Here is a 57,671-nt window from a genome sequence, read left to right on the forward strand (position 1 = left end):
ACGAGCTGATCGGTCTGGCCGTGGGGCTGGCCGGGGCGGTGGCGGGAATGCACCGCCGCGGGGTGGTGCACCGCGACGTCACGCCGGCGAACATCGTGGTCTCGCGCTGCGACGCGCCGTGCCTGGTGGACTTCGCGCTGGCGTCGACGCTGGCCGAGATCCGCCCGGAGTTCACCCACCACACGGAGATCGTGGGGACGCTGGAGTACCTGGCGCCGGAGCAGACCGGGCGCACCGGCCGGCCGGTCGATCAGCGGGCCGACCTCTACACGCTGGGCGCGACGCTCTACGAGCTGGCGACCGGGCGGCCACCGTTCGGATGCGGAGACCCGCTGCGGCTCACACACGACCATCTGACCCGGGTGCCGGTGCCGCCGGCACAGGTCAACCCGGCCGTGCCGGGCCCGCTGTCCGGCATCGTCATGCACCTGCTGGAGAAGGAGCCGGACAACCGGTACCAGACCGCGGACGGCGTGCTCTACGACCTGCAGCGGCTGCGCGACGACGGCCCCGCGGCCGGGCTGCGCATCGGCGAGCACGACGTACCCCTGCGGCTGCCGGCGCCGTCGATGCTGGTGGGGCGCGACGCCGAGGTGGCCGAGCTCTCCGCGGGGTTCGCCGATGCGCTGTCGGGCCGCTGCCGCGGGGTGCTGGTCGGCGGAGCGCCGGGGGTCGGCAAGACGGCGCTGGTCGACGAGCTGCGGCCGGTGGTGACGGGCTGGGACGGCTGGTTCGTGGCGGGCAAGTTCGACCAGTACCGCCGGGACCTCGAGTTCGACGCGGCGGAGCAGGCGTTTCGCGCGCTGGGCCGGCTGCTGCTGGCCGAGCCGGAGGACGAGCTGGACAAGCTCCGCCCGCGGATCCTCGAGGCGGTCGGGCCGAACGCCGGCCTCGTGGCGGCGGTCGTGCCGGAGTTCGCGACGCTGCTGCGGGTGCCGCCCGACGGCGGGGACCCGCTGACCGCGCAGGTGCGCGCGCAGCGGTCGGCGGTCGACATCATGCACGCGGTGGCCTCGCGGCAGCGGCCGATCGTGATGTTCCTCGACGACCTGCAGTGGGCGGCGCGCACGCCACTCGGCTTCATCGACATCGTGCTGAGCGAGGAACCGGTCGACGGCCTGCTGCTGGTGGGTGCCTACCGCGAGGGCGACGTGGACCCGGCGCACCCCCTGGCGGCACCGCTGTCCCGGTGGCGCGACCAGCCCGGCGTGCGGCACCTGCGACTGGACAACCTGCCGGTCGCCGGCCTGGTCACCATGGTCGCCGAGATGCTGCACGTGGACGAGGCCGGCGCGGCGGCCCTGGGCGAGGCGATCGCACGCTACACGTCCGGCAATCCCTACGAGACGGTGGAGCTGCTCAACGCGCTGCGCCGCGACGGCGTGCTGACCGCGACGGCCGGCGGATGGCGGTGGGACATCGCCCAGGTGCATACCCACCTGGGCCGGTCCGACCTCGCCGGGCTGCTGGAGACGCGGGTCGAGGCCATGCCGGTGCGGACGCGACGGGTGGTGGAGACGATGGCCTGTCTCGGCGGGCGAGCCGAGGTGCGCCTGCTGCAGACCGCCACCGCGGCACCGCCGGACGAGCTGGAGCGGGACCTGGCACCCGCACTGAACGAGGGGCTGCTGGTGGTGGAGCCCGGCCCGCATGAGGCGGTGCGCTTCCGCCACGACCGGATCCGTGAGGTGATCCTGCGCGCGGTCGACCTGCGGCGGCGGCGCGCACTGCAGCTGGCGATGGCGCGGCGGCTCGCCCGGGTGCCGGAACTGTTCGCGGTCGCGGCGGAGCAGTACCTGGCGGTGGTCGACGCGGTCGAGGATCCCGCGGAGCGGCGGGTGGCGGTCGGGCTGCTGCGCCGCGCCGCCGGCGAGGCGTCGCTGACCGGCAACTACGCGTTGGTCAACGCGTTGCTGGCGGCCACGCTCCGGCTGATCGACCTGGGTGAGACCGGCACGCTCGCCGAGGTGCACACCGCCCGCCACTCGGCGCTGTACTGCCTGGGGCGCCTGGACGAGGCCGACGCGGAGTACCACACGATCGAGGGGCTGTGCGACACCGCCGCGCAACGGGTCGAGGCGACGTGCGTGCACGTGCGCAGCCTCACCCACCAGAACCGCTTCGCGGAGGGGATGGCGCTGGGCATCGCGTCGCTGCGCGAGCTCGGCATGGCGATTCCGGCCACGGAGCGGTTCGCGGCCGAACTCGACCGCCAGTCCGAGCTGCTGTACCGGTGGCTGGACCACACCGCGGGCGCCGCCGAGCTGACCCGCCCGGAGATCACCGAGCCGAACCTGCTCGGCGCCGCCTGCCTGCTCAACGCCGTCCTGCCGGCGGCCTACTTCGCCGCGGACCCGGCCGAGGCCTGGCTGAGCCTGGAGGCCCTGCGGATCTGGATCGAGCACGGCCCGACCCGGGCCCTGGTCGGCGCGGCCGGCAACGCCGCCGCGAACGCGGTGCAGCTACGCGACGACTACGCCGCCACGTACCGGGCGATGCGGCGGATCCTGGCGCTGGGCGAGGCCCGCGGCTACGAGCCCTACACGTCGCAGGCGCGGTTCATGGTCGCCATCGTCGGCGGGTGGTTCGAGCCGATCGAGAACTGCGTGCACCACGCCCGGCGGGCCCGGGAGGGGCTGATCGCGGGCGGTGACCTGGCCAACGCCCAGTACACGTACTACCCGACCGTCGTGAGCCTGCTGGACAGCGCGCCCTCGCTGGAGACATACGTCGCCGAGGTGGAGTCCGGGATGGCCTTCGGGCGGCGCACCGGCAACGAGCAGTTCGGCCAGTGGTTCGACGGCTACCGGTGGCTGGCCGACGTGCTGCGCGGCGAGAGCGTCCTCGCGGCCGGCGACGCGGCGCCCGACCGGTACGCCGGCAGCCCGATGGCGCTGTTCCACGCGCACCTCAACCATGCCCTCGCCGCCGCCCTCTTCGGCGATCCGGCCGCCCTGGCCCGGCACACCGCGGCCGCGATGCCGCTGGAGCCCATCTTCGCCCGGGCCCACCCGGCGGCCCTGGCCCGGGTCCTGCGCGGGCTGTCCCTCGCCCAGCAGGCCCGGGACTGCCACGACGACGAGCGCGCCCCGCTGCTGTCCGAACTGGACGAGGTGACGCGCTGGCTGGCCGCCCGCGCCGCCGACGCGCCGGAGAACTTCCTGGGCCTGCTGCGCCTGCTCGAGGCCGAGCAGGCCTGGACGGTCAGCGACTTCCACACCGGCGTCCTCGCCTTCGACTCCGCCCTGCGCGTGGATGTAGGGCGGCCGCGCCCCTGGCAGCGCGCCCTGATCATGGAGCGCGCGGCCCGGTTCTACCTCGCGCACGGCGTCGAGCACACCGGCTACCACCTGCTCGCCGGGGCGCGCCGGGAGTACCTCGCCTGGGGCGCGACCGCGAAGGTCGAACAGCTCGACTGGGCCTACCCGACCCTGCGGCCACCGCCCGGTGCGACGGCCGCGCCGGCCCGCGACGACGACAGGGCCCCGCCCGCCGACGTCCGCCACGAGCGGGCCGCCGTCACCACCGGGACGCTCGACCTGCTCGGCATCCTGTCCGCGTCGCAGGCGCTGAGCTCCGAGACCAGCATCGAACGGCTGCACGCCCGCGTGGCCAAGGTGCTCAGCGCCCTGACCGGTGCCACCGCGGTACACCTGCCACTGTGGAGCAACGAGCGACAGGACTGGCTCGTGCCCACCCCGGCCGGGCGACCCGGCCACGAACGCGCGGTCCCCATGTCCGTGCTGCGCTATGTCCGGCGCACCGGCGAACCACTGGTCGTGGCCGACGCCACCCGCGACGACCGCTTCGTCCGCGATCCCTACTTCGCCGACCTCACCTGCTGCTCGCTGCTCGCGCTGCCCATCGTCAGCCGCGGCGCGCCACGGGCGGTGCTGCTGCTGGAGAACCGCCTCATCCGCGGAGCCTTCACCGCCGAACGGCTCGACGCCGTCAAGCTCATCGCCGGCCAGCTCGCGGTGTCCGTCGACAACGCGCACCTGTATGCGGAGTTCCGTCGCATCGCCGACGAACAGGCGGCCCTGCGCCGGGTGGCCACGCTCGTCGCCCGGGGGGTACGGCCGGATCTGGTGTTCGCGACCGTGGCCGAGGAGGTCGCGACGCTCTTCGACGCCGACAACACCACGATCACGCGGTTCGAGCCGGACGCGGAGGCGACCGTCATGGGCGACTTCCCGTTCCAGCGGTCCCGGTCCGGCCTGCGCGGCCCGCTCGATCCCCGCTCCGCCACGTCCTCGGTGCAGGACACGGGCCGGGCGGCCCGCCGCGACGCGGACGACTCGGCGCCCGCCGCGGGCATGGCCCGCAGCGCGGTCGCCGGCCCGATCGTGGTCGAGGGCCGTCTCTGGGGCGCGATCGGCGTCGAGTCCCGGCGCCAGCGGCTGCCCCAGGACACCGAGCAGCGCCTGGTCGACTTCACCGAACTGGTCGCGACCGCCATCGCCAACGCCGAGAGCCGCAACGAGCTCACCACCTCCCGCGCGCGCATCGTCTCCACCGCCGACCAGACCCGCCGGCGCATCGAGCGAAACCTGCACGACGGCGCGCAGCAGCAGCTGGTCGCGCTCGCGCTGGAGCTGCGCACGGCGCAGGCGGGACTCCTGCCCGAGCAGGCCGCGCTCCGCGCGCGGCTGGACCACGCGGCCGTCGCGGCGACCAACGCGCTGGACGAACTGCGCGAGACCGCGCGCGGCATCCACCCGGCGATCCTCACCAACAGCGGGCTCGCCGCGGCGCTGCGGGCGCTGGCCCGCCGCTCGCCGGTCCCGGTCGAGCTCGACATCCGCGCCCAGGCCAGGCTTCCCGAGCGGGTCGAGGTCAGCGCCTACTACCTCGTCGCCGAGGCGCTGACCAATGCGGCCAAGCACGCGCACGCCTCGGCCGTCACCGTCACCGTCGAAACCGACGTCACGGTCCCCGCACACGCCGTCCTGCGGGTCGGGGTCCGCGACGACGGGGTCGGCGGCGCCGACTTCGCCCGCGGTACCGGCCTGGTCGGCCTCAAGGACCGCGTGGAGGCGCTCGGCGGCCGGGTGCTGCTGCACAGCCCGCCCGGAGCCGGCACCAGCCTGCTCGCGGAGCTCCCGCTCACCGCCGCCACGGAAGAGACGCGCGCCGGAGTATGGCCGCCCCGATCAGGTAGGCGATCAGCGCCCGGGTAGGGAAGCCGAACAGGGCCGGCTGGCCGCGGGGGTACAGGCTGTTGTCGAGCAGCCCGGCCGCGACCGCCGCGAAGCCGGACAGGGCGAGCGGCCAGCTTGGTGGTCGTTGGAGCGGGCGCGGCGTCCGGCGCTCGATCGGAGCGACGATCGCCACGAGGATGAGCAGGACGATGGTGAGCATGATCAGCCACGGGACGCGCCAGGCGAACCATGCCGCCGTTCCGGCCGCCGGGGTGGGAAGCCGGCCGGTAGCGTGCAGCGCGAGGGTGAGCAGGACCGCGGCCGTCATGTGCCACAGGAAGACGGTGAGGACGACGCCGTTGACCGCCACGACGGCCCGCCACGGCCGGGTTCGCCGCAACCAGCGCTCGGCCGGGTCGCGCAGCAGCAGGGCCGCGCCGAGCTGGGCGGTGGCCAGGGCCAGCAGGGCGAGGCTGGGCGGTGACGCGTTGTGGATCCGGCCTCCCGGCACGTCGATCATGCTGACCGGGTAGGGCCCGGCCACGGTGAGCAGCGACAGCACGCCGAGCCCGCCCAGCAGCAGCGTCGCGGCGAGCCGGCGGCGGCCGGCCAGCCGGCCGTCGCGCCAGAAGAACCCCATCTGGTGAATGACGAGCCAGCCGAACAGGAAGCCGCCGCCGGCCAGCCACTCCCGGCCGTGGAGGCGCGCCAGGTCGCCCGCCGCCACCAGGCCGACCAGCACCACGGGAACGGCGATGCCGTAGCGGCGGTGCAGCGTGTACATGACCGGAGCGAGTCCGACGACAATGAGGTACACCGACAGGAACCACAAGGGAATGGCCGCGGCCGACACCGCCAGCCGCACCTGGATCGGGTCGGCGTGCAGCAGCCGCGCGAGCAGTGCGGCAGCGGCGAGCGACACGACCAGCGCGGTCGTGGGCCGCACCAGCCGCCCGCCGCGGTGGATCAGCCATCCGGCGGTGGTCCCGCCGCGGCGGTGCCAGGCGGTCAGCGACGCCGCGTTCGCGAACCCTCCGGCCAGGAAGAACACGGGCATCACCTGCATCAGCCAGGTGATCGGCTGGGCCCACGTCAGCTCCGGCAACGCGGAATGGCCGGTCAGCCGGCCGTTGTCGTAGCCGACGACGGCCACGAGCCAGTGCCCGAGCACCACCGCGATGATCGCCACCGCCCGCAGCAGGTCGATGGACCGCTCCCGCGACGCGGGTGTGCGGTCCGCCAGCTGCCGCGGCCCGCCGACGTCGTCCACCGCCCGCGACATGACAGACACCCCGATACAAGTAGGAGTCCCCTCGATCGTGACGCGCCGGGGTACAGCCTGCACCACCACGGTTGGGCAGCGCGCTGGATCGATGGCGGGGGCACCCGTTCGTAGCGTCGAGCGTGTATCCGGTCACCGCGAACGAGGAGCTCCCACGATGCCCAGCCCCGGCACCGCCGTCCAGACCGATGCGCTGCGCCTGTCCCGGGTCACGAAGGTGTACGCGGGCGGCGTCACCGCCCTCGACGACGTCTCGCTGAGCGTGGCGCCCGGCACGTTCCTGGCCGTCATGGGGCCGTCCGGCTCCGGCAAGAGCACGCTGATGCACTGCGCCGCCGGGCTGGACGTGCCGAGCCGCGGCAGCGTGAAGGTCGGCGACGTCGAGCTGGCCGGGCTGTCCGAGACCCGGCGCACCGAGCTGCGGCACGAGCGGATCGGCTTCGTCTTCCAGGCGTACAACCTCGTGCCCTCGCTGAGCATCGCCGACAACATCACCCTGCCGCTGCGGCTGGCCGGCCGGCGGCCGGACCGGGCCTGGCTGGAGACGCTGGTGGCGCGGGTCGGGCTGAGCGGCCACCTGGACCGGCGGCCGGGCGAGCTGTCCGGCGGGCAGCAGCAGCGGGCCGCGATCGCCCGGGCCCTGGTCACCCGGCCGGCCGTGGTGTTCGCCGACGAGCCGACCGGCGCACTCGACCTGCGCACCGCCCACGCCGTCCTGGACCTGCTGCGCGACCTGGTCGACGGGCTGGGCCAGACGGTGGTGATGGTGACCCACGACCCGGCGGTCGCGGCGCGGGCGCACCTCGCCCTCGTCATGGCGGACGGCCGGATCGTCGACACCCTCGCCTCACCCACCGCCGCGCGGCTGGCGCAGCGGATCACCACGCTGGGAGCGGAGTAGACCATGTGGCGACTCGCACTGCGCATGGGCGGGCGGCGGATCGCCGCGCTGTTCGCGATGGCCTGCGCCACGCTCGGCGGTGCCGCGCTGATCACCGGCACGGGCGTGCTGGCCGAGTCGGGGCTGCGCGCGCACGTGCCGGCCGGCCGGCTCGGCGGGGCCGACATCGTGGTCGCCGCCGACCAGGCCTACCACCAGCCGGAGGAGCCGCCGATCGCGCTGCCGGAGCGGGTCCGGGTGCCGGCGGACCTGGCCGGGCGGCTGTCCCGGCTGCCCGGCGTCACCGCGGCGGTGGGCGACGTGAGCTTCCCCGCCGCGGTCCTCGACGGCGCGGGCCGGCCGGTGCCGCTGGGCGACCCGCGGGTCGCCGGGCACGCCTGGTCGTCCACCGCGCTGCTGGACCGGCCGCGGATCGACGGTGCGGCCCCCGCCGCGCCGGACCAGGTCGCGCTGGACGCGGCCGCCGGCGCCCACCCCGGCGACCGGGTGCGGCTGGTCGTGAACGGGGTGCCCGGCACCTACCGGGTCACCGCGGTGGTGAGCGCGCCGGGCGCCGGGATCCTGTTCGCCGACGAAACCGCGCGGAACCGGGCCGGCGCGGTCGACCTGGTCGGGCTGCGGGTCGACGGCGACCCCGGCCCGGTCGCCGACGCGGTCCGCCGGGAGCTGGCCGGCACCGGGCTCGTCGTGGCGACCGGCGCCGGGCGGGGTGACCTCGCGGCCCCGGCCACCGCCGCCGGCCGGTCGGTGCTGCTGCTCGTGTCGAGCTCGCTCGCCGGGATCACGCTGCTCATCGTCGGGTTCATCGTGGCCGGCGCGATGACCGTGTCCATCGGCGGCCAGCGGCGGGAGCTGGCGCTGCTGCGGGCGGTCGGCGCCACCCCGCGGCAGGTGCGCCGGCTGGCCGCGCTGCAGGCGAGCGCGGTCACCGCCGCCGCGCTCGTGCCGGGCGCGGCGCTCGGCTACCTGCTCGCCGACCGGTTCCGGCGGCTGCTGGTGCACTCCGGGCTGCTGCCGGACGCCCTGCCGCCGGCCCGCAGCCCGCTGCCCGCGCTGGCCACGGCCCTGCTGCTGGCCGCCGTGGTGCAGGTGGCCGCCCGGTCCGCGGCCTGGCGCACCTCCCGCCGGCCGGCGACCGAGGCCGTCGCCGAGTCCCGCGCCGAACCGCGCCGCCCGTCGGCCGTCCGCGCCGCCACCGGCCTGCTGCTGATCGCGGCCGGGACCGCGCTGTCCGTGGTACCGCTGATCATGGCGAACCAGGCCGGCGCCGCGGCCACGTCGCTGTCCGGCATCGTCATCGCGATCGGGCTCGCCCTGGCCGGGCCGGACCTGGTCCGGCGGGCCGGCGCGGCGCTCGCCCGGCGGCTGCCCGAGCGCGCCGCCGCGCCGACCTGGCTCGCCGTGTCCAACAGCCACGGGTATGCGATGCGCAGCGCCGGCGCGGTCGCGACCCTCGCCCTCGCCGTCATCTTCGTGCTCACCTACACGCTGACCCAGACCACCGTCATGGCCGCGACGTCCGGGCAGCTGCGCGCCGGCACCCGCGCCCAGCTCAGCGTCAGCGCACCCGGCCTCGGCGGCGTGCCCGACGACGTGCTGCCCGCCCTCGCCGCGCTGCCCGGCGTCCAGGCCGTCGCGCCCGTCGGCACCACCACCGTGCTGTGGCCGTCCGGCCTGCCCGGCGACACCACCGTCACCGACACGACCGCGCTCGTCCTCACCCCGGCCGCACCCGCCGCGCTGGACCTCGGCGTGCGCTCCGGCACGCTCGCCGACCTCACCGGCGACACCATCGCCGTGGCCGACGACAGCGCCGCCGCGCAGCACCTCGCGGTCGGCCGCCCGGCCGAGGTCGTGCTCGGCGACGGTACCCGCGCCACCGCCCGGGTCGTCGCGGTGTACACCCGCGGCCTGGGCTTCGGCCCCGTCGTGCTGTCCCGCGACCTCGCCGCCGGGCACCTCACCACCGAGCTGTCCCCGACCGTGCTCGTCCGCACCGACGGCTCCCCCGCGGCCCGCGCGGCGCTCACCGCCCTCGCCGCGGCCCGGCCCGGCCTGCTGGTCGACGCCACCACCGGGCCGGCCGGGCTCGGCGGTACGCCGCCCCAGGTCTGGATCAACCTGGCCGTCCTCGGCGTCCTGATCGGCTACCTGCTGCTGGGCATCGCGAACAAGCTGATCGCGGCCACCGCCGCCCGCCGCACCGAGCTGGCCGCGCTGCGGCTCATCGGCACCACTCCGCGGCAGATCCGCGCGATGATGCGCCGGGAGGCCGCCCTCGTCACCGTTTACGCGCTCGGCGCCGGCACCGCGCTGGCCACCGTGCCGCTGGTCCTGCTCGGCGTCGCCTTCCTCGGCCGGCCCTGGGCCGCCGGCCCGGCCTGGCTGCTCCCGGCCGTGGCCGCCACGGTCGCCGCGATCGCGTTCCTCGCCACCGAGATCCCGACCCGATACGCGCTGCGCACCCCGCCCGCGCAGGCCATCGCCATCCGGGAATGACCTCACCCGATCGCGCATATCGACTATTCGGAGGCTACGTGCCCGTAACAACCTAGGGGCATACTGCGACGACGGACAGACCGGCAGAGCGGTGGGCTGCAGAATGCTGAAACGAGCGATCCACGTCGGAGCGGTCGCGATCGCCGCCACGGCCGTTATCGCCGGTGCCGGCGCATGCGCGCCGCCCGAGTTCACATACGTCAAGAATTCGGGCGAAAAAACCTATTTCAAGGTACCGCATGATTGGCACCAAATTGACACGGGCGACTTGGACGACGTGCTCAGCGGGACCAATCCCGACTCCGTCGCCGCGGACGTGCGCCAGCAGTTGTGGTGGTCGGTGGCCTACGACGCGTCCGCCGATCCGTCCCCGGAACACCTGCTGACCGGCGCCATCACCGACGAGCCGATCGTCTACGTCCGGATCGCCAAACTGACCGAGAATCAGCAGAACGTGGTCTCCCTCGACGCGCTGCGGGATCTGTTCCTGCCGGTGACCGACGGCGCCCGCCAGGCGACCGCGGGCGCCGTCGGGCTGACCGGTTTCGAGCTGGTCCACGACGAGGTGCTCACCCCGTCCAGCGGGCTGCACGGCGTGCGCGTGGTCTACGACTACGAATTGGCGAACGGCGTGCTGCACACCTTCGACCAGACGGCATTGGTGAACAACGACGGCAGCAAGCTGTACCTGCTGATCATCCGTTGCTCCACGAGCTGCTACCGCGAGCGGGCCGGCGAACTGGACGCGATTGCCAAGTCCTTCACCGTAAGGAGCACCTGATGACCACCCCCGTGTCCACCGAGCCGCTGGAGGGGCTGCGCCCGCCGGACGAGGGTCCCGGCGACCGCGGGCGGGCGACCCGCAAGAAGCTGCCGATCTGGGACCGGGTGAAGTTCCTGCTGCTCTTCGTGGTGGCCTGGTTCGCCCTGGTCTGGACGTCGATGGCGGACGACCCGATCCTGCCCTTCGGCGACGCCCTGCGCATCCAGCTGCGCGACGGCAAGGGCATCGCCCTCATGGTGCTGTTCGGCATCGAGCTGCTGCGCCAGCTGCACTACCTGGTCAGCGAGCATTCCTCGGGGTACCACCGGCTCTGGACCCAGGGCATCTTCGGCGGCGTCGAGCGCTTCACGCACCGGGTGTTCTCCGACTGGACCCGCTTCCGGCTGATCCGCGTGTTCAAGTGGGTGCTGTTCATCGCGGTGGTGGCGGTCGTGCTCGGCTCGCTGCTGAAGACCTCGCCGTGGATGGCGCTGTTCCAGGTCCCGGCCCTGCTGTGGTCGGCGCTGCCGATGTTCCTCCAGGTCGTGTTCATCCTGTTCATCGCGGTCGGGCAGTTCGCGGCGATCTTCTGGTTCCTGTCCCGCGGCGGCGTCGAGGTGTACTACCCCGACGACGTGAAGACCCGGTTCACCGACGTGTGGGGCCAGGACCACGTGCTGGAGCGGGTGAAGGAGAACATCGTCTACCTGGAGCGGCCGGAGGCGATCGAGGCCAAGGGCGGCTACGTGCCCGGCGGCATCCTGCTGTGGGGCCCGCCCGGCACCGGCAAGACGCTGATGGCCGAGGCGGTCGCCGGCGAGACCGGCAAGCCGTATGTCTTCGTCGACCCGGGCGCCTTCATCAACATGTTCTTCGGCGTCGGCGTGCTCAAGGTGAAGTCGCTGTTCCGCAAGCTGCGCAAGCTGGCCCTGCGCTACGGCGGCGTGATCGTGTTCTTCGACGAGGCCGACTCGCTGGGCAACCGGGGCGCGCTGGCCCAGGGCGGCCCGGGCGGGTTCCCGCGCGGCATGTCGCCCGCACCGTTCCAGTCCGACGGCTGCCACGGCTTCTCCTACCTGTCGGACGAGTCCCGCTGGCTGCTCGCCCGGCAGGCGGTGCGGCCCGGTGCCGGCCCGGAGGCCGACGCCGGCAGCCGTCGCAGCAAGGTGGTGTACGGCGCGGGCATGGGCGGCGGCGGTGGCGGCATGGGCACGCTCGAGGCGCTGCTGACCGAGCTGTCCGGCCTGAAGAAGCCGCGCGGCTTCGTCAACCGCTACGTGCGCCGCGCCCTCGGCATGCGGCCGAAGCCGCCGCCGAAGTACCGCATCCTCGTGATGATGGCGACCAACCTGCCCGAGGCGCTGGACGAGGCGCTGCTGCGGCCCGGCCGGATCGACCGCATCTACAAGGTCGGCTACCCGAGCAAGGCCGGGCGGGTGCGCACCTACCAGGGCTACCTCGACAAGGTGAAGCACGCGCTGGACGAGGAGCAGATCGACAAGCTCGCCACGATCACGCCGTACGCGACCGGCGCCACCATCAAGGACATGGTGAACGAGGCGCTGATCACCGCGATCCGCGACGACCGGGACACCATCACCTGGCGGGACATCATCCGCGCCAAGCAGCTCAAGGAGCTCGGCCCGGCGGAGAACGTCGAGTACATCGAGCGCGAGCGGCACGCGGTCGCGGTGCACGAGGCGTGCCACGCGGTGGTCGCCTACCGCACCCGCCACCACATGGAGATCGACATCGCGACGATCGAGAAGGGCAGCGGGTATCTGGGCATGGTCGCCAGCATCCCGCCGGAGGACCAGTTCACCACCTGGCGCAGCCACTACGAGTCGGACATCTACGTCTCGCTCGCCTCGCTCGCCGGCGAGCGGATGTTCTATGACGGCGACAGCTCCTCGGGCGTCTCCGGCGACCTGGAGTCGGCGACCGCGGTGGCGACCAACATGGAGGGCGTCTGGGGTATGGGCTCGACGGTCTCGTCGTATGCCACCTCCAGCCAGCTCGGCGTCGGCACCCCCGGCGGCGGCCCGCCCAAGGGCGAGAAGAACGAGCTGAGCGCGCGCCGCGCGCTGGCCGACCGGATCGAGGACAACCTCGGCGAGATGCTGGAGCGCACCGCGGCGATCCTCAAGGAGAACCGGCGGCTGGTGCTGGCCCTGGCGCACGCGCTGGAGACGCACAAGACGCTCACCGGCGAGGACGTCATCGCGGTGCTGGAGGGCCGGCCGGGCCCGCTCATCGACGGCTCGATCTACGCCGACGACGCGTTCCTCGCCGAGCTGGAGGATTACCACCGGGCCGCGCTCAGCGCCCACCGCGACCACGCCAAGCTCGCGGTGTCGCTGCCTTCGCCGTCCGGCGAGGCGCCGGAGCCGGCCCCGGCGCCCGCGGAGCTCATCGTGGGCCCGTCCGCCTGGAGCCGCCCGGAGCCGATCTCCGGCAACGGCGCGGCGCCGGACAACCACGGCTGACGAGTGACGCCGCGAGCCCGGTCGCATCGACCGGGCTCGCGCATCGACCGGGCTAGCGGGCCGCGACCGGGTCAGGCGAGGTCGAAGCGGTCGAGCTCCATCACCTTGGTCCAGGCCGCGACGAAGTCGGCGACGAACTTGTCGCGGGCGTCCTGGCTGGCGTAGACCTCCGCGAGGGCCCGCAGCTGCGAGTTCGATCCGAAGATGAGGTCGACCGCGGTGGCGGTCCACTTCGGCTGGTCGGTCGCCACGTCGCGGATCTCGTACACGTGCTCCCCGGACTCCGCCGCCTTCCACCGGGTACCCGGCGAGAGCAGGTTGACGAAGAAGTCGTTGGTGAGCACGCCGGGCCGGTCGGTGAGCACGCCGTGCCGGGCGCCGCCGAAGTTGGCGCCGAGGGAGCGCAGGCCGCCGATGAGGGCGGTCATCTCGGGCGCGGTCAGGTCGAGCAGGTAGGCGCGGTCGACGAGGAGTACCTCCGGCTGGGTCTTCTCACCGGGACGCAGGTAGTTGCGGAACGCGTCGGCGCGCGGCTCCAGGACCCGGAACGACTCGACGTCGGTCTGCTCCTGCGTGGCGTCGGTGCGGCCCGGGTGGAACGGCACGGTCACCTCGACGCCGGCGTCGCGCGCCGCCTGCTCGACGGCCGCCGAACCGGCCAGCACGATCAGGTCGGCGAGCGAGATCTTGGCGCCGCCGGCCTCGTTGAACTCCCGCTGGATGCCCTCGAGGACGGGCAGCACCGCCGCCAGCCGCTCCGGCTCATTGACCTCCCAGCCGCGCTGCGGCTCGAGGCGGATCCGGGCGCCGTTGGCGCCGCCGCGCTTGTCGGTGGAGCGGAAGCTCGCGGCGGAGGCCCAGGCGGTGGAGACCAGCTGGGCGGTGGTGAGGCCGGACCGGAGGACCCGCGCCTTCAGGGCGGCGACGTCGGCGTCACCCACGAGCTCGTGGTCGACCGCCGGCACCGGGTCCTGCCACAGCTGGGGCTCGGGAACCCACGGCCCGAGGAAACGGCTGACCGGACCCATGTCGCGGTGCAGCAGCTTGTACCACGCCTTGGCGAAGGCCAGCGCGAACTCGTCGGGGTTGGCCAGGAAGCGGCGCGAGATCCGCTCGTAGGTCGGGTCGACGCGCAGCGACAGGTCGGTCGTGAGCATCGTCGGCCGGTGCTTTCTCGCCTGGTCGTAGGCGTCCGGGATGATCGCCTCGCCGTCCTTGGCGACCCACTGCTTCGCCCCGCCCGGGCTCGTCGTGAGCTCCCACTCGTGGCCGAAGAGGATCTCGAAGAACCGGTGGCTCCACCGCGTCGGCCGGTCGGTCCACGTCACCTCGAGGCCGCTGGTGATCGCGTCGGCGCCCTTGCCGCTGCCGTGGCTGCTCAGCCAGCCGAGGCCCTGCGCCTCCAGCGGTGCGCCCTCGGGCTCCGGGCCCACATGGCCGTCGGCGATGCCGGCGCCGTGGGTCTTGCCGAACGTGTGACCGCCGGCGATGAGGGCGACGGTCTCCTCGTCGTTCATCGCCATCCGGGCGAACGTCTCCCGGATGAAGTGCGCCGCCGCGGCCGGGTCCGCGTTGCCGCGCGGGCCTTCGGGGTTGACGTAGATGAGGCCCATCTCGGTGGCGCCGACGTTGGGCACCATCTGCGTTTCGGACACATAGCGCTCGTCGCCGAGCCAGGCGTCCTCCGGGCCCCAGAAGATCTCCTCGGGCTCCCAGACGTCCGGGCGGCCGAAGCCGAAGCCGAAGGTCTGGAACCCCATCGACTCCAGGGCGACGTTACCGGCGAACACGAGCAGGTCGGCCCACGAGATCTTCTGGCCGTACTTCTGCTTGACCGGCCACAGCAGGCGGCGCGCCTTGTCGAGGTTGGCGTTGTCGGGCCAGCTGTTGAGCGGTGCGAACCGCTGGGCGCCGTCGCCGGCCCCGCCCCGGCCGTCGTGGATGCGGTAGGTGCCCGCCGCGTGCCAGCTCATCCGGATCATCAGGCCGCCGTAGTGACCGAAGTCCGCCGGCCACCAGTCCTGCGAGGTGGTGAGCACCTCGACGATGTCCCGCTTGAGGGCTTCGACGTCGAGCTTGCCGAACTCCTCGGCGTAGCTGAAGCTCAGCCCCAGCGGGTTGCTCTTGGACGAGTGGGCGTGCAGCACCGACAGGTCGAGCTGGTTGGGCCACCAGTCCCGATTGGTGTGCGGCCGCCCGCCGGTCCGCGCGGTCGGGGAGTCGATCGCCGGGTTCTCACTCTCGCTGCCGTGCGCGGTCACGGAGTCCTGCGCGACCGCGAAGCCGGCCGCCGCCTTCTGATCCACGCCCTGCGCACTGGCGGAAACGTTGTCCTGGTTGTCGCTCATCTGCTTCCTTCCGAACTGGTGTATCACTGCGGGCCACCGGTGGTCGCGCACCAGACCGCCCAGCAGCTACCCCTTCGAGTCGGACGTCACACCACGACCATAGGAGCCTTGTTTGGAATAAATCAACTTTACCCTCGACGGCCGACCGCGGCGCCGACTTCCTCCGTTCGTGGCGGGATCGACCGGATGGGCTATCTTGCCGGGCGTGAGCCGCGACGAACTCGACCTCGACTCGATCGAACCCGAGACCGTCGTGCCGCAGGCACCGGCGCGGGCGGCGCTGTGGGCGGCGGGCATCGGCGGGTGTGCGGTGTTCGTGCTGTTCCTGCTGCTCACCTCCGACCTCGTGTTCGGGCGGAGCGTCACCCTGGGGATGCCCGAGCGGATCGGCGACTGGAGCGCCGCCACGTCCGTGTTGCCGGGGGACCCCGGGGACGGGCTGGGGGCCGAGCAGGGCTACGCGGCCGTCTACCTCACCGACGACGGAAACGCGGCGCTGGTGCTGTGGGGCGGGACCGGCGGGCGGATCGGGCCCGCCCGGGCCGCGTCGGTGCTGGCGACGTTGCGGGACGGGACGCTGGTCTTCGTCCCCGGCACGGCCGGGCACGACAAGACCGTCGGGGCCACGGCGGACGCCGATCCGGGCACGCACGGCGGGCTGGCCGCGTGCACGCCGGTGCGCTACGACGAGGAGCGGTACACGGTGTGCGCCTGGACCGGGCGGCAGGCGGCGCTCGGCATGCTGTTCCGGCCCGCCCCGCCGGATCCCGGGACGGCGCTGCGCACCGTGCTCGACGCCGTGGTGCTGGTGTCGTAGCCGCCGGCGGTGCGCTACCGGCCGTCGACGAACGAGGTCTCGAGGGTCAGGCGCTCGGCGGCGGCGAGCCGGACCTCGGGGGTTTCGATGGGGTCGTCGCGCAGGTACGTCAGGCGCCGCTCGAGCTTGCCGTCGAGCGGGACGTGCCGCACCGCGAGCAGGCGCACGTCCGGCTCGCAGTCGAACAGGCCCTCGGAGAGCGCGCCGGCGCAGGCGGCCGGCTCCAGGGCCAGGCGGGCGCGCAGGTAGGCGGCGCGCTCGTAGGAGTGGGGGCTGAACCACAGCGACCTGATCCGCGGCAGGGCCCGTCTGGCCGCGTCGCCGCCGACCCGGGCCAGGCCGTCGACCAGGCGGTCGTAGCCGCACAGGTCGTCCGGCCGGCGGTCGAGCCACTCGAGGCCGGCCAGCAGCGCCGGGCCGTCGGACTCGTCGCCGTGCTCGGCCAGCACGCACAGGCCGCGCCAGTAGGCGCCCGAGGACGGGTCGGTCGCGGCGTGGCGGGCGGCCGGCAGCGCCTCGGCCGAGAGTCCTTCGGGGCAGTCGCCGTCGGGGTCGTCGCAGGCGTCGAGCAGCGCGCCGAGGCCGGCGGGAAGGTCGGCGGCGTCGGGGCCGGCGGCGAGGGCGGCGGCGATGCGCTCGTCGCGGGCCGCCCAGCCGGTCCAGGGCTGGACCGGGGCCAGGTGCACCCGGTCGTCGGCGCAGGCGAGCCGGTCGGCCGCGGCGGGCAGCAGGTCGTCCCACCAGTTGGCGGGCCAGCCGTGCGCCACGGTGTCGAGCGCTTCGCGCCAGTAGGGGCCGATTTCGACGTACCGCCGCAAACTCTCGATGATCCCGTCGGACCCGGCCCGGCCGAGCGCCTCCGCGACCCGCAGCACGTGGGTGAACTCGCCGTGCTCGTCGGAGGCGGTGAAGAGCCGGGCGACGATCGGGCCGGTCGGCAGCTTCAGGTCGCGGACCAGCCGCGCGAGGTAGACCGCGCGGTCGTCCAGCGCGAGCCAGCGATGGTCGCGGCGGATGCATGCGTACACCAGCTCGGGCGCCGCCGGGTCGGACCGCGCGCCCACGGCGCCCCGGCCGAGGCCGCGCTGCAGCGCGCCGGCCCGGGTGCGGGTGGGCAGGTAGTGCCAGTCGTCGTCGAGGCTCATGGCGATGCAGTCTGCGGGGTTTGCGGGCCGCGCGCCGCCGAATTCCGGGCCGGAAAGGGCTTGACAGGGGGGCCGGACACGGCACGACGCCGGTCAGCGGCCTGGCCGCCGACCGGCGTCGTGAGCGCGATCTCACCGCCCCGAGAGGAAATGGTCACGCGCTGGCGTCGTTGATCTCGTTGTCGTGGCCGAAGCCGGAGCCGAGGAAGTCCTCGAACCGGGCGGTGATGCTCTCCAGGCCCGAGCTCAGGCTCTCGACGCCGAAGCTCTGGTGGCCCGACTCGATCACGCCGGCGTGCAGGCCCTCCGAGGCGTGGTCCGCCTCGCCGAAGCCGGCCTGGCCGTCGCTCTCCGAGCCGTAGGCGGCGAAGGTGTGCTCGTCCTCGATCTCGGTGTGCTCGTAGTGCGTGTACTCCGTGACCTCGTAGTGGTTGCCGGCCGCGTCGGTGTACTCAATGTGCTTGAGCTGCTCGAACTCCTCGTGCTCGACGCTGTGGTGGTCCTGCTCGAGGATGCCGTACTGCGACTGGTGGTCCAGCTCCGCGCCCTGGTCCTCGTGCACGGCCTCCAGGGAGGCGTGCTCCTGGCCGGCGTCGAAATCGCCGTACTCGCTCATCGGGGTGTTCCTCTCGGGTGCATGTCAGCGTGGGGGGTGGTGCTGCATTCACGGTACGGGCAGCCGCAATGCACCAAATCCCGGAAACGTGCCACGCGGCTATCGGAGGATCGGGCTCAATATGCGGTCACCGGCGCACCAGTATGGGTTATTTGCACCAGGTGCGTCACGCACTCCTCGCCCTCCAGCCGGTGCAGCAGGAAGCCGGCCGGCTCGGCCACGAAGCTCACCGGGCGGCCCTCGCGCAGCCCCAGGTCGACCTGCCGGTACGTGCTCGGCGCGACGCTGAGCACGGTGCCGGCGAACCCGGCGGTGACCACCCGGTGCAGGTGGCCGGCGAGCACGCGCACGACGTGCGGGTGCCGGCGCACCACCTCGGCCAGGCCCGGCCCGTCGACCAGCCGGATGGTGTCCATGCCCGGGACGCCGACCCGGACCGGCGGATGATGCAGGCAGACGAAGGCGGGCACCCCCGTCCGCCGCCCGAGCGCCTCGTCGAGCCAGACGAGTTGCTCGTCGCCGAGGAGGCCGGCGTCGCCGAGCTCGGGGCGCAGCGAGTCGAGCACGACGACGGTGAACCGGTCGTACTCCGCCGCGTAGGAGGTCTCGGCCAGCCCGAACGCCTGCTGGAGCGCGGCCTTGCCGTCGTGGTTGCCGGGCACCAGGTGCACCGGCACGGGGTAGCGCCGCAGCAGGTCGCGCAGGACGTCGTACTCCCCCTCGCGGCCCCGGTCGACCAGGTCGCCGGTGATGACCACGCAGTCGGGCACCGGCTCCAGCGCGAGCACGCGGGTGAGGGCCCGGTAGAGCCCGGCGGCCGGCTCGGCGGCTAACGGCCCGGTGGTGATATGTGGATCGCTGAGGTGCGCGATGAGCGGCATGCCGCCAATTCTCCGCGCGTCTCCACCTCCGCCGCCCGAGACCTCAACGAGACGCCCGACGCGGTTCGCACGGTTCGCGGCCGCGTCGCCGGCTTGGCCATGATCGCGCCCGGCCCGCACCCCCGCACCCGCCGCGCGCGGGGCGCGGGGCGCGCGCGGGGCGCGGGCGCGGGCGCGGGCGCGGGCGCGGGCGCGGGGCGCGGGCGCGGGGCGCGGGCGCGGGGCGCGGGGCGCGGGGCGCGGGGCGCGGGGGCGGCGGAGCGACCGGAAGTCTCCGCGATCATGCCGCACCACCGCCGACACCAACGGTTTTTCATGATCACGGAGCGCTGATGTACACCCGTGTACCGAAAGTCTCCGGGATCATGGCAAACCCGTGGTGCGACCACCGCGGACATCATGATCACGGAGAGATTCACCCGCCGCGGGCGCGGCGTGCTCGCCCGGGTTCGCGCGAGGTGCGGCAGAGGGTCGCCGGTGCGCTGCGGTATTGGGGCACCGCCACCGGAGGCGGACAAATCGGGCGCATGCTCGGCCACCTGCGACGGCCGGCTGCGGCCGGCGTCGGCGTCCGCGTCGGCATCGGGGTCGGCGTCCGCGGCTGGCGTCCGCGTCCGCGGCTGCAGCCGGCGACGGCATCGGGGGCGACGACGACGACGACCACGACGACGACGACCGCGACGACCACGACCACGACCACGACCACGACGACGACGACCGCGACCGCGACCGCGACGCAGCAAAAGGGGCGGGACGGCTCCAGGGGTGTGCCGTCCCGCCCAGCTTCACTCCGGTAAGTCCAGACACTCCGTGTCCGGACTTACCGGATTTATCATCATTTACCGGCGCCCGCCCCGATCGGCTGGTCGGCGGACTCGGCGGCCTTCGCGGTCGACAGGTCGAGCGTGCTGCGCAGCGTCGCCGGGCGCATGAACACCGCGGCGATCACGCCGACCACCGCGATCGCGGCCGAGATGAGGAAGATGTGGCCGGTGGCGTCGCCGTAGGCGGCGCGCACGATGTGCTGCATCGCCTCGGGCAGCGCGCTGAGGTTGAGGTTGCTGGTCTGCTCGCCGCCCGCCGGCGCCTGGATGCCGGCCGCCGCGAGCGAGTCCGTGATGTTGGTCGTGACCCGCCGGGCCAGCACCGCGCCGAGCACCGACACGCCGATCGTGCCGCCCAGCGAGCGGAAGAACGCCACCGTCGAGCTGGCCGCGCCGATGTCCTTGAGCGGCACCGTGTTCTGCACCGCCAGCACCAGGTTCTGCATCGACATGCCCACGCCGACGCCGACCAGCAGCATGCCCGCGCCGACGTACACCAGCGAGGTCTCGTGGTCGACCGTCGCCAGTGCGGCGAAGCCCGCGACGAGCACGATCGTTCCGGTGAGGATGTACGGCTTGATCTTGCCCGTCCTGGTGATCAGCCGGCCGACCACGATCGAGCTGACCAGCACGCCCGCCATCAGCGGGATCGTGAGCAGGCCGGCCTGGGTGGGCGTGTAGCCGCGGCCGATCTGGAAGTACTGACCGAGGAAGACGGCACCGCCGAACATCGCCATGCCCACGGCCAGGCTGGCCAGGATGGACAGCGCGGTCGTGCGCCGGGCGAGGATGGGCAGCGGCACCACCGGCTCGGCGGCGCGGGACTCGACCCACACGGCGATCGCGAGCAGCAGCAGCCCGCCGATCACCATGACCGCGGTCTGCCAGGACAGCCACGCGAAGGTGTTGTCGACGAACGACACCCAGATGAGCAGCACGCTCACGCCGGCCGCGATGAGCCCCGCGCCCGCGTAGTCGATCTTCACGTTGTCACGCCGGATGGTGGCCACGTGCAGGGTGCGCTGGAGCACGATCAGGGCGAGGATCGCCACCGGTACCCCCACGAAGAAACACCAGCGCCAGCCCAGCCACGACGTGTCGACGATCAGGCCGCCCAGCAGCGGGCCGCCGACGGTGGCCACGGCCATGACGCCGCCGAGGTAGCCGTTGTAACGGCCGCGCTCCCGCGGCGGGATCATCGCCGCGATCACGACCTGGACCAACGCCTGCAGGCCGCCGACGCCGATGCCCTGGAAGGCGCGGGCCGCGATGAGCTCGCCGGTGTTCTGCGCCAGGCCGCTGATCATCGAGCCCAGGACGAAGATGACGATCGAGGCCTGGACCAGGATCTTCTTGCTGTACAGGTCGGCCAGCTTGCCCCAGATCGGCGTCGTCGCGGTCGCGGCGAGCAGGGTGGCGGTGACGACCCAGGTGTACTGCGTCTGCGTGCCGTTGAGCGCGCCGATGATCTTCGGCAGCGCCGTCGAGACGATCGTGGAGCTGACCATCGCGACGAACAGCGCGAGCAGCAGCCCGCTGAGCGCCTCCAGGACTTGCCGATGCGTCATCGGCTCCTCGTCGGTTTGCGTCTGACTCATCGTGTTGCCTCCATGGTGGTGCGATCCATTTCCGCGCTCCGCGCGAGGGATTCCGCGAAGCGGCGAAGCATTTGGCAGAAGAGCTGGACCTCGGCGGCGCTCCAGTCGCGCAGCGCGGCGCCGAGCAGTGCGGTGTAGCAGTCGTTGGTCCGCCGCATCGCGTCCCGCCCGGCGTCGGTGAGCTCGAGGAAGCTGGCCCGGCCGTCGCGCGGGTCGGCGACCCGGCGCACGAGCCCGTCGTGCACGAACGCGCTGACCGCCCGGCTGGTCGTCGACTGGTCCAGCCCGCAGCTGACGGCGAGCTCCTTGAGGTGGCAGCCGCCGGCTAGGCGCTCGATGACGGCCAGCATGCCCGCGACGCCGGGCGCGAGCATGCCGTTGCCCGCCTGGTGATGCTGTTTCACCAGGCGTACGACCTTCATGAACTCGCGCACCTCGTCACGCAGCGCGTCGACGTGCTCCACCGGGCCCTCCCGAATACTTGCCTGCTACAAGCATCCAAAAAACTTGCCCAACGCGCAAGTTTGCCCAATGAGAATTAGGTAACATCGAGGCGTGCGGCCGGGCCTGCGAGAGCGCAAGAAGACCGCCACGCGGCAGGCCCTGCACGAGGCCGCCGTGGCGCTGTCGATCGAGCACGGCCTGGACAAGGTCACCGTGGAGGCGATCGCCGACGCGGCCGAGGTCTCCCGGCGCACGTTCTCCAACTACTTCGCCAGCAAGGAAGAGGCCCTGCTCTACGGCGACCAGGTGCGCATGCACATGCTGGTCGACGCGATCCGGGAGCGCCCGGCCGCCGAGGCGCCGTGGGCCGCCCTGACCGGCGCGGCGCTCGGCCTGCAGCACGTCCTCGGCGCCCGCGACCCGCGCTGGGTGGCCCAGGTGCGCCTGGTCCGCCGGCACCCGGCCCTGGCCGCGCAGCAGGTGTCGACCTATGCCGCGATGGAGAACGAGGTGGCCGCCGCGATCGCCGCCCGCGCCGAGTGGTCGGCGACCTGCCCGCTGCGCACCCGGCTGATGGCCGCGGCCTTCCTGGTCGCGATGCGGGTCGCGGTGCAGGAGTGGCTGGACCGCCCGTCCGGCACGGCACTGCCCGACGTGATGCGCGAGGCCCTGGACGAGATCGGCGCCGCCTTCCGCTGACCGGCGGATCAGCCGCGCGGCAGCGGGGTGCCCGGGCGGGCGCGCAGGCCGTCGAGGATGACCACCAGCGCGCGCTCCAGCATCCGCTCGGCCACGGCGTCGCTGTCGCCGGGCAACCGGTGCAGCAGCAGCGAGAGGAGCACGGCCACATCGTCGGGCCCGACATCGCCGCGCAGCGCGCCCTCGTCCTGCGCCCGCCGCACGATGTCGGTGAGCACCGCCATCATGTCGTCGCGGAACTGCCGGACCTGCGGCTCCCCGACGATCCGGGTCCAGCCGGGCGGGGACGCCATCGCGAGCCGGACGCTGAGCCGCATCTCCCGGGAGCGGCCCATGAACCGCACCAGCGCGTCCCACGCGGTGGGCTCCTCGGCGCTGCCGGCCCGGGCGTCGGCCAGCACGGCGGCGAGGGATTCCTCGATCACCGCCTTGAGCAGCGCGTCACGGTCGGGGAACCGCCGGTAGAGCGTGCCGACGCCGACCCCGGCGCGCCGGGCGATCTCGTCCATCGGCACGTCGGGGCCCAGCTCGGCGAACACGGCCTTGGCCGCGGCCATGATCTGGTCGCGATTGCGGCGCGCGTCGGCCCGTAATCGCGGCGTCGAATCTGCCGTCATGCGCGAATTCTCGCATCCCGCCGCGCGTGGACGGGCCGACAACACCTGGGGTACGGTCGATGCCAACCGGAGGATTTTCGTCCACATAGATCGGTAAGGTGATCATGATGGCATCCCCGCTCCCCGTCCAGCGCACCTGTCCCTTCGCGCCCCCGGCCGAGCACGTCCGGCTCAGCCAGGAGGAGCCCGTCGCCCGGGTGGAGCTGCCCAGCGGCTCGACCGCGTGGGCGCTGACCCGGCTCGACGACGTCCGCGCGATGCTGTCCGACCCCCGGTTCAGCTCCGATCGATGGCACCCGGGCTTCCCGCTGCTGTTCGCGGGCCGGCCGCGGCCCAACGGCGTCGGGCGCTCGCTGATCGCGATGGACCCGCCCGAGCACGGCCCCGCCCGGCGCAAGGTGGTGGGCGAGTTCACGGTGAAGCGGATCGCCGCCCTGCGCCCGCGCGTCCAGCAGATCGTCGACGAGCACATCGACGCGCTGCTCGCCGGCCCGTCCCCGGCCGACCTGGTCCGGGCGCTGTCCCTGCCGGTGCCGTCGCTGGTCATCTGCGAGCTGCTCGGCGTGCCCTATGCCGACCACGAGTTCTTCCAGCAGCACACGGCCAACCTGCTGCGCGCCACGACGCCGGCGGAGGAGCGGGACCGGTCGATCGGGGAGATCAAGTCGTACATCAGCGCTCTGGTGGACGAGAAGGCCGCGACGCCCGGCGACGACCTGCTGAGCCGGCAGATCGCGCTGGCGGGCGAGTGGGGGCCGCAGGCCCGCGAGGACGTGATCAGCCTGGGCATCCTGCTGCTCATCGCCGGGCACGAGACCACCGCGAACATGATCTCCCTCGGCGTCATGACGCTGCTGGAGCACCCGGACCAGCTGGCCGCACTGCGCGCCGACCCGCAGGTCACCCCGCGCGCGGTCGAGGAGCTGCTGCGGTATTTCACCATCGCCGAGTTCGCCACCTCCCGCGTCGCCATCCAGGACGTCGAGATCGGCGGGACCCTCATCCAGGCCGGCGAGGGCGTCGTGACGCTGGGCAACACGGCGAACCGGGACCCGGCCGCCTTCGACCACGGCGACGAGCTCGACTTCGAGCGCGGGGCGCGCCACCACGTGGCGTTCGGCTTCGGCGCGCACCAGTGCCTCGGGCAGAACCTGGCCCGGCTGGAGCTGCAGATCGTGTTCGACACGCTGTTCCGCCGGGTGCCGGGGCTGCGGCTGGCGGCCCCGGTCGACGACCTGCCGTTCAAGGACGACGCGATCCTCTACGGGCTCTACGAGCTGCCGGTGGCCTGGGACCCGGCCGAGCGGTAGGACGCCCGATGCGCATCGTCGCGGACACCAGCCGCTGCGTCGGCGCCGGCCAGTGCGTGCTGACCGACCCGGCCACCTTCGACCAGAACGACGACGACGGCACCGTCCTCATCCTGCGCGAGCGGCCCGAGGACGAGCAGACCTCGCAGCTGTTGCGGGAGGCCGTCCACGTCTGCCCGAGCCGCGCACTGTCCATCGTGGACTGACGGCGGTCAGTGCGGCGCGTGGGTGCGGCGCAGCCGGATCCAGCGGAAGCCGTAGCCGTCCAGTTCCAGGTCGTTCAGGTCCAGATGGGGGTACTCCCGGTCGCTGAACACCTCGACCGGTTCGTCGTCCGCGTCGGGCTGCTCCGGCAGGCCGACCCGGGCGGGCCGGTCGGCGAGGTTGTCCAGGAAGACCAGCGATCCGCTGGGCGCCTCGGCCCGGTGCGCGAGCACGTGCGCCGGCTCGACCGGGATCACGCCGTGGTGCCCGATGCCGATCTCGCCGCACTCGCGCCGGGTGTGCAGCATCATCGGGGTGCGGATCGCGTCGCGCTCCGGCAGCCGCAGGTCCTCGCCCATGCCGATCTCGTCGCCGTACCGCAGCACCGGCGTGCCGGGCATGGTGAACTGCAGGCTGTAGGCCATGCGCAGGCGGCGGTGGCCGCCGTTGAGCATCGTGGCCAGCCGGCGGCGGATGCCCCGCCCGTAGAGCTGCTGGCGGCGTTGCGGGCCGAAGGCGGCGAAGACCTCCTGCCGCTCCGCCTCGGACAGCTGCGACAGGTCGACCTCGTCGTGGTTGCGCAGGAAGACCGCCCACTGCCCGTGCCGGGGCAGCGGCGGCAGCGTTGCGAGGGCCCGGCCGACCGGTTCCGGGTCCTCGCGGGCCAGGGACAACAGCAGCGCCTCGTTGAGCCGGAACGCGAACATCATCTGCAGCCGGTTCGCCGCCCCGTCGGCGTCGCCGAAGAACTGGACCAGGTCGTCGTTGGGCACGTTGGCCTCGGCCAGGAAGACCGCGTCGCCGCGCCGCCACGACATGCGCTCGCGCAGCTCGGCGAAGTCCCCGAGGCTGCCCAGCGCCGGGTCGATACCGTAATGGTCGGTGACGTCGTAGCCGCCGTCGCGCCACGGGCTGGGTGGATCGGGCTCAGCCACAGCGTGGTCACGCCGAGCCGGCCGAGGGAGTCGATGCGGCTGATCAGCCCCCGCAGGTCGCCGATCCCGTCACCGCCGGAGTCCTGGAACGCGCGCACGTCGAAGCTGTAGATCACGCCGTTGCGGTACCAACGCTCCGCCAACCCCTGGACTCCTCCCCAGACCGCTGCCGCTGGGAAGAAGCGTCTCCAGGCCCCCGCGGTGTTACACGTGGGCCCGGCGATTCGTTCGGATGATCAGCGGTGCTTCGCCACCAGCGGCAGCGCGGCGCGGTCCGGGTTGACGTGCAGGACGCTGAACGTGATCGGCGAGTCGTCCAGCCAGCGCACCGACAGGCGGTGGGTCTCGCGGGTGGCGGGGAAGAGCATCTTGCCGGTGGCGACGACGGGCAGGCCCAGCCTGGCGGGCTGGATGCCGCGGGTCTTGACGTTGCCGCCGACGACGTTGATGAGCTCGCCCATGGCGTCGGTGACGTCCTGGTCGGTGATCTCGCCCGGCTCGATGGCCAGCATGATGGCGGTGATGTCGGCGGCCGCGGCGGGCGGCACGAGCACGCGGACGTGCCCCTCCCAGGCGCCGGTGATCGAGACGGCGGCGATCACCGCCCGCGGGTCCGTGGCTTCCGCGGAGTCGGCCGGGGCGGCCCCGGGCTGCTGCAGGTAGGCGTCCCAGACCTCGTTCACGATCTCGATGAGGTCCCGGTCGACCAGCCCGGACTCTGCGGTGGAAACGTCCGCCATGGCGGCTCCCGACGGTTGCGCGCGGCACCGCCGACCGGTGCCCCTCTCCCCCGCATGGTGCCAGCCGAAGGTTTCAGTACGACCGGATTGGCGGTTTTGGCCGGGTCGGTACGAGTTCAGCCGCCAGCGGAATGCCAGACCGCCGGTTCTGGCCTAAGTTCGGCTCATGCGCTCACGCTACGACCGGCGCCCCGACGACGACCCACCCCTGCCGCCGGCGCCACACGCCCCCTGGCTCGACGAGCAGCTGTTCGGCCGCCGCATGGTGTTCCTGCGCGGCCCGATCGAGCCCGAGATGGCCTCCCGCGCCGCGGCCACGCTGCTCGCCCTCGACGCGTCCGGCCCGGACCCGGTCAGCGTGCACATGAGCGCCGAGCAGGGCACGCTCGCCGCGGTGTGGACCCTGGTCGACGCGATCGACGCCATGCAGGCCCCGGTCCACGCCACCGCCGTCGGCGAGGTGAGCGCCGCCGCCCTGGGCGTGTTCTGCGCGGCGAGCCAGCGCTCGGCCTTCGCCCACGCCCGGTTCCGCCTGTCCGAGCCGAAGGTTTCCTCCCCGGGCGGCACGGCCGACCAGGTCGTCGCCGAGGCCGGCCGCTACCTGCGCGACCTGGAGGACCTGATCCTGCGCATCGCCGCCGCCACCGGCCAGCCCCGCTCCCGCGTGGAGGACGACCTCCAGTCGGGCCGCACCCTCACCGCCGAGGAAGCCATCGAATACGGCCTGATCACCTCGATCGTCAAACGCTGATCCTGCCTGTGCAGGGCGGCCCGCAAGTCCGTGTGGGCCGAGTTTCGTCGAGCGCGGCCGACAGCGCCGAACTCCATCAGATGAAAGGCCCATCCGCTACTTCGAACGAGAAACCCCTTGCGACGATGTATTGCTTGGAGTAGCTGGTTGATAAGTCTTGGATCGCGAGCGAGGACCACTCATCCGGACCCGGGTCCAAGTCAAGCAGGAACCGATCGCCCAAGAATCCGATCTTCAGCCCGTCGGAAAGAACCTGGAGCGGGTATTCGATTGTCTCTCCCAAGCTGTATTCCTCAATGCCGTGCATAAATATCCGCACCAGCTTCCAGCCGAAGAGGCGACCCCCCGGACCTTCTTCGGCCGGAGCCTTTCGGTCAAGCGCCTGAATCTCCAACTCGATTCGGCGCCCTCCCCTGTCTCCTCGTGGAAGTACGATGGAGATCCGGCTTATTACGCCATCCTCAAAGCCAAGAAACCTGTCCAGGAATTCGGTGACCAAAGCCGACTCATCCGGACTGTTCACCATCAGTTCCCTCCTGGGCGCAAGTTCCATCCAGGCGGTAGTTCAGATTGCGGAATATGCGGTGCACCGGGACCGTGACCACCGCCTGGAGTCCCCGGAGGATCGATGACATGGCCGTGAGGGCCTCCAGTTCCGTGGTCCTTGAAGTCGAATTGACCGACAGCCTTTCCATCTGAATCATAGATCGTATTCTGCACCGGTGTGCCGTCTTGGCCCGTACGAGTGTAGACGGAATTCGGTTTGCCGCCGGTCCACGGAGGCCTTTCGGTTCCCCAGGTGTGCCCTCCAACCGGAAGGCCATCGTCACCAAGCAGGCAGGCATAGGGACCCGTGTTGTGAACCAGCACCGAGGTGGTGCCGACGATCACATAGTAGGTGTGGAGGCCGTCGACGGTCAGGTTGTAGACGGTGGTGGGCAAGGCGAACTCGCGGCGGGCGACGAGGGCCAGTGGGGTGCCCTCGCTGTCGCGGAGTGCATCGCCGATGGTCAGGTCCCCGGCGGCGACCCATTCGCCGCGGGTCGGTGACCACAGCAGGTGGTGGGTCGTGGTGGCGATGGTCGCGACGGCGTCGCCGGCCGGGCCGTCGGTATCGACGGTGAGCTGGACGAGATCCTTGTCGCCGGTGTCGGTGATGAGCGCGGTCACGGTCTTCCCGGCGGTCCTGCCGGTTGCCGGGTCGGTGGCGAGGACCTTGTCGCCGATCTTGAGTCCGTCGATCGGCACGGCGGTGCCGTCGGCCATGAGCACCGGCGTGCCCGAGGCGAAGCTGTTGGGGCCGCAGAGTCCACGCGTGCGCACCGCGCCGCCGAGGCGGCTCCCGACGGCACCGGCGCCCGCGAAGACCGCGCCGAAGACGAGCTCGGCGAGGAAGTCGGCCAGGTGCCGGCAGCGTTCGTCGCAGCCGGGCTGGGTGATGCTGATGTGCTTGGCGACGGCGCCGCTCAGGCCGTAGGCGAAGGCGTTGCTGCAGCCGGGCCGCCCGGTGTCGCACGCCAGCGCCATCGCGGCCAGTGTCCGGGTCTCGGGGTCCTTCGCCCGCTGGTTGGCCAGGAACTCGTCGAACTCGGCCGCGAACGCGTCCGCGTCCTTGACGGCGCCGTACTGGAGCGGGTGTTCGGAGTCGCCGTTGATGAAGTACAGCTCGGTGTTGTCGATCGTGATGACCTTGGTCAGCACGGTGCCGTGCTTGTACGTGGTCTGCGTCGCGGTGCGCACGATGGCCCGGCGGGCAACGTTGACGACGTTGCGCACCGCGGCGGCCACGGCCGTCCATTGCTGCACCACCGGCGGGACCACGCCGTAGCCGCAGGGCTCGCCGTCCGGGCCGCAGGGCATCTTGCCGTCGGCGTCGGAGTAGGTGACCGGCGAGTTGTTCGCGTAGGCGTAGCCGTTGAGCTGCTGCGGGTTGGCCGGGTCCAGCAGCGGGTCGACCGAGACGAAGCGGCCGATACCGGGGTCGTACTCGCGGGCGCCGAGGTATACCAGGCCGGTCGGGTCCTCGACGCCGCCGAGGAACCCGTGCTGGTTGGGCCAGGGCGGCACCGCGCCGCGCGGCTCGCCGAAGGGGTTGTCCCGGCGCCGGGTGACCCGCTGGTCGTCGGCGCTGACGGCGACCTGCGCGGTGCCCTGGCGGTCCGGGACGAGCCAGGTCAGCCCGGCGGCGGTGCGCTGGGCCAGCGTCCGGTCCTGCAGCGCGTAGTACCGGGTGGTGCTCACCTGGCCCGAGGTCCGGTCCGAGCGGACCTCCATGCCGGGCAGGTAGAGCGTGCTGCCGGTGGCGTCGCGCCGGATGAGCCGGTCGCCGTTGGGGGTGTAGACGAACGAGGTGGTGGCGCCGTCCTCGGTGACCCGGGCCAGGTTGCCCTCGCTGTCCCAGGTGAGCGCCTGGGCGTCGCCGGAGGCGGAGGCTCGGGTCAGCGTGTTGCCGGCCTGGTCGTAGGTGTAGGCGGTGGTGACGGACTGGCCGCCCGATTTGACCGTGCGGCCGGTGACCGCGTGCGGCTGGGCCGCGCCGGTCGCCGGATAGGTGTACTCGGTGGTGACGTCGCCGGCGGTGCGGTGGTCGACCTGGGTCAGCCGGTTGCCGGTCTTGTCGTGCGTCCAGGACTGCCAGTACGGCGCGGGCCCGCTGAGCGCGAGGGACGGCGCGGGCTTGCAGTCCCCGGACGTCGGGGTCCAGGCGTCGGTCAGCCGGCGCAGCGGGTCGTACCGGAAGCACTGGGTGTCGCCGGTGGCCGCGTCGGCGGTGCGGGTGACGTTGCCGGCCTGGTCGTAGTCGAACGAGACGTCGGCGACGGTGCCCGGCACGTTCTCGGCGATCACCTCTTGCCGGGCGAGCCGGCGGGTGCTCTCGTCGTAGGTGAACCCGATCTCCACGAACGGTCCGGCGTTGGCGCCCTTGTGCGACAGGGTGATCACGCCGGTCTCGCCGAGCCGGGTGTACGCCGTGCCGGCCACGTACGACGTCTGCCCGGTCACGGTGGTGGGCTGGTTGAACGCGTCGTAGCCGTAGCCGATCACCTCGGCATTGGGCAGGTCCGCCTTCCCGGGCAGGGTCAGCGTGGAGGGGCTGCCGTCCGCTTTGTACGTCTGGCCGAACTCGTACGTGCCGGCCAGCCCGCCCTCCACGGCCGGGATGGTGATCCGGGTGCCGGTCGTCTGGTAGGTGGCGGTGTACCCGGTGATCTGGCTGCCGTAGGCGTCGGCGCCGATCCAGCGGGTGGAGGTGGCGGGCCGGCCCTTGCCGCCGGGGACGGTGTCGTAGGTCCAGGACGCCAGCGGGATCTCGGGAGTGCTGCTCCGGTCGAAGGCGCCGGTGCGGCGGCCGAGTTCGTCGTAGGTGAACGCGACCGTCCGGCCGCGACTGTCCGTTGTGGACGTCAGCTCGTCGGCGTCGTCGTAGGCGTAGGTCGTGGCGCCCCGGTCGGGGTCGACACTGCGGACGTTGCGGCCCCGCACGTCGTACTCCCAGCTCCAGGTGTTGCCGGCCGGGTCGGTGACGGCGGCGATCTGGTCGACGCCGCGGTAGGTGTAGGTGGTGGCGTCGAACTCGCCGGAGGGCTGCGCGGCGCGGTACTGCCGCAGCTGCGACACCCGTTCCCGGCCGTCGATCAGCGTGCTGGTGGCGGTGCCGCCGGTCGGCGGGGTCACGTCGACCCGATCGCCGGCGTAGTACGTGAGGGTGCTCCACTTCGGAACGTCCTTGGCCTTGAACGTCTCGGCGATCGCCCGTCCGGCGCCGTCGAAGGCGGTCACGGTCTGGGCGGGCACCGCCTTGTCGCTGGCCGGGATGAACAGGGTGGTGCCGGCCTCGCCCTCGGCGACGTACGGCGCGTTGGTCTTGAACGCCCGCCCGACGCTGTCGTAGATGGTGTCGGTGATGTTGCGGCCGCCCTCCCCGCCCGGCGCCGGCGCCTGGGTCTGGCGCGGCCGCAGCAGCCCGTCGTAGAGGACGTAGCTGGTGACATAGCCGCCGTTGGCGGTGAGCCGGGAGGTGGCCACCGAGCTGCCGGAGGTGCCGATCTGGTACTGGTACTCGACGTTCGCCCGGCCGCCCCGGTCCCGGCCGGGCAGCCACACGCCGGTGAGCCGCCCGAGCGGGTCGTAGCCCAGATCGGTCCGGTTGTCGTTCGGGTCGACGGTCGCGGCGTCCAGGCCCCACTCCGGGCGCAGCTCGGTGACCGTGTGGAAGCCCTTGGCGTCGGTGGACGTCATCGACGTCGGCGCGGCGCCGGTGGCCGGCGTGTAGGAGCGGGTGGTGACGTTGCCCTTGGCGTCCCAGGAGCGCACGATCCGCCCGTACTGGTCGTACTCGTTGCGGGCCGCGTCGACGTACTGCGGCTGCGCCGGCGACCCGCCGGCGATCGAGCGCAGGCGGCTGACGTCGCCCTTGGTGGGCGGGGCACCCGGTTCGCCACCGTCGAAGGCGACCACCGTGTCGGCGAGCACGTCGCCGGCGGCCGGCGTCTTGGCGCAGGACAGCGCGTAGGTCTGGGTGCGCTGGACCGCGGTGCGCAGGCCGGTGCCGCCGTCCGGGGCGTAGGTGGTGATCGTGCACCGGTCGTCGGTGGTGACGGCCTCGTCGCCGCGGTCGTCGACGTTGGTCACACGGCCGTACTTGTCGAACGTCGAGCTCTTGGAGATCACCCGGGGTTCGCGGCCGCCGTCGAGCGTGACCCGCTGCCGCACGGTGCCGGTGTCGGTGTACCGGGCGGTGGCGGTGCGGCCGGCCGCGCTGCGGGTCGCGGTCGGAGCGGACTGCCACGGGTCGGTGATGACGCTGCTGACCGGTTTGTCATCCGTGCCGTTGTAGACGATCTGCTCGCGGACCAGGCCGGCCAGGGCGTCGTCGTCGGTCCAGATGGCGTCCGTGAAGTCCTTGACCGACGCCGACCGGGTACCGCCGGGCAGCTTGTCGCCGTTCATGCCGCGGAAGTAGCGGGCCTCGGTCAGCGTCTGCTCGCCGGCGTCGCCCGCGCGGGTGCGCACCGTGCCGTAGCCGCGCCACTGCGACCAGGTCTTGTACTTCTCCGGCGTCAGCCCGTCGTCGTCGGCGAAGTGCCAGGCGCCGCCGCCGAGATACTCGTAGGCGATCACATCGCGGGTGTTGCCGCCGGTGTGGTCGGCCTCCACGACCTGGCGGACGACGTACTTGTGGAACCAGTCCAGCTTCGGGGCGCTCTGCCCGGGCGGGGTCCACAGGGTGGGGAAGCAGCGCTGGGTGTTGGTCTCCGGCGTGCGTGCCTCGCCCGGCTTGCACTCGGGCTGCTCGTAGGCGACCGAGACCTCGCCGCCGCTCTCGTTGCGGATCGAGGCGACCCGCCACCACTTCATCGCCGGCAGCTGGTCACCCTGCGAGTCCACCCGATTGTCCAGCTGTACGCCGGTGAACGTCACCTGCGGCAGGTCCAGCCTCGCGCCGCCGGCCAGGCCCGCGTGCCCGATCGAGGCGAGCCACAGCCCGGCCCGCGTGTTGTCGCCCGGGCTGGGGAAGCTGTGCGTGAGGGTCCATGACTCCACATCGGTGTAGGCGCCGTCCTTCACCACGCGGGTGGTGACGCCGGCCAGCCGCCGGGTGGTCCAGAACGTGGGGTTGCCGACCTGGCAGGTGCTGCCCGGGCAGTCCAGGTCCCACGGGCTGTCGGGCCAGGTGGCGGCGGTGTGCGTGGCGCAGTTGGCCAGGCAGCGGTCGGCGGTGGAGAAGGACACCTGCATCGGCGCCCGGCCGAACTCCGCCTCGGTACGGGTGCCGTAGTCGATATGGTCCAGCCAGCCGGAGCGGTCGTAGGCGGCGGGCGCGCTCGCCGTGCCGTTGCGGGCGTACTTGGCGGTCTCCCGGACGTACCAATAGGACATCGAGTTGCCGTGGGTGTCCACGACATAGTCGAGGTTCCACCGCCACGCCTGGGCGCAGGAGGAGGCGGCGAAGGTATCGGCGTGACAGTATTCGCCGGGGTGGTTGCCGAAGACCGGCACGGTCCACGTCGAATTGGTCTCCGGCCGGCCGGCGGTCCACCCGGGCAGCCGGTTGAGGCCGAACCAGTACTGCGTGCCGTCGGTCGTGGTGACCTTCCAGTACTCGCCGTCGGCGTCGCCGTTGCCCGTATCGGCGATGCGCTCGATGCTGGAGCCGTCCTCGTCGCGCGGGCGGAACGCCCCGGAGGCGTCGTCGCGGATCAGCTCCACCGAGCGGCCGTTGAGCGACATCGTGGCGTTGTCGGTGACCCAGCACAGGTCGCCGGTCGCGGTGGTGTTGTTGGGCTTGCGGCCCTGGGCGTCCGGTTCCATGTCGTCGCCGCAGGAGCGGTACTCCCGCTCGATGGAGCCGGCGCCGAGGTTGAACCCCTCGCCGACCCAGGACGGCTGGTTGTTGGACGCCGCCGTGCGCCCGTCGACGCTCTGCGCGGAGTAGCCGAGCCCCACCTGCGGCTCGGGCCCGTTGATGCCGGGCGGCACCCGCATCGGGTACGACCAGCTGAAGTCGCCGGACGACGTGCCCGCCTGCCACTTGCCCGACGTTGCCAGCGCGGTCGCCGTGAAGTCGCCGGTGCTGCCCGCCGGGCCGGCCTGCACCGCCAGCAGCGTGCCGGGCGTCGCCGCGGCGGCGGGCACGGTCGCGGTCACGGTGGTGCCGTCGTTGGCCGTGGCCAGCGGGGTACCCGCGCAGCCCTCCTTGTCCGGTGTGGACAGTGCGCACTCGGGCAGGGCGACCACCCGCAGCCGGTTGCCGAAGTCGCCGCCGGCCGCGGTGCGGAAGCCGGAATAGTCGACGGTCAGCGTGACCGGGGCGTCCTGCTTGCCCCCGTCCGCGCGGCCGACCCGCAGCAGCAGTTCCGGCCGGTCCTTGCGGGGCGCCGTGCCGTGCGCGAGGAGCTGCACCTTCGCCCTGGTCGCCGCCGCGGCCTTGTCGCCGGCGGCCGCGACCCGGACCGGCAGGGCACCGGCCTTCGCCGCGGCGCCGCCGGGGGCGGCGAGGTTCACGACGGACTCGCCGGCCGCCGGCCAGACCGGAGCCGGCCGCTGCGCCTGCGCCGCCCGGGCGGCCGGGTCGTTGGCGTGCGGGGTGGTCGTCGCGTCGCCGCCCGGAACCGTGTCGTAGTGCTGCGGCTTCAGGCGGGTGACGGCCGCCCCGGCGGGCGTGGCCACCGCGTTCACGAACGTGGCCAGCAGCACGAATGTCAGGACCGCCGCCATCCGGCGGGTGTGCTTGGCGGACATACGGGCGTGCCCCTATTCGTTGTAGAGGGAGACGATGTCGACGTCGGTCGGCACTCCGGCAATGACGCGCACGTCGTCGACGGCACCGTCGAAGTAGTCCACCGGTCCGCCGTTGTGGCGGGCCCGGCACACGTTGAGCACGCCCGGCGCGCGCCAGCTGGACGGCACGTCCACCACGCCGGTGACCTGGCCGTTGACGTAGAGACGGGCGGTGCGGGTGCCGGCGTCGTAGACGCCGACCAGGTGGGTCCACTCCCCCACCCGCGGCGCGGCGGTGGACAGCGCCCGGGCCGGCGTGGGTACCGCGACGTCGTCCGGCGTGATCGAGAACGCCCAGCGGTTGAAGCCCTGCGAGTACTGCAGGAAGAACGAGCTCGTCGCCGACCCGTCCGCGCTGACCGCGGTCTGCCACGGGTTCGCCGCGTCGTCGAGGCGCACCCACGCCGACACCGCGAAGCTCTGCTCGGTGTTGAGCACCCTCACCGCCGACGCGGCGTACCCGGTCGTACCGTCGCAGGCCAATGCTCGCCCGGTGCCTCGGTGCCCGGTGGTGCGGGTGGCCCTCGGGGCGAGCGTGAGCGAGCGCTGGAAGCCCGACGAGTCGCCGGCGGCGCCGGACGCCTCCTCGAAGCGCCAGTCGCCGACGTTCGTCGTTTCCTGCGCGAGCTCGGCCACCTCGCTGGGGTAGATGCGCCGGTCCCACACCCGCACGTCGGTCAGCTCGCCCGCCCAGAAGTCGACGGGTGCGCCGTTCCACAGGCCGCGGCCGATGGTCAGCGGCCCGGACGGGTTCCACGCCGGCGGTACGCTCACCGATCCCTGCTCCACGCCGTCGACGAAGAGCGCCGCGCGCCGGGTCGCCGAGTCGTAGGTGCCCACGAGGTGGGTCCAGGCGCCCAACCGGGGCGGCCGGGTGGAGGAGATCCGCGTGGTGGCCGCGTTGTCCTTGTCCTCGTCGGTGAGGCTGAACGTCCACCGGTCGTCCGCCTTGCTGTACTGCAGGTAGAAGCCGCTGGCGTGCACGCCGTCCTGGGCCACCGCGGTGCGGAAGGTGCCGTTGTCGGTGAGCCGCGCCCAGGCCGCGACGCTGAAGCTCTCGTCGTTGGGCACGATCGGCCCGCCGGTGGTCGCCGCGTAGTTGGTGGGGTCGCCGCTCAGGTGCAGCGCAACGTGCCGGTCGACGATCCGGCTGGGCTGCCCGAGGGTGCCGCCGCTCAGCGTCGCCGGGTGCCCCTTGCCGGACGAGTCGGCGAGCGTGGTGCCGGACGTCTCGCCGAGCGTCCACACACCCGCCGGTGGGCGGCCCGAACCGGCCCGGAAGACGTACTCGGCGATGTCCGAGGTGTTCCCGGCCCGGTCGACCGACTGCACGTACAGCTTGTTGGTGCCGCGCCGGTCGGGCGTCACCGCGGCGATCGCCGTGCCGCCGACCGAGCCGGCCGCCACGTAGTCCAGCGGCGGCGAGGCCAGGCCGTACCGGTAGCCGGCCACGTCCGCGACCCCGCCGGCCGAGAGGCGGAACGACCCGCTGACGCCGACGCCGCCGTGGATGGCGTTGTCGTTCAGGTACAGGCCGTCGGCCGACTCGGCGGCCGGTGGCCGGTCCGGCGCCGTCGTGTCCACGGTGAACTCGCAGAAGGCCGAGTCGGGCCCGATCGCCAGGCCGTCGTTCGCCTGGGTCCGGAACCCGTATGTCCGGCCCGCCACGAGCGCCGGCGCGACGGTCACCTGGGCGGTGCCGCCCGACGGCACGCTGTCCTGGTGCGCGGTGGTCAACGGCGTCTTGATGCTGCCGTCCGCGTTCCGCTCGCCCCACGCGAACCAGGTGTTGACCAGCCCACCGTCCGGATCGGACGATCGCGCCCGCAGGACCGGCGTCGTGGTGCCGACATACGGGCGGTCGGCCCCCTGCGCGCACGGCTTGTTCGACACCGACATCGCGTCGGGCACGCCGGGGTAGGAGTTGAACTCCACCGACAGCACCGTCCGGCCCTCGTCGAACTTCTTCCAGCCCAGGTTGATCGTGCCCTCGTCGCTGGCGCGCAGGCCCAGCGTGATCCCGCCGTTGCCGGTCGCGCCGGCGACCCAGTCGCGCAGCTTGGTCGAGCCCCACTCGGTGTAGAAGTCGGCCGCGTCATCACAGTTGCTGTTCAGCGCGTTGGCGAGCCAGCGGTCCCCCGGCCAGCTGAACCAGTTGGTGTTCCAGGTGGTGCCCGGTCCGATCCCGTCGGTCGCATACAGGTCGGTCCACGTGTCGCCGCACGAGTAGGAGTGCAGCAGGTAGGAGCTGAACGTCGCGGAGAGGATCTGCTTGCCGCGCAGCGCGTTCAGATCGATCTGCCAGATCGAGCGGTACCGCTCCCAGCCGTCACCCGCCTGCTCGACGTAGCCGACCTTGGCGTGCTCGCCCCGGTCGTACGACCAGTACTGCTGGTCCGGGTGCCGCTCGTTGATCATCGTCCAATCGCCGCCGAACCCGCCGGCCGCCTGGGTAGACGCGCCCGCGGCGATCGTGGCGACGAAGGTACCGCGCGGCGTCGCGTAGATCCGCGTGGACGCCGACCGCAGCCCGGTCACCTCCACCCGGGCGCCCGACGCACGCGCCTGCCGCACGGCGGTCGCCGAGTCCGGCGCCTTCACCGGCGTGTCCGATGTGGACGGTCCGGCCGCCGCCGGGGAGACCGGCGACAGCACCGCAATGGCCATCAGTGCGGCCAGGAACCACCGCCGCGTCACGCGTTCGAACAAGGCCGTCCCCCGTAGATCGATGCGACACAATTCGCCGCTCGAAGTCCATCAGCCGGGGCTTTCACCGATCTTTCACGGTGGCGGGGAAATCCCTACCATGGCAACTGGCCGGGCCGCCCCAGTGCCGGCAGGCGCCGCGGGCGCTTCGATTGACGCATGACTGGCGACGATGCGCTGCGCCTCGACGCGGTGTCGGCACCAATTGGCCGGCCTGCACATCCCGACGCGCTGGGCGGGGCGCGGTCGGCGCTCACGTCCCACCCGCCCGGCACCGGCCGCCACGGAGCATGCAGCGACCGGAAGTCTCCGCGCGGGATCCTCGGCGGGGCGAACCTTATCGGCGCGGGGTTTCAAGCACCTGACAGACGCCGGTCCGGGCGGCCCGGTCGATGGCGGCGAGGGTGCGCTGGTGGCGCACGGCGGTGTGGAAGTCGGGATGGGCCGGGCGGTGCTCGCGGATGGCGGTGGCGAGGTCGCGGTACAGCGCGGCAACGTTGGCAACGGGCCCGCCGGCCGCGCCGGACGGGACGGTTCGATAGCGGGCCGGCACCGGCAGCTCCCGCGGTGCGCCGCCGGCCGGTGCCAGGCCCACGCGCCAATCGGCCCAGTTCATGTACTCGCCGGTCCGGGCCGGGGTGATGGTCAGCGTGCCTTCGGTGCCGGCGACCTTGAGCAGGAACCCGTCCGGGCCGGGCGCGCTGCCGCCGTGCAGGCTGATCGAGGCGAGGGCGCCGTCGCCGAACCGGCCGACGAACGCCAGCTGTCCGGCGATATGGTTGTCGACGAGCTGCCCGGTTTCGATCACGGTGACGCGGTCGTGCCGGCTGGCCGCCATCGCGCTCACCTCAACCAGCTCACCGGCGATCTGGTCGATCGCGGCCAGGGTGTGTCCCGCCATGATCATGAGCACGCCGGTCGCGGCGGCGGGGGTGGTGCTCCAGGCGAGGGACTGCGGGATGCGGCTGCCGCCGAGCGGGTCGGCGGCGCCGACGAAGCTCACCGACTCGACGCGACCGAGCCGGCCGGCGGCGAGCAGGTCCCGGACGAAGCGGGCGCCGGGCGAGTGGTACACCTGCAATCCCACGGCGTGCACGACGCCCGCGCCGTCGGCGGCGCGGGCCAGCGCCGTGGCCTCGTCCGCGTCGACGCCGAGGGGCCACTCCGACAGCACGTGCTTGCCCGACCCGATCGCGGCCCGGACGGCCTCCGCGTGGCCCGCCGTGCGCACCGACACCACGACCAGGTCCACCTCGGGATGCGCGGCCAGCTCCGCCGCGCTGGTGAAGGCCGACGGCGCACGGAAGCGCTCGGCGGCCCGGCGAGCGCTGCCGGTGCGGGTCGTCGCCACCGCGGTGACCCGATACTCGTCGAGCATCGCGAGGGCGGGCAGATGCGCCTGTGCGGCCCAGCCTCCGTCCGGGCTCGCGCCGACGATGCCGACCCGAATCCTGCCGTTCGTCATGTACCGCCCCCATTCCACCGATTTTTAAACGAGCGGTACAAAATTAGGCCCTCGCTCGCCGGCGGGTCAAGGAGTAACGTACCGATCGGTAAAATTGGAGGTGCCATGCCAGGCGGACGGCCGAGAACGTTCGACGCCGACGCGGCCCTCGACCGGGCGCTGGAGGTCTTCTGGCGCCACGGATACGAGGGCGCCGCACTGTCGGAGCTGACCGAGGCGATGGGCGTCAACCGCCCGAGCCTGTATGCCGTGTTCGGCAACAAGGAGCAGCTGTTCGCCAAGGTCCTGGACCGGTACACGACCGGACCGGCCGCCTACGCCCGGGAAGCGCTCGACCTGCCCACCGCGCGGGAGGTGATCGAGCGGCTCGTCTTCGGCGCCATCGAGCTGACCGCCGGTCCGGGCACCCCGCGCGGCTGCCTCAGCGTCGCCAACGTCCAGCCCTGCGGCCCGGAAGCCGAGTCGATCCGGCAAGCGGTCGCCGCCCTCCGCAAGACGAGCGTCGCGGCCCTGCGCCAGCGCCTGCAGCGGGCCCGCGCCGAGGGCGACCTGCCCGCCGGCACCGATCCCGCGACGCTGGCCAACCTCGTCGCCGCCATCACCGACGGCATCGCCACCCAGGCGGCCAACGGGGCCACCAGATCGGAGCTCCGCCGGATCGCCGAGATGGCCCTGCCCGCCCTGCCGATCTCCTGACCGCTGAGCGCCCGTGTCGAGGTCGGGGGCGCTTTCTTTCCGTGATCATGCCGATAAGCGTCCCGAATGGCGGGATCTCCATGATCGTGGAGCGACGATGTACCAGGAGCGGCACTATCACTCCGCGATCATGAAGATCCCAGCAAGTGGACGCCTCCGGCGCATGATCACGGAAGCAAAACGCCGCACCGGCCGCAGGGGCCACCAGCGCCGCGCGCGGCGGGGCGGGGCCACTGGGGGTCGCGCCGCTCTGGATCGGCGGGGTTGAGCCGGCCGCTGGATCTGGCGGCGTGGGAGGGCGCAAGTCGGCGTCGATGGCGGCCGGCCACCCGCCTTCGACCAGCCGCGCCACGGTGGAGTGCGGTCGGGCGCAACCGCGCCGTCGCGGCCCGGGGTGGCGCACCTGGGGTGCGCTACGAAGCCGCGGTGCATGCACATCGCCGCGATCAACGACAGGCCCTGAATCGTCGTGCGGTCGCCGTCGGCGTCGAGGACGGCGCGGCGGCGGCGAGGTGAGGCTTCCGCCGCCGGGAGGTGCCAACATAGGCGGATGGGGAGCGTCGATCACGTGCGAGAGGTGGCGCTGAGCCTGCCGCGCACGACCGAGCATCTGATCCGCGACCGGGTCAAGTTCCGGGTCGGGCGGATCGTCTACCTCGCCCTGTCCCAGGACGAGACCACGCTCGGGTTCGCGTTTCCGAGGGAGGAGCGGGCGGCGCTGGTCGCCGCCGAGCCGGAGCGGTTCTTCCTGCCGCAGTTCTCGGATTTGCGGTACCACTGGGTGTGTGCCCACCTCGACCGGCTCGACGACGGCGAGCTGCGCGGCCTCATCGTCGACGCCTGGCGCATGGTGGTGCCCAAGCGGGTGTACGCCGAGTGGCACCAGGGGGTCTCGTGAGGCCGAGCGCCACCCCCGGTGCCACCCGGACCGGCTAGACCTCGACCACCTGCTCGTCGCCGGCCCGCCGCTCGGCCACCGCCGCCGGCGGCGCGGGCGGGACGGTCTCCTGGGGCGGTGCGGTGCGCTGCGCCGGGATGGTCCGCGGGCGCGGGTTGAAGTCGAAGCTCGCCCGGAGCATCTGCTTCAGCCGCGGCGCGAACGGCCGCTCGATGAGCCGATGGCACAGGTAGGCCAGCACCAGCAGCCCGGCGATCGCGGCGAACAGCAGCGGCCACGCGGCGACCTTGCCCTTGAGCGTCCGGATGGTGATCACGCCGATGTCCTGGTGCAGCAGGTACAGCGGGTAGGTCATCGCCCCGGCGACGGTCAGCCACTTCCAGCGCGCCCAGCTCAGCCAGCCCAGCGCGACCGCGCTCACGGCGGCGAAGAACGCGCACAGCAGGGCGGCCGAGAAGATCCACTGCATGTCGGCCGGCAGGAACTGGTTGAAGTGGCGGGTGTCGAGCAGCACCTGGTGCTGGGCGATGAGCAGGCAGACCCCGACGAGCCCCCACAGCAGCGGGGTCGAGCCGAAGCGGTGCACCAGGTAGAGCAGGACGCCGGCGACGAAGTACGGCATGTAGGCGGGCTGGATGATCAGCTGGACCCACGGGTTGTCGGTCATGCCGTAGGTGAAGATGCCGGCGACCATCCACAGCATGCAGAAGGCCAGCACCCGCTTGTAGGTGAGCCCCATCGCGACGACGATCGCGAAGAGTAAGTAGAAGCGCAGCTCGGCCCAGAGGGTCCAGTAGACGGCGTCCACGCTGGGCACACCGAAGGCGTCCTGCGCCATGGTGAAGTTCACCAGCAGGTCGGACAGCGTCTTCGGGCCGTGGATCACGGTGGTCGCGTCGGCGAGCGGCTTGTTGAGGCGCACGACGATCGTGGAGATGACGATCGCGACCCAGTACATCGGGAAGAGCCGGACCGTGCGCGAGATGAAGAAGTCCCGCAGCGACCGGTCCCAGGAGCTCATGCAGATGACAAATCCGCTGATCATGAAGAACAGCTGGACGCCGAGGTAGCCGTACGTCGCGAACTTGTAGAGCAGGCCGAACTCTTCGGCGTTGTGGTGCACCCAGATGTGCGACTTCGCTGTGCCGACGAAGTGATACAGGACAACCAGTAGCGCGGCGCACAGTCGCAGCCCGTCGAGCGCGGCCAGGCGGCCCTCACGCCGCAGTGAGCCGGCGGACGACTGGGCTCTCGTGGTGGGGGTAGCTACGTTGAGCACGCGGCACTGTACCGCGCCGGCATGCGAACGGGGAAACCCTGTCCATCAATGGGAGGCTGGCGGGTATGGAACTCGGGGTCCCGCCGCTCTTCTCCGCATTGCGCGGAGCACGCAACGTGTTGATCGCCGGCGCCGGCGGCGGATTCGACGTGTACGCGGGGTTACCGCTCGCCTTCGCGCTGCGCGCCGACGGCGTGGACGTACACCTCGGAAATCTATCCTTCACGCCATTGGAACTGCTGGATATCGACGTGTTCCTCGCGCCCAACCTGGCCGCCGTCGGGCCGGACGTCGCCGGGCTCGACGATTATTTTCCCGAGCGGACGCTCGCCCGCTGGCTGCGTGACGCGCAGATGCCCGCCAATGTTTACGCATTCGCGAAAACCGGCGTGCAACCGCTCCGGGAGGCGTACCGCGAACTCGTCCGCCGCCTGGACATCGACGCGATCGTGCTGGTCGACGGCGGCACCGACATCCTCATGCGCGGCGACGAGTCCGGGCTGGGCACGCCGGCCGAGGACATGACGAGCCTGGCCGCCGTCAACGGGCTGGCCGAGGTGCCGACCCGGCTGGTCACCTGCCTCGGCTTCGGCATCGACGCCTACCACGGGGTGAACCACTCGCAGGTGCTGGAGAACATCGCCGCGCTGGACCGGGCCGGGGCGTACCTCGGCGCCCTGTCGATCCCGTCGGCGAGCGCCGAGGCGCTGCTCTACCGCAGTGCCGTCGCGCACGCGCAGCGCCACACCCCGCTGCGGCCGAGCATCGTCAACGGGCAGATCGCCGCGGCGGTCGGCGGCGAGTTCGGCGACGTGCGCTTCACCCATCGGACCGCGGGCAGCCGGCTCTTCGTCAACCCGCTCATGGCGATCTACTTCTCGTTCACCGTGGCCGGGCTGGCCGCGCGCTCGCTCTACCTGGACCGGCTGGAGGACACGCTCGGCATGCGCCAGGTGGCGGGCCGCATCGAGGCGTTCCGCGCGGAGGTGACGCCGCGGGCGGCCCGCGCGTTTCCGCACTAGGTGTCCCCTCGCGTACCAACGGTGACAAAATGCGCGGGTGGAGGTTGTCACACGCCCGCCCGCTCGGGCGGCGCGCGCACATAGCATCCGGTCATGAACGCCCCAGCGGAGCAACTGCAGGACTGGCGGCGGCTAGCGCTCGGCGTGCTGCGCAAGTCCGGGCTGGCCGGCGACGACACGCCCCCCGAGGCGGTCGAGGACCTGCTGGCCACCGAGACCTATGACGGCCTGCGCGTCGCGCCGCTGTTCACGGCCGCCCACGCGGCGTCCGTCCCGCCGGCCGGGCTGCCCGGCGAGCCGCCGTTCGTGCGCGGCGGCCACGGCGGGCCGCGGCCGTGGGACGTGCGGCAGCGCCACGCCGACCCCGACCCGAAGACGACCCGCGCCGCCGCGCTGGCCGACCTGGAGCACGGTGCGACCTCGCTGTGGCTGGCCGGCATCGCGCCCGGCGACCTCGCCGAGGCGCTCGACGGCGTTTACCTGGAGCTGGCCCCGGTGGTGCTGGACAACGGCGCCGACACCCTGGCGGCGGCCCGCGCGTTCCTGGCGCTGCCCGGTGCGGACAAGTCGGGCAACCTGGGCGCCGACCCGCTCGGCTTTTCCGCCCGTACCGGCGAAAAACCCGACATGTCGGTTATTTCACTGCTGTCGAAAATGTCGGCGATCCCGGTCGCCACCGTCGACGCGACCGTTTACCACAACGCCGGGGCGAGCGACGCCCAGGAGATCGGCTACGCCACCGCCACGGGCGTGGCCTACCTGCGCGAGCTGGTCGGCGCCGGGCTCAGCGCCGGCATGGCGCTGCAGCAGCTCGAGTTCCGCCTCGCCGCGACCGCCGACCAGTTCGCCACGATCGCCAAGCTGCGCGCCGCCCGGCGGATCTGGTCCCGGGTCGCGCAGGTCTGCGAGGCGCCGCACCTGGGCGGGCAGCGCCTGCACGCGGTCACCAGCGACGCGATGATGACCGCCCGCGACCCGTGGTCCAACCTGCTGCGCACGACCGTGGCCTGCTTCGCCGCCGGGGTGGGCGGCGCGGACGCGGTCACCGTGCAGCCGTTCGACGCGCGGCTCGGCCTGCCCGACGGGTTCTCCCGGCGGATCGCCCGCAACACCCAGTCGCTGCTGATCGAGGAGGCCGGGGTCGCCCGGGTGCTCGACCCGGCCGGCGGGTCGTGGTATGCGGAGTGGCTCACCGATGCCCTCGCGCACGCCGCCTGGGACGTGTTCACCGAGGTCGAGCGGGCCGGCGGGATGGCCGCGGCGCTGGCGAGCGGGATGGCCGGCGACCGGATCGGGGCGACCCGGCAGCGGCGCGAGGACGACCTCGCCCACCGCCGCCAGGCGATCACCGGCGTGTCGGAGTTCCCCGACCTCGACGAGCGGCGCCCGGTGCGACCGCCGGCACCGCCGCCGCCTTCGGGCGGCCTCCCGAGGATGTGGTACTCCGGGGGCTTCGAACGGCTGCGTGACGCCGCCGACGCCGCGCCGCGACCCCCGGTGGTGCGCCTGGTCACGCTCGGCTCGCCGGCCGCGCACTCGGCCCGCGCGTCCTTCGCCGGCAACCTGTTCGCGGCCGGCGGCGTGCGGCTGGCCGACGCCCCGTCGCCGGTGGCCTGCATCTGCGGCTCCGACCGCTCGTATGCCGAGGAGGCCGCGGCCACCGCGCAGCGGCTCAAGGCCGAGGGCGTCGCCAAGGTCTGGCTGGCCGGGAAGCCGGCCGGCTACGAGGGCGTCGACGCCTACCTGTACACCGGCTGCGACGCGCTCGAAGTGCTCCGCGAGACACACCGGGACCTGGGAGTGGTGGCGCCGTGATCCCCGACTTCTCCGAGGTTGCCCTCGGTACCCCCCGCGCCGAAACGGGCCCGGTCGACACCGGCGAGGCGTGGCACACGCCGGAGGGCATCGACGTCAAGGGCGTCTACGGCCCCGCGGACCTCGCCGACGTGGAGTTTCTGCACGGGTACCCGGGTATTGCGCCCTTCGTGCGCGGCCCCTACCCGACGATGTACACCACGCAGCCGTGGACGGTGCGGCAGTACGCCGGATTCTCCACCGCCGAGGAGTCCAACGCGTTCTACCGCCGCAACCTCGCCGGCGGCCAGAAGGGCCTGTCGGTCGCCTTCGACCTGGCCACCCACCGCGGCTACGACTCCGACCACCCGCGGGTCGCCGGCGACGTGGGCATGGCCGGCGTGGCCATCGACTCGATCCTCGACATGCGCCGGCTCTTCGAGGGCATCCCGCTGGACCGGATGAGCGTGTCGATGACCATGAACGGCGCGGTACTGCCGGTGCTGGCGCTCTACATCGTCGCCGCCGAGGAGCAGGGTGTGGCCCCGGAGCAGCTGTCCGGGACCATCCAGAACGACATCCTCAAGGAGTTCATGGTCCGCAACACCTACATCTACCCGCCCGGGCCCTCGATGCGGATCATCGGCGACATCTTCGGGTACACCTCGAAGCACATGCCGAAGTTCAACTCCATCTCGATCTCGGGCTACCACATCCAGGAGGCGGGGGCGACCGCCGACCTGGAGCTGGCCTACACGCTCGCCGACGGCGTGGAGTACCTGCGCGCCGGGCGCGACGCCGGCCTCGGCGTCGACGCGTTCGCGCCGCGGCTGTCGTTCTTCTGGGCCATCGGCATGAACTTCTTCATGGAGGTCGCGAAGCTACGCGCCGGCCGGCTGCTGTGGTCGCGGCTGGTGCGTGACTTCGGCGCCGAGAACCCGAAGTCGCTGTCGCTGCGCACGCACTGCCAGACCTCGGGCTGGTCGCTGACCGCGCAGGACGTGTTCAACAACGTGGTGCGCACCTGCGTCGAGGCGATGGCGGCCACCCAGGGGCACACCCAGTCGCTGCACACCAACGCCCTGGACGAGGCCCTCGCGCTGCCGACCGACTTCTCCGCCCGCATCGCCCGCAACACGCAGCTGCTGCTGCAGCAGGAGTCCGGCACCACTCGGGTGATCGACCCGTGGGGCGGCAGCGCCTACGTGGAGCGGCTCACCCACGACCTCGCCCGGCGCGCCTGGGACCACATCGAGGAGGTCGAGCGGGCCGGCGGCATGGCCCGCGCGATCGGCGAGGGCATCCCGAAGCTGCGCATCGAGGAGGCGGCGGCACGCACCCAGGCCCGCATCGACTCGGGCCGGCAGCCGGTCATCGGGGTGAACAAGTACCGCCCGGACACCGACGAGTCGATCGAGGTGCTCAAGGTCGACAACTCCGCCGTGCGCGCGGCGCAGATCGCCCGGCTGCGGCGGCTGCGCGCCGAGCGTGACCAGGCCGCCTGCGACGCGGCGCTGGAGGCGCTCACGGCCGGCGCCGCGAACGGCGCGAACCTGCTGGAGCTGTCCGTGGCCGCGGCCCGCGCGCACGCCACCGTCGGCGAGATCTCCGACGCGCTGGAGCAGGTGTTCGGGCGGCACACGGCGCAGATCCGTACCATCTCCGGCGTGTATCGCGACGAGGCGGCCGGGGCGGGCAACGTGCAACGCGTGCGCGCCGCGACCGACGCGTTCGCCGAGGCCGAGGGGCGCCGCCCGCGCATCCTGGTGGCCAAGATGGGCCAGGACGGCCACGACCGCGGCCAGAAGGTGATCGCGACCGCCTTCGCCGACCTCGGCTTCGACGTCGACGTGGGCCCGCTGTTCTCCACCCCGGAGGAGGTCGCCCGCCAGGCGGTCGAGGCCGACGTGCACATCGTCGGCGTCAACTCCCTCGCCGCCGGCCACCTCACGCTGGTGCCGGCGCTGCGGGCGGAGCTGGCCGCGATGGGCCGCGACGACATCCTGATCGTGGTCGGCGGCGTGATCCCGCCCCAGGACCACGACGAGCTGCGCGCGGCCGGCGCCGCCGCGATCTTCGGCCCCGGCACCGTCATCGCCGACGCCGCCCTGGAGCTGCTGGAGGTGCTGCGATCCCGGTTGCAGCACTGAGCGAGCTCGTCGACGGCGTGCTGGGCGGCTCCCGGGCCTGGATCGCCCGGGCGATCACGCTCGTCGAGTCCACCCGCGCCGACCACCGCGAGCGCGCCCAGGAGCTGCTCGGCGCGCTCGCCCCGCACGCCGGCCGGGCCCGGCGGGTCGGCGTGACCGGCGTGCCGGGCGTCGGCAAGTCCACCTTCATCGACGCGCTCGGCACGCGGCTCACGGCGGCGGGCCACAAGGTCGCGGTGCTCGCCGTCGACCCGTCCTCGACCCGCACCGGCGGCAGCATCCTGGGCGACAAGACGAGGATGACCCGGCTGGCGGCCGACCCCGCCGCGTTCGTGCGCCCCTCCCCCACCTCCGGCACGCTCGGCGGCGTGGCCCGGGCCACCCGGGAGGCGATGGTGGTGGTCGAGGCGGCGGGTTATGACGTGGTACTCGTGGAGACGGTCGGCGTCGGGCAGTCCGAGACCGCGGTCGCCGACATGGTCGACACGTTCCTGCTGCTGGCCCTGGCCCGCACCGGCGACCAGCTGCAGGGGATCAAGAAGGGCGTGCTGGAGCTGGCCGACGTGATCGCGGTCAACAAGGCCGACGGCCCGCACGAGCCCGACGCCCGGGCCGCGGCCCGCGAGCTGTCCGGCGCCCTGCGGCTGCTGCGCACCGGCCGCGACGCCTGGCAGGCCCCGGTCGTGACGTGCAGCGGCCTGACCGGCGCCGGCCTGCCCGAGCTGTGGGCGCAGGTCGCCCGCCACCACGACACCCTGGACGCCTCGGGCGCGCTGCGCACCAAGCGCGAGCGCCAGCAGCTGGGCTGGGTCTGGTCGATGACCCGCGACGCGCTGCTGGACGGCCTGCGCACCAGCCCCGCGGTGCGCGAGCTGGCCCCGCGGGTCGAGCGCGACGTACTGGCCGGCACGATCACCCCGGTCCAGGCCGCCGAGGCCCTGCTGTCCGCCTTTCACGGCGGTTCGCCGGCTTAGGTTGTACGGCATGTGGCGCATCACGGTGAACCGCACGTGTATCGGCTCGGGCAGCTGCGTGGGCATCGCGCCCGCCCGGTTCGCGCTGGACGACGCCGAGGGCCGCTCGCACCCCGTGACCCCGGACGTGGAGCCGGACGAGGCCGTGCTCGACGCGGTCGCCTCCTGCCCGATGGAGGCGATCTCGGTGCTCGACCTGGAGACCGGCGAGCCCGTCGAGGTCTAGCGCGACCGGCTCGCCCCGCCGGCCAGCCCCCGCGGCGACCGGGCTCGGCGGCTAGCCGGCGAGCGGGCCGCCGGCGTGGACGATGAGCACGCCGGCCGCGGCGGCGGTCAGCAGGGTCAGCACCGGGCCGCGGCGCAGGGCCAGCAGGAGCACGGCGGCGCCGGCGAGGACGGCATACTGCCACGGCTCGCTCAGCTCCAGGGCCAGCGGGACGGCCGAGCCGAGGATCGCCCCGATCGCACCGGGGCCGGCCCCGTCGAGGAAGACGCGCACCACCCGGTTGCCCCGCAGCCGGTCGAAGCGGTCCGCGCCGAACAGCACGAACGCGAACGACGGGCTGAACGCGACCGCGGCGGCCAGCAGCCCGCCGCCGAGCCCCGCCGCGGCGTAGCCGACCACGGCCACGGTGTGCACCACGGGCCCGGGGGTGATCTGGCCGAACGCGACCGCGTTGAGGAACTGCGCGCCGGTCATCCAGTGGTAGTGATCGACGGCGTCGGCCTGCATGAGCGGGATGATGACGAAGCCGCCGCCGTACGACAGGGCACCGACCTTGATCGCGACCCACGCGACGGTCAGCAGCACCCCGCCGCCGAGCCCGGCCGCGGCGAGCACCGGCAGACCCGGTGCCGGGCCTCGGCGCGGCGCGACCGGGACGCGCTGCGCGGCGATCTCGACGAAGCCGCACACGATGAGCAGCAGCACGAGCCAGGGCCCGATGGTGGCGGCCGCGACGGCGCCGGCGAGCAGGTACAGCACCCATCGCGAACGGCTGCTCTGCTGCTTCGCGCGCCGCCAGGCCGCCGGGATGAGGCCGATCCCGGCCTGCACGGCCACCGCGGCGACGGCGGCGCCCGCGCCCGCCCCGGCGGCCTTGACCCACGCCGGCGGGTCGGTCTCGAGGTAGAGCGCCGACAGGGCGAGGATGAGGATCAGCCCGGGCACGATGAACGCGGCGCCGCCGACCAGGGCGCCGACCCGGCCGCGGACCCGCCAGGCGCAGAAGATCGCCAGCTGGGTCGAGGCCGGCCCGGGCAGCAGGTTGCAGGCGGCGATCGCGTCCTCGAACTCCTGCGCGTCGAGCCACTTGCGGTCCTCGACGCACAGCTTGCGCAGCAGCGCGATGTGCGCCGGCGGGCCGCCGAAGCCGACGCAGCCGATCCGGCCCCACTCCCGCAGCACGGTGGCCAGGCTCACCCGCTCCGGCGCGGTCACGGCGCCACCGGACCGTCGGCGGCGATGACGTGCAGCAGGAACTCGATGCGCTCGGCCAACTCGGTCGCGACCCGGTCGAACGCCGGCCGGCCGGCCGGGTCCGCGGCCGGGTCGGGGATGCTCCAGTGCACCGCCGCCGGCGCGCCCGGGAACTCGGGGCACACCTCGCGCACCCGGTCGCACAGCGTGATCACGTGGCCGAAGTGCTGCCCGGCGAACTCGTCGAGGTGCTTGGGCCGGGCGCCGCGCAGGTCGATGCCGCGGGCGGCCATCGCCGCGACCGCGTCCGGATGGATCGGCTTGGGCCGGCTGCCGGCGCTGAACGCCGCCACCACGCCGCCGGAGCGGTGGCGCAGCAGCGCCTCGGCCATCTGCGAGCGGGAGCTGTTGCCGGTGCACAGGAACAGCACCCGGGTCGCCGCCGGGGCCGCCGCCGCGGGCGGGCCGAGCCGCAGCCCGGGGTGCAGCGCCCCGCCGGCCGCGGCCAGCAGCTGCCCGCAGCGGGTCAGGTCGAGGCGGTAGTAGACGTCCCGGCCGTCGGCGGAGGAGCGCCGGGTGCCGACCAGCCGCGCCTGGCGCAGCCGGCCCAGATGGTACGACACGAGACTCTGCTTGCGCCCCACGAGCGCGGTGAGCTCGTGCACCTGCCGATCGCCTCGGGCCAGCTCACCGAGCAGCCGCCAGCGCACCGGATGCGCCGCGGCCCGCACGAACGCCGGCAGCTCCGTTTGTCCCACGGCCGGCAGAATACATCAAACCGATTTGATGTACCGAAGCGCTCAACCGATCCGCCGGCGGACCGATGGGGAGGAGGACATGTCCAGACCTCCCTGGATCCTGGCCGCCCTGTGCGCGCTCGCGATCCTGCTGACACCGGCCGCCGCGTCCGCCGCGCCACCCGCGCCGAGCCCTGGCCCCGAGGGCGGCACCGCCGAGCTCGCGCAGCAGCTCGACGCGGCCAACCGGGCCTACATCGACGCCCAGAACGCGCTCGACGCCTCCCACCGGCGCCAGGCCGAGCTCGCCGCGCAGCAGGCGGAGCTGGAGCGGCGGTACGACCGGCTGAGCGCCGACACCGAGACCATCACGGTCGCCGCCTACACCAACGGCGGCGGGATGCGGGACCTGGCCGCGGTCCTGGACAGCCCGACGCCGGGCGTCTTCGCCGACCGGGTGAGCATCCTGGAGCTGGTCGCCCGCCGGCAGAACGAGCAGCTGCGCAAGGTCGCCGCGGTGCGTGACCAGCTGGCCGCGACCAAGGCGGCCATGGATGCCGAGGTGGCCCGGCAGCAGGACCAGCTCGCCGTCATGGCCGAGCAGAAGGCCGAGGTGGAGGCGGCGCTCGTCGCGGCCCAGAACCTGGAGGCCCAGCTCGACCTCGACGCCGCCGCCACCGCGAGCGGGACGGCGCCGGCGGTGAACGCCGCACCGGCCCCGCGCCGGGCCGACGGCTCGTGGCCGGCCGAGACGTGCAGCCTGCCCGACCCGACCACGAAGGGCTGCCTGACCCCGCGCACGCTGCACGCGCTGCAGCAGGTGCGGCTGGCCGGCTTCGGCCACTTCGTGTCGTGCTGGCGGCCGCCGGGCCAGCCGTACGAGCACCCGAAGGGCCGGGCCTGCGACTTCGCCGCCGACCCGGACGGCTTCGGCGGCGTCGCGACCGGCGCGGCGAGGGACTACGGCACGGCGCTGGCCACGTGGCTGGTGCGCAACGCCGAGGCGCTGGGCGTGATGTACGTGATCTGGTTCCACCAGATCTGGACGCCGGCCGCGGGCTGGCACGCCTACCGCAGCGGCAACGGCGATCCGAGCAGCGACCATACGAACCACGTCCACCTCTCCATCTACTAGACATTGACGGTGGTGCAGGTCCCATGGTCTGATCCGAGAACTCTTCACGTTCCGGAACAGAGGAGACCGCCCGTGTACCTGATCCGCCGTGCCGCACTGGTGGCGACGCTCGTCGCCGCCGGCGCCCTGGCCGTGCCCGCCGCGCCGGCCGCCGCCGCCTTACCCACCGCCGCCGTCGCGCTGGGCGACAGCTTCATCAGCGGCGAGGGGGCCGGAAGCTATCAGCCGGTCGTCGACGTCAACGGGGTCGCCCAGGGCTTCCCCGGCTGGTCGGCGGCGAACAGCAACGCCTACTTCTGCCACCGCTCGGCCAACGCCTCGCTGCTGCAGGCGAGCCTGCCGGGCATCGCGGACCGCTACAACCTCGCCTGCTCGGGCGGCCGCCCCGCCGACTTCACCGCGCCGTCCTCCGCCCGCGACAAGGGCCGCGCGGTCGCCGCCCAGCTCGACCAGCTCCGCGCGGTCGCGCAGACCCACGACATCGACCTGGTCCTGATCGGGCTCGGCTCGAACAACAGCTCGTTCACCTTCGGCGACGTGGCGGAGAAGTGCGCCAACCGCTTCATCGCCGACGCGTGGACCGGCTGGTGGGAGTTCTGGGCGTACCTCAACGGCCCGGTCGAGCAGTCCCCGTGCTCCGCCGCCGACCTGGCCACCGCCGCGCAGTACGCCGCGGCCCAGGCCGAGACGATCACCGCCGTCCGCCAGCTGCTCGTCACCCTCGACCAGGTCGACGCCGACCACCAGCACCGGGTCGTGTTCCAGGACTACACCAACCCGCTGCCGTTCGACCTGGACCCGTCCTACTGGGAGGCCGACGGCCGCCAGGACGACCGGGACAAGTTCCGCGAGCTCGGCGCGGTGCGGTACGCCGCCGGCTGCCCGATCCACCGCGCCAGCCTGGCCGCCGGCCACCTGTTCTCGCAGGGCCTGGGCACCCTGGTGCAGAACGTGCGCAACACCATGGCCACCGAGTTCCCGAGCGCCGACCTGGTGTTCCTGGACGTGCAGCACGCCTTCGACGGCGCCCGGCTGTGCGAGCACCCGGGCAGCCCGGCGGGTGCCCTGGCCACCCCGATCCGGCTGCAGGACGGCCCGACCGGCACGTTCGTCACGAGCCTGTCCGGCAAGGACAAGATCGCGATCGAGCGCATCGCCAACACCTGCGCGTCGTACTTCCAGACCTGCCAGGAGTCCTGGCACCCGACCGCCGCCGGCCAGGCGGTCCTGGCCCGCTGCCTGAACACGGCCGCGGTGACCCCCGCCCGCGCCGTGACCTGCACCCGCCAGCCCGACGGCACCATCCTCACCACCTGACCGCCCCGCCCGGATTTTCCGGTTTTGCCCACTCGTGCACATGACGCAGCCCACTAGGCCGGACCGACCGTAAGTCTCCGCGATCATGCACGCACCGATCCGGACACCACGGGTTTTTCATGATCACGGAGCGTTAGTGTACCCATGGGTACATTACGTCTCCGCGATCATGAAAAACCGACGGTATTGAAGCGGCATGCGCATGATCGCGGAGACTTACGGTCGCCCGCCGGACCGGGACAGGCACGGCGCCGCGCCGGCCCAACCCGTGGCGCGGAACTCCTAGCCGCGCCGGCCACCGGCGGCGGCACGGGGAGAGACTGGCCTACCCTCGCCGCCGGCGGGCTGACCTCCGCCGACCCGGCGGCCGACTGCCGGGACCAGGCCGGGCCAGGCCGGGCCAAGCCGGGCCAAGCCGGGCCAAGCCGGGCCAAGCCGGGCCAAGCCGGGCCGAGCCCGGGCGGGGCCGAGCCCGGGCGCCGCGAGTCGGAGTGGGATGGGTGCGGGGCGGGGCGGGCGGGGCGGCGGGCGGCTTAGGGGGTTACGGCCTTCAGGGCGGTGAGCAGGGCCTCGACCGCTGGGAGGTGGGCGCGGCCGGCGGTCACGTAGGCGTCCAGGCGGCGGGCGCCCGCGCCCGGCAGGGTGGTCACGCACACCTCGGCGCGGTCGGCGCCGCGCAGGGCGAGGTCCGGGGCGATCGTCGCGCCGTGGCCGGCCGCGACCAGGGCCAGCACCGCCGGGTAGTCGATGCAGGCGTGGACGCGGCGCGGGGTGAAGCCGCGCTCCCGGCCCAGCCGGTCCAGGACCTGGCCGGTGGTCGAGGTCGGCGGGCCGGCGATCCACGGGCGGTCGGCGAGGTCGGCGTAGGAGGTGACCGGGGACCAGCCGACCGGGACGACGACGCGGTACGGGTCCTCACCCAGCGGTACCAACGTCACCTGACGGCGGGTCTCGGAGCCCAGCGTCGCGTCACGCTCGGTGATGGTCAGGTCGATGCCGCCCAGGCGTAGCTCGCGCAGGGCGGGCGCGCCCTCCAGCTCGGTGATCGAGCAGGTCACGTCGGGGTGGTCGGCGGCGAGGCGGGCCATCGCCGGCACCAGCAGGTAGCGGATCACGGTCGGGAAGGCGGCCACCCGGACCAGGCCGGCGGCGCGGCCCGACATCGCGGCCAGCTCGGCCTCGGCGGCCGTGAGCTCGCGGGCGATCGCCTCGGCGCGGGCGGCCAGGACGCGGCCGGCCGCGGTGAGCACGGCGCGGCGGCCGGAGCGGTCGACCAGCGGGCGGCCGACACTGTGCTCGAGCTGCGCCAGCTGCTGGGAGACCGCGGACGGGGTCACGTGCAGCGCGGCGGCGGCGCCGGCCAGCGTGCCGCGGCGGGCGATGGCGGCGAGCACCGCCAGGCGGCGCGGGTCGAGGTCCACAGTTCAGCCCTACTGAAGTCCAGCTGTAGAGATTCTTGTTCACACATTAGCGGTACTGCATGACAGCATCGATCGCATGGGAATCTTCACCGCGCTGCTGGGCTGGGTGGGCGCGGCGCTCGTGCTGGTCGCCTACGCGCTGGTCTCGGCCAAGCGGCTGGCCGGCGACGGGCTGCCGTTCCAGGTCATGAACATCGCCGGGGCGGTGACGCTCGCGGTGAACTCGGCGGCCAGCAACGCCTGGCCGTCGGTGGTGGTCAACGTGGTGTGGGTCGGCATCGGTGGCGTGGCCATGTTCCGGCTGGCCCGCCGGGCGCGTCAGAGGGAGTACCAGGGCGCCCGGATGCGGTAGAAGGCGAACTCGGCCGGGGTCGCGCAGGCGAGGTACTCGTGGCTCCACGTGCAGGCGTCCGGGCGGGCGTCGAGGCTGCCGAGCTCGCGGGCAACGCCCCGGCCGGCGGCGACGCCGACCCACGGATACGGGCCGGGCGGCGGGATGGCGGGCAGCAGCAGGTAGCTGCCCTCGTCGAGGCGGGCGGCGCGCTTGCCGGGCCAGCTGGCGACGGTCTGGCCGGACGCGTCGAGCAGGCTTTCGGTGACGCCGATCGCCTGGGTCGCGGTGCGGACCATGATCCGGTCGCCGACCGGCACCGCCTGCGAGGGGCGCTCGGCGGCGGCGCGGAACACGACGTCGCCGGTGTCGGCGTCGAGATCGGTCAGGTGGTGCTCCTCGCCGATGCACACCCGCCGCTCGCCGCAGGCGCCCACGAACAGCGCCCGGGCCTGCCGGTCCGGCGAGTCCCACGTCCACTGCGGCCGGGCCAGGCGGGTGCGGTCGTAGGCGCGCACCTGGAAGCCGGCGTCGTGGGTGACGACGAAGATCTGGTTCTCGTACGGGTACACCAGGTCGCCGGGGCCGGCCACGCCGGTCCCGGAGCCGATCGGGTGGCCGCCGGCCAGGCCGACGACCTCCAGACCGCGATCGGCGGTGGCGCGCACGATGTGCGGGTCGACGGTCAGCGCCTCGTCGATCGGCTGGCCGGTGATCGAGGTCGGCACCTGCTGGCCGCTCCAGTTGTCGACCTGCCACCAGCTGCCGGCCCCGCCGGGCTGGTCGAACGCGGCCGTCTGCTTGCCGGTGCCGACGTCGGTGACGGTCAGGCGGTGGTCGGTCGCGGCGTACCGCACCAGATATTTGCCGATGAGCGACCATCGGTCGCCGGGGTCCATGTCGAAGGTCGCGAACGGCGCGCCGTTGTTGGCGTTGAGCAGCGTCAGGCGGCGGTGGCCGGCCGGGTCGGGCAGGCCGGTGATCAGGATCATGCCGCGGGCGGCGCGGAAGGTGTCGACGGCGGTGAGGGCGGTGTTGACCCACAGCGGGGCGGCGCCGGGCTTGTCGGAGTCGACGGCGCGCAGATCGTAGTGGCCGTCGCCGGTCGGGCGGCCGAGGAAGGCGCGGCCGCCGTCGAGGTAGGCGTGGGCGCCCTCGGTGCCGGCGGGCAGCGCGACCCCGCCGATCCGGCTGAGCCGGTCAAATCCGTACGGGCGCTGGCTCACCCGGTACACCACGGAAAACACCAGCAGCGCGACGGCGAGCACGGCGACCGCGGCGGCCGACCACCGCGCACGCCGCGAAAGCCAGAGCGACCGACGCGGGCGCAGGTCGTCGGCGAGGGCGTGCGTGTGCACCCGCCGACACTACCTCGTGATCGGCGGCGGCGCGGGTCACGAGAAGCTGTTCGGACCCAGCAGGGCCTTCAGGTCGCCCTTCAGCGCGGTGGTCGGGTTGACGTGATAGGGGCCCAGGCGCAGCAGGGTGACCCGCGAGCCGTGGCTGAGCTTCACGTGCACCTCGGCCTTGCCCGGGTGGTTGATCAGGATCTCCTTGAGCCGGTCGACCAGCGGCGGCGTGCAGCGGGTGGCCGGCAGGGACAGCACGACCGGCCGGTTCTCGTCGGTCACGGTGATGTCCGGCATGGACAGGTCCATCGCCATCAGCCGGGGCGTCTCGTCGCGCCGGTCGACGCGGCCCTTCACCACGACGATCGCGTCCTCGGCGATGTACTGCCCGACGAGCTCGTACGTATTGGGGAAGAACAGCGCCTCGACCGCGCCGCCGAGGTCCTCCAGCGTCGCCGACGCCCACGGCTTGCCCTGCTTGGTGATGCGCCGCTGGACGCCGGTGAGCATGCCGGCGAGCGTGACCACGGCGCCGTCGGGCACCGCGCCCTCCTCGGACAGGCTGCTGATCGCGGTGTCGGCGGCCTTCTGCAGCACCGGCTCCAGGCCGAACAGCGGGTGATCGGAGACGTACAACCCGAGCATCTCCCGCTCGAACGTGAGCAACTCGCGCTTGTCCCACTCGATCTGCGGGATCGCCACCGTCATCGCCGAGCCGGCCGACGCCTTGTCGTCGGCGCCGAACGCGTCGCCGAACAGGTCGAACTGCCCGATGGCCTCGTTCTTCTTGATGTCGGCGTAGTTGTCGATCGCGTCGGCGTGGATGGCCAGCAGGCCACGGCGCGGGTGGCCCATCGAGTCGAACGCGCCCGCCTTGATCAGAGACTCGATCGTCTTCTTGTTGCAGACCACGGCGTCGACCTTGGACAGGAAGTCGTCGAAGTCGCGGTACGGCCCGTTCGCCGTCTGCCGGCACCGCACGATCGCGTCGACGACGTTGTGCCCGACGTTGCGCACGGCGGCGAGGCCGAAGCGGATGTCCTTGCCGACCGGGGTGAACGGGCCGCTGGACTCGTTGACGTCGGGCGGCAGCACCTCGATGCCCATGCGCCGGCACTCGGCCAGATACATGGCCATCTTGTCCTTGTCGTCGCCGACGCTGGTCAGCAGGCCGGCCATGTATTCGGCCGGGAAGTTCGCCTTGAGGTACGCCGTCCAGTACGACACCAGCCCGTAGCCGGCCGTGTGCGCCTTGTTGAACGCGTAGTCGGCGAACGGCACGAGCACGTCCCACAGCTTCTGGATCGCCTCGTCGCTGTAGCCGTTGCCGCGCATGCCGTCGCGGAACGGCACGAACTCCTTCTCCAGGACCTCTTTCTTCTTCTTGCCCATGGCCCGGCGCAGCAGGTCGGCCTGGCCCAGCGTGTAGCCGGCCAGCTTCTGCGCGGCGCGCTGCACCTGCTCCTGGTAGACGATCAGGCCGTAGGTCGGGCCGAGGATCTCCTTGAGCGGCTCCTCCAGCTCGGGGTGAATCGGGGTTATCTCCTGCTGGCCGTTCTTGCGCAGCGCGTAGTTGGTGTGCGAGTTCGCGCCCATCGGGCCGGGCCGGTAGAGCGCCAGCACCGCGGAGATGTCCTCGAAGTTGTCCGGCTTCATCAGCCGCAGCAGCGAGCGCATCGGCCCGCCGTCGAGCTGGAACACGCCGAGCGTGTCGCCGCGGGCCAGCAGCTCGTAGGCGGCCTTGTCGTCCAGCTGCAGCGACAGCAGGTCGAGGTCGATGCCCCGGGCCTTGATGTTCTTCACCGCGTCGTCGATGATCGTCAGGTTGCGCAGGCCGAGGAAGTCCATCTTCAGCAGGCCGAGCGTCTCACACGTCGGGTAGTCGAACTGCGTGATGATCGCCCCGTCGGCGTCGCGCCGCATCAGCGGCACGTGGTCGATGAGCGGCTCCGCGGACATGATCACACCGGCCGCGTGCACACCGGTCTGGCGGATCAGCCCCTCGATCCCCTTGGCGGTCTCGACGACCTTCTTGACGTCGGGATCGCTGTCATACAGCGCCCGGAACTCGACCGCCTCGGAGTAGCGCGGGTGGTTGGGGTCGAAAATGCCGGACAGCGGGATGTCCTTGCCCATCACCGCCGGCGGCATGGCCTTGGTGATCTTGTCGCCGACCGCGAACGGATAGCCCAGGACCCGCGCGGAGTCCTTGATCGCCGCTTTTGCCTTGATGGTACCGAATGTTGCGATCTGCGCGACCCGGTCCTCGCCCCACTTCTCGGTGACGTAGCGGATCACGTCACCGCGCCGGCGCTCGTCGAAGTCGATGTCGATGTCGGGCATCGAGACGCGGTCGGGGTTGAGGAACCGCTCGAAGATCAGCCCGTGCGGCAGCGGATCGAGGTCGGTGATGCCCATCGCGTAGGCGACCAGGCTACCGGCGGCGGAGCCACGCCCGGGCCCGACGGCGATGCCCTGGTTCTTGGCCCACATGATGAAGTCCGAGACGACGAGGAAGTACGCCGGGAAGCCCATCGACACGATGATGTCGGTCTCGTACTCCGCCTGGCGCCGGTGCTCCTCGTCGACGCCGCCCGGGAAGCGCCACGCCATGCCGCGGGCGACCTCCTTACGGAAGAACGACTCCTCGGTCTCGCCCTCCGGCACCGGGAAGCGCGGCATCAGGTTGTGGAAC

40 protein-coding genes and 1 pseudogene (2 of these 41 running past the window's edge) are annotated in these 57,671 nt (G+C 72.8%); 20 read left to right on the forward strand and 21 right to left on the reverse strand.

What is annotated here, in order from left to right:
* Positions 1-5,180, forward strand: the 3' portion of a protein-coding gene (locus ACQPXD_RS38715) for an AAA family ATPase (protein ID WP_432827011.1). 220 nt of this gene lie to the left of the window's left edge; 5,180 of the gene's 5,400 nt are visible here — the last part of the coding sequence; the start codon falls outside the window, past its left edge; it ends in the stop codon at positions 5,178-5,180.
* Here the strand turns inward: ACQPXD_RS38715 and ACQPXD_RS38720 are convergent.
* Positions 5,107-6,423 carry an acyltransferase family protein gene (locus ACQPXD_RS38720; protein ID WP_432827013.1) on the reverse strand — a complete coding sequence of 439 codons (1,317 nt, stop codon included), beginning with the start codon at positions 6,421-6,423 and terminating at the stop codon, positions 5,107-5,109. The genes ACQPXD_RS38715 and ACQPXD_RS38720 overlap by 74 nt on opposite strands.
* Before the next feature lie 157 nt (positions 6,424-6,580).
* Between ACQPXD_RS38720 and ACQPXD_RS38725 the strand changes: the two genes are divergently transcribed.
* From ACQPXD_RS38725 to ACQPXD_RS38740, 4 genes are all read left to right on the forward strand, one after another.
* Positions 6,581-7,324: an ABC transporter ATP-binding protein gene (locus ACQPXD_RS38725; protein ID WP_432827015.1), complete on the forward strand. Its 744-nt coding sequence runs from the start codon at positions 6,581-6,583 to the stop codon at positions 7,322-7,324.
* A gap of 3 nt (positions 7,325-7,327) precedes the next feature.
* Positions 7,328-9,823: an FtsX-like permease family protein gene (locus tag ACQPXD_RS38730; protein ID WP_432827017.1), complete on the forward strand. Its 2,496-nt coding sequence runs from the start codon at positions 7,328-7,330 to the stop codon at positions 9,821-9,823.
* A 268-nt stretch (positions 9,824-10,091) separates the two neighbouring features.
* A complete protein-coding gene (locus ACQPXD_RS38735; RefSeq protein WP_432827019.1) occupies positions 10,092-10,604 on the forward strand; it encodes a hypothetical protein in 513 nt (170 codons plus the stop codon).
* The gene (locus tag ACQPXD_RS38740; RefSeq protein WP_432827021.1) at positions 10,604-13,072 is read left to right on the forward strand and encodes an AAA family ATPase; all 2,469 of its coding nucleotides are present in this window, start codon (positions 10,604-10,606) and stop codon (positions 13,070-13,072) included. Before ACQPXD_RS38735 ends, ACQPXD_RS38740 begins: the two co-directional genes overlap by 1 nt.
* 71 nt (positions 13,073-13,143) lie before the next feature.
* On the opposite strand, the gene katG is transcribed toward ACQPXD_RS38740, so the two are convergent.
* On the reverse strand, positions 13,144-15,420 hold the full coding sequence (gene katG / locus ACQPXD_RS38745) for a catalase/peroxidase HPI (RefSeq protein WP_432827023.1): 2,277 nt from the start codon (positions 15,418-15,420) through the stop codon (positions 13,144-13,146).
* A gap of 205 nt (positions 15,421-15,625) precedes the next feature.
* Here katG and ACQPXD_RS38750 point away from each other — a divergent pair, with 205 nt between their 5' ends.
* Entirely contained in the window at positions 15,626-16,237 is a 612-nt protein-coding gene (locus ACQPXD_RS38750) for a hypothetical protein (RefSeq protein WP_432827025.1), read from the forward strand.
* Between the two features lie 14 nt (positions 16,238-16,251).
* On the opposite strand, the gene ACQPXD_RS38755 is transcribed toward ACQPXD_RS38750, so the two are convergent.
* The 5 genes from ACQPXD_RS38755 to ACQPXD_RS38775 form a co-directional block, all read right to left on the reverse strand.
* On the reverse strand, positions 16,252-17,382 hold the full coding sequence (locus ACQPXD_RS38755) for a hypothetical protein (RefSeq protein WP_432827027.1): 1,131 nt from the start codon (positions 17,380-17,382) through the stop codon (positions 16,252-16,254).
* Positions 17,383-17,536: 154 nt separating this feature from the next.
* Complete coding sequence (locus tag ACQPXD_RS38760; protein ID WP_432827029.1) at positions 17,537-17,998, reverse strand: hypothetical protein; 462 nt, start codon at positions 17,996-17,998, stop codon at positions 17,537-17,539.
* Between the two features lie 116 nt (positions 17,999-18,114).
* Entirely contained in the window at positions 18,115-18,879 is a 765-nt protein-coding gene (locus tag ACQPXD_RS38765; protein ID WP_432827031.1) for a phosphodiesterase, read from the reverse strand.
* An 835-nt stretch (positions 18,880-19,714) separates the two neighbouring features.
* Positions 19,715-21,301 (reverse strand): MDR family MFS transporter, encoded by a 1,587-nt coding sequence (locus ACQPXD_RS38770; RefSeq protein WP_432827033.1) that lies wholly within the window; start codon positions 21,299-21,301, stop codon positions 19,715-19,717.
* Positions 21,298-21,765, reverse strand: coding sequence for a MarR family winged helix-turn-helix transcriptional regulator (locus tag ACQPXD_RS38775; protein ID WP_432827035.1), 468 nt, complete (start codon positions 21,763-21,765; stop codon positions 21,298-21,300). The genes ACQPXD_RS38770 and ACQPXD_RS38775 overlap by 4 nt, the downstream gene beginning before the upstream one ends.
* 91 nt (positions 21,766-21,856) lie before the next feature.
* Here ACQPXD_RS38775 and ACQPXD_RS38780 point away from each other — a divergent pair, with 91 nt between their 5' ends.
* Complete coding sequence (locus ACQPXD_RS38780; RefSeq protein WP_432827037.1) at positions 21,857-22,444, forward strand: TetR/AcrR family transcriptional regulator; 588 nt, start codon at positions 21,857-21,859, stop codon at positions 22,442-22,444.
* Positions 22,445-22,452: 8 nt separating this feature from the next.
* On the opposite strand, the gene ACQPXD_RS38785 is transcribed toward ACQPXD_RS38780, so the two are convergent.
* Entirely contained in the window at positions 22,453-23,061 is a 609-nt protein-coding gene (locus ACQPXD_RS38785; RefSeq protein WP_432827039.1) for a TetR/AcrR family transcriptional regulator, read from the reverse strand.
* A 104-nt stretch (positions 23,062-23,165) separates the two neighbouring features.
* Between ACQPXD_RS38785 and ACQPXD_RS38790 the strand changes: the two genes are divergently transcribed.
* Positions 23,166-24,371 (forward strand): cytochrome P450, encoded by a 1,206-nt coding sequence (locus tag ACQPXD_RS38790; RefSeq protein ID WP_432827041.1) that lies wholly within the window; start codon positions 23,166-23,168, stop codon positions 24,369-24,371.
* Positions 24,372-24,379: 8 nt separating this feature from the next.
* Positions 24,380-24,577, forward strand: coding sequence for a ferredoxin (locus tag ACQPXD_RS38795; RefSeq protein WP_432827043.1), 198 nt, complete (start codon positions 24,380-24,382; stop codon positions 24,575-24,577).
* 6 nt (positions 24,578-24,583) lie between these two features.
* Here the strand turns inward: ACQPXD_RS38795 and ACQPXD_RS38800 are convergent, their stop codons facing one another.
* From ACQPXD_RS38800 to ACQPXD_RS38810, 3 genes and pseudogenes are all read right to left on the reverse strand, one after another.
* The gene (locus tag ACQPXD_RS38800; RefSeq protein WP_432844370.1) at positions 24,584-25,510 is read right to left on the reverse strand and encodes a hypothetical protein; all 927 of its coding nucleotides are present in this window, start codon (positions 25,508-25,510) and stop codon (positions 24,584-24,586) included.
* A 17-nt stretch (positions 25,511-25,527) separates the two neighbouring features.
* Positions 25,528-25,626, reverse strand: a pseudogene (locus ACQPXD_RS38805) (hypothetical protein); the annotation flags it as partial.
* Between the two features lie 120 nt (positions 25,627-25,746).
* On the reverse strand, positions 25,747-26,250 hold the full coding sequence (locus ACQPXD_RS38810; RefSeq protein ID WP_432827045.1) for a chemotaxis protein CheX: 504 nt from the start codon (positions 26,248-26,250) through the stop codon (positions 25,747-25,749).
* A gap of 166 nt (positions 26,251-26,416) precedes the next feature.
* On the opposite strand from ACQPXD_RS38810, the gene ACQPXD_RS38815 reads away from it, so the two are divergent.
* Positions 26,417-27,001: an ATP-dependent Clp protease proteolytic subunit gene (locus ACQPXD_RS38815; protein WP_432827047.1), complete on the forward strand. Its 585-nt coding sequence runs from the start codon at positions 26,417-26,419 to the stop codon at positions 26,999-27,001.
* A gap of 76 nt (positions 27,002-27,077) precedes the next feature.
* Here the strand turns inward: ACQPXD_RS38815 and ACQPXD_RS38820 are convergent, their stop codons facing one another.
* The 4 genes from ACQPXD_RS38820 to ACQPXD_RS38835 all read right to left on the reverse strand — a co-directional run bounded on the left by ACQPXD_RS38820 (position 27,078) and on the right by ACQPXD_RS38835 (position 38,453).
* Positions 27,078-27,527: a hypothetical protein gene (locus ACQPXD_RS38820; protein ID WP_432827049.1), complete on the reverse strand. Its 450-nt coding sequence runs from the start codon at positions 27,525-27,527 to the stop codon at positions 27,078-27,080.
* Positions 27,527-34,243 (reverse strand): polymorphic toxin-type HINT domain-containing protein, encoded by a 6,717-nt coding sequence (locus ACQPXD_RS38825; RefSeq protein ID WP_432827051.1) that lies wholly within the window; start codon positions 34,241-34,243, stop codon positions 27,527-27,529. The genes ACQPXD_RS38820 and ACQPXD_RS38825 overlap by 1 nt, the downstream gene beginning before the upstream one ends.
* Before the next feature lie 12 nt (positions 34,244-34,255).
* On the reverse strand, positions 34,256-36,979 hold the full coding sequence (locus ACQPXD_RS38830; protein ID WP_432827053.1) for a LamG-like jellyroll fold domain-containing protein: 2,724 nt from the start codon (positions 36,977-36,979) through the stop codon (positions 34,256-34,258).
* 346 nt (positions 36,980-37,325) lie between these two features.
* Entirely contained in the window at positions 37,326-38,453 is a 1,128-nt protein-coding gene (locus tag ACQPXD_RS38835; RefSeq protein ID WP_432827055.1) for a Gfo/Idh/MocA family protein, read from the reverse strand.
* A 105-nt stretch (positions 38,454-38,558) separates the two neighbouring features.
* On the opposite strand from ACQPXD_RS38835, the gene ACQPXD_RS38840 reads away from it, so the two are divergent.
* Both ACQPXD_RS38840 and ACQPXD_RS38845 read left to right on the forward strand, forming a co-directional pair.
* Positions 38,559-39,149, forward strand: a complete 591-nt coding sequence (locus ACQPXD_RS38840) for a TetR/AcrR family transcriptional regulator (RefSeq protein WP_432827057.1) — start codon at positions 38,559-38,561, stop codon at positions 39,147-39,149.
* Positions 39,150-39,699: 550 nt separating this feature from the next.
* Entirely contained in the window at positions 39,700-40,047 is a 348-nt protein-coding gene (locus ACQPXD_RS38845) for an MmcQ/YjbR family DNA-binding protein (RefSeq protein WP_432827059.1), read from the forward strand.
* Between the two features lie 34 nt (positions 40,048-40,081).
* Here ACQPXD_RS38845 and ACQPXD_RS38850 read toward each other — a convergent pair whose 3' ends face one another.
* Entirely contained in the window at positions 40,082-41,326 is a 1,245-nt protein-coding gene (locus tag ACQPXD_RS38850; RefSeq protein ID WP_432827061.1) for an acyltransferase family protein, read from the reverse strand.
* 65 nt (positions 41,327-41,391) lie between these two features.
* Here ACQPXD_RS38850 and ACQPXD_RS38855 point away from each other — a divergent pair, with 65 nt between their 5' ends.
* The 5 genes from ACQPXD_RS38855 to ACQPXD_RS38875 all read left to right on the forward strand — a co-directional run bounded on the left by ACQPXD_RS38855 (position 41,392) and on the right by ACQPXD_RS38875 (position 47,492).
* On the forward strand, positions 41,392-42,348 hold the full coding sequence (locus ACQPXD_RS38855; RefSeq protein WP_432827063.1) for a DUF1152 domain-containing protein: 957 nt from the start codon (positions 41,392-41,394) through the stop codon (positions 42,346-42,348).
* Between the two features lie 93 nt (positions 42,349-42,441).
* Positions 42,442-44,163, forward strand: a complete 1,722-nt coding sequence (locus ACQPXD_RS38860; RefSeq protein WP_432827065.1) for a methylmalonyl-CoA mutase family protein — start codon at positions 42,442-42,444, stop codon at positions 44,161-44,163.
* Positions 44,160-46,292 (forward strand): methylmalonyl-CoA mutase, encoded by a 2,133-nt coding sequence (scpA, locus tag ACQPXD_RS38865; protein ID WP_432827067.1) that lies wholly within the window; start codon positions 44,160-44,162, stop codon positions 46,290-46,292. The genes ACQPXD_RS38860 and scpA overlap by 4 nt, the downstream gene beginning before the upstream one ends.
* A gap of 17 nt (positions 46,293-46,309) precedes the next feature.
* Positions 46,310-47,266 carry a methylmalonyl Co-A mutase-associated GTPase MeaB gene (gene meaB, locus ACQPXD_RS38870; protein ID WP_432827069.1) on the forward strand — a complete coding sequence of 319 codons (957 nt, stop codon included), beginning with the start codon at positions 46,310-46,312 and terminating at the stop codon, positions 47,264-47,266.
* 10 nt (positions 47,267-47,276) lie between these two features.
* Complete coding sequence (locus tag ACQPXD_RS38875; protein ID WP_432827071.1) at positions 47,277-47,492, forward strand: ferredoxin; 216 nt, start codon at positions 47,277-47,279, stop codon at positions 47,490-47,492.
* A 51-nt stretch (positions 47,493-47,543) separates the two neighbouring features.
* Here ACQPXD_RS38875 and chrA read toward each other — a convergent pair whose 3' ends face one another.
* Complete coding sequence (gene chrA / locus ACQPXD_RS38880) at positions 47,544-48,707, reverse strand: chromate efflux transporter (protein ID WP_432827073.1); 1,164 nt, start codon at positions 48,705-48,707, stop codon at positions 47,544-47,546.
* The gene (locus ACQPXD_RS38885) at positions 48,704-49,444 is read right to left on the reverse strand and encodes a metalloregulator ArsR/SmtB family transcription factor (RefSeq protein ID WP_432827075.1); all 741 of its coding nucleotides are present in this window, start codon (positions 49,442-49,444) and stop codon (positions 48,704-48,706) included. The genes chrA and ACQPXD_RS38885 overlap by 4 nt, the downstream gene beginning before the upstream one ends.
* Before the next feature lie 79 nt (positions 49,445-49,523).
* On the opposite strand from ACQPXD_RS38885, the gene ACQPXD_RS38890 reads away from it, so the two are divergent.
* Complete coding sequence (locus tag ACQPXD_RS38890) at positions 49,524-50,558, forward strand: coiled-coil domain-containing protein (RefSeq protein WP_432827077.1); 1,035 nt, start codon at positions 49,524-49,526, stop codon at positions 50,556-50,558.
* A 96-nt stretch (positions 50,559-50,654) separates the two neighbouring features.
* Entirely contained in the window at positions 50,655-51,875 is a 1,221-nt protein-coding gene (locus ACQPXD_RS38895) for a hypothetical protein (protein ID WP_432844118.1), read from the forward strand.
* Between the two features lie 533 nt (positions 51,876-52,408).
* On the opposite strand, the gene ACQPXD_RS38900 is transcribed toward ACQPXD_RS38895, so the two are convergent.
* On the reverse strand, positions 52,409-53,296 hold the full coding sequence (locus ACQPXD_RS38900; protein ID WP_432827079.1) for a LysR family transcriptional regulator: 888 nt from the start codon (positions 53,294-53,296) through the stop codon (positions 52,409-52,411).
* Positions 53,297-53,372: 76 nt separating this feature from the next.
* Between ACQPXD_RS38900 and ACQPXD_RS38905 the strand changes: the two genes are divergently transcribed.
* Positions 53,373-53,648, forward strand: coding sequence for a CBU_0592 family membrane protein (locus tag ACQPXD_RS38905; protein ID WP_432827081.1), 276 nt, complete (start codon positions 53,373-53,375; stop codon positions 53,646-53,648).
* Here ACQPXD_RS38905 and ACQPXD_RS38910 read toward each other — a convergent pair.
* Together ACQPXD_RS38910 and dnaE are read right to left on the reverse strand one after the other, a co-directional pair.
* Entirely contained in the window at positions 53,615-54,985 is a 1,371-nt protein-coding gene (locus tag ACQPXD_RS38910) for a hypothetical protein (protein WP_432827083.1), read from the reverse strand. The two genes, ACQPXD_RS38905 and ACQPXD_RS38910, sit on opposite strands and share 34 nt — an antisense overlap.
* 36 nt (positions 54,986-55,021) lie before the next feature.
* Positions 55,022-57,671, reverse strand: partial view of a DNA polymerase III subunit alpha gene (dnaE, locus tag ACQPXD_RS38915; protein ID WP_432827085.1) — the 3' portion only. The gene runs 887 nt beyond the window's last position; only the last 2,650 of its 3,537 coding nucleotides appear in the window; its start codon lies beyond the right edge, outside the window; it ends in the stop codon at positions 55,022-55,024.

This window comes from Dactylosporangium sp. CA-092794 (genome assembly GCF_050948465.1).
In the GTDB taxonomy this organism is placed as follows: domain Bacteria; phylum Actinomycetota; class Actinomycetes; order Mycobacteriales; family Micromonosporaceae; genus Dactylosporangium.

Bases quoted from the DNA above. Each gene is read 5' to 3' on its own strand.
- ACQPXD_RS38765 (WP_432827031.1), bottom strand. From the start codon at position 18,879: ATGCCGCTCATCGCGCACCTCAGCGATCCACATATCACCACCGGGCCG.
- ACQPXD_RS38740 (WP_432827021.1), top strand. From the start codon at position 10,604: ATGACCACCCCCGTGTCCACCGAGCCGCTGGAGGGGCTGCGCCCGCCG.
- ACQPXD_RS38730 (WP_432827017.1), top strand. From the start codon at position 7,328: ATGTGGCGACTCGCACTGCGCATGGGCGGGCGGCGGATCGCCGCGCTG.
- ACQPXD_RS38860 (WP_432827065.1), top strand. From the start codon at position 42,442: ATGAACGCCCCAGCGGAGCAACTGCAGGACTGGCGGCGGCTAGCGCTC.
- ACQPXD_RS38815 (WP_432827047.1), top strand. From the start codon at position 26,417: ATGCGCTCACGCTACGACCGGCGCCCCGACGACGACCCACCCCTGCCG.
- ACQPXD_RS38875 (WP_432827071.1), top strand. From the start codon at position 47,277: ATGTGGCGCATCACGGTGAACCGCACGTGTATCGGCTCGGGCAGCTGC.
- ACQPXD_RS38825 (WP_432827051.1), bottom strand. From the start codon at position 34,243: ATGTCCGCCAAGCACACCCGCCGGATGGCGGCGGTCCTGACATTCGTG.
- ACQPXD_RS38845 (WP_432827059.1), top strand. From the start codon at position 39,700: ATGGGGAGCGTCGATCACGTGCGAGAGGTGGCGCTGAGCCTGCCGCGC.
- ACQPXD_RS38770 (WP_432827033.1), bottom strand. From the start codon at position 21,301: ATGAGTCAGACGCAAACCGACGAGGAGCCGATGACGCATCGGCAAGTC.
- ACQPXD_RS38840 (WP_432827057.1), top strand. From the start codon at position 38,559: ATGCCAGGCGGACGGCCGAGAACGTTCGACGCCGACGCGGCCCTCGAC.
- ACQPXD_RS38785 (WP_432827039.1), bottom strand. From the start codon at position 23,061: ATGACGGCAGATTCGACGCCGCGATTACGGGCCGACGCGCGCCGCAAT.
- ACQPXD_RS38905 (WP_432827081.1), top strand. From the start codon at position 53,373: ATGGGAATCTTCACCGCGCTGCTGGGCTGGGTGGGCGCGGCGCTCGTG.
- ACQPXD_RS38760 (WP_432827029.1), bottom strand. From the start codon at position 17,998: ATGAGCGAGTACGGCGATTTCGACGCCGGCCAGGAGCACGCCTCCCTG.
- ACQPXD_RS38755 (WP_432827027.1), bottom strand. From the start codon at position 17,382: ATGAGCCTCGACGACGACTGGCACTACCTGCCCACCCGCACCCGGGCC.
- ACQPXD_RS38820 (WP_432827049.1), bottom strand. From the start codon at position 27,527: ATGGTGAACAGTCCGGATGAGTCGGCTTTGGTCACCGAATTCCTGGAC.
- ACQPXD_RS38720 (WP_432827013.1), bottom strand. From the start codon at position 6,423: ATGTCGCGGGCGGTGGACGACGTCGGCGGGCCGCGGCAGCTGGCGGAC.
- ACQPXD_RS38810 (WP_432827045.1), bottom strand. From the start codon at position 26,250: ATGGCGGACGTTTCCACCGCAGAGTCCGGGCTGGTCGACCGGGACCTC.
- ACQPXD_RS38725 (WP_432827015.1), top strand. From the start codon at position 6,581: ATGCCCAGCCCCGGCACCGCCGTCCAGACCGATGCGCTGCGCCTGTCC.
- ACQPXD_RS38790 (WP_432827041.1), top strand. From the start codon at position 23,166: ATGATGGCATCCCCGCTCCCCGTCCAGCGCACCTGTCCCTTCGCGCCC.
- katG (WP_432827023.1), bottom strand. From the start codon at position 15,420: ATGAGCGACAACCAGGACAACGTTTCCGCCAGTGCGCAGGGCGTGGAT.
- ACQPXD_RS38890 (WP_432827077.1), top strand. From the start codon at position 49,524: ATGTCCAGACCTCCCTGGATCCTGGCCGCCCTGTGCGCGCTCGCGATC.
- ACQPXD_RS38835 (WP_432827055.1), bottom strand. From the start codon at position 38,453: ATGACGAACGGCAGGATTCGGGTCGGCATCGTCGGCGCGAGCCCGGAC.
- ACQPXD_RS38795 (WP_432827043.1), top strand. From the start codon at position 24,380: ATGCGCATCGTCGCGGACACCAGCCGCTGCGTCGGCGCCGGCCAGTGC.
- ACQPXD_RS38855 (WP_432827063.1), top strand. From the start codon at position 41,392: ATGGAACTCGGGGTCCCGCCGCTCTTCTCCGCATTGCGCGGAGCACGC.